This is a genomic window from Imperialibacter sp., from assembly GCF_040222815.1.
GTDB lineage: Bacteria > Bacteroidota > Bacteroidia > Cytophagales > Cyclobacteriaceae > Imperialibacter.
Window position 1 is genome coordinate 57,165 of record NZ_JAVKCH010000028.1, and the last position, 57,671, is coordinate 114,835.

At 46.1% G+C, this 57,671-nt stretch carries 50 protein-coding genes (2 of these 50 cut by a window edge); 28 read left to right on the forward strand and 22 right to left on the reverse strand.

The window, feature by feature from the left end; translation table 11 throughout:
• The 12 genes from RIF36_RS16050 to RIF36_RS16105 all read left to right on the forward strand — a co-directional run.
• Positions 1-609, forward strand: the 3' portion of a protein-coding gene (locus tag RIF36_RS16050) for a hypothetical protein (RefSeq protein WP_350120964.1). It extends 252 nt beyond the left edge of the window; 609 of the gene's 861 nt are visible here — the last part of the coding sequence; its start codon lies off the left edge, out of view; its stop codon occupies positions 607-609.
• A 1-nt stretch (position 610) separates the two neighbouring features.
• Positions 611-1,531, forward strand: coding sequence for a DNA-methyltransferase (locus RIF36_RS16055; RefSeq protein WP_350120967.1), 921 nt, complete (start codon positions 611-613; stop codon positions 1,529-1,531).
• A gap of 187 nt (positions 1,532-1,718) precedes the next feature.
• Complete coding sequence (locus RIF36_RS16060; protein ID WP_350120970.1) at positions 1,719-2,435, forward strand: SGNH/GDSL hydrolase family protein; 717 nt, start codon at positions 1,719-1,721, stop codon at positions 2,433-2,435.
• Between the two features lie 161 nt (positions 2,436-2,596).
• Positions 2,597-2,995 carry an ACT domain-containing protein gene (locus tag RIF36_RS16065; protein WP_350120973.1) on the forward strand — a complete coding sequence of 133 codons (399 nt, stop codon included), beginning with the start codon at positions 2,597-2,599 and terminating at the stop codon, positions 2,993-2,995.
• Positions 2,996-3,129: 134 nt separating this feature from the next.
• Entirely contained in the window at positions 3,130-3,711 is a 582-nt protein-coding gene (locus tag RIF36_RS16070) for a Crp/Fnr family transcriptional regulator (protein ID WP_350120976.1), read from the forward strand.
• An 86-nt stretch (positions 3,712-3,797) separates the two neighbouring features.
• On the forward strand, positions 3,798-4,298 hold the full coding sequence (locus RIF36_RS16075) for a YybH family protein (RefSeq protein WP_350120979.1): 501 nt from the start codon (positions 3,798-3,800) through the stop codon (positions 4,296-4,298).
• Positions 4,295-5,272 carry a zinc-binding alcohol dehydrogenase family protein gene (locus RIF36_RS16080; protein WP_350120982.1) on the forward strand — a complete coding sequence of 326 codons (978 nt, stop codon included), beginning with the start codon at positions 4,295-4,297 and terminating at the stop codon, positions 5,270-5,272. The genes RIF36_RS16075 and RIF36_RS16080 overlap by 4 nt, the downstream gene beginning before the upstream one ends.
• A gap of 374 nt (positions 5,273-5,646) precedes the next feature.
• Complete coding sequence (locus RIF36_RS16085) at positions 5,647-6,222, forward strand: helix-turn-helix domain-containing protein (protein ID WP_350120985.1); 576 nt, start codon at positions 5,647-5,649, stop codon at positions 6,220-6,222.
• A gap of 73 nt (positions 6,223-6,295) precedes the next feature.
• Positions 6,296-7,129 carry an alpha/beta hydrolase gene (locus RIF36_RS16090; protein WP_350120988.1) on the forward strand — a complete coding sequence of 278 codons (834 nt, stop codon included), beginning with the start codon at positions 6,296-6,298 and terminating at the stop codon, positions 7,127-7,129.
• Between the two features lie 625 nt (positions 7,130-7,754).
• Positions 7,755-9,323: a M81 family metallopeptidase gene (locus tag RIF36_RS16095; RefSeq protein ID WP_350120991.1), complete on the forward strand. Its 1,569-nt coding sequence runs from the start codon at positions 7,755-7,757 to the stop codon at positions 9,321-9,323.
• A 36-nt stretch (positions 9,324-9,359) separates the two neighbouring features.
• On the forward strand, positions 9,360-10,301 hold the full coding sequence (locus RIF36_RS16100; RefSeq protein WP_350120994.1) for a hypothetical protein: 942 nt from the start codon (positions 9,360-9,362) through the stop codon (positions 10,299-10,301).
• A gap of 369 nt (positions 10,302-10,670) precedes the next feature.
• Positions 10,671-11,582: a hypothetical protein gene (locus RIF36_RS16105; RefSeq protein ID WP_350120997.1), complete on the forward strand. Its 912-nt coding sequence runs from the start codon at positions 10,671-10,673 to the stop codon at positions 11,580-11,582.
• Between the two features lie 323 nt (positions 11,583-11,905).
• Here RIF36_RS16105 and RIF36_RS16110 read toward each other — a convergent pair whose 3' ends face one another.
• On the reverse strand, positions 11,906-15,412 hold the full coding sequence (locus tag RIF36_RS16110) for a PKD domain-containing protein (protein WP_350121000.1): 3,507 nt from the start codon (positions 15,410-15,412) through the stop codon (positions 11,906-11,908).
• Positions 15,413-15,672: 260 nt separating this feature from the next.
• Here RIF36_RS16110 and RIF36_RS16115 point away from each other — a divergent pair, with 260 nt between their 5' ends.
• From RIF36_RS16115 to RIF36_RS16125, 3 genes are all read left to right on the forward strand, one after another.
• The gene (locus RIF36_RS16115; protein ID WP_350121003.1) at positions 15,673-16,347 is read left to right on the forward strand and encodes a M15 family metallopeptidase; all 675 of its coding nucleotides are present in this window, start codon (positions 15,673-15,675) and stop codon (positions 16,345-16,347) included.
• A gap of 266 nt (positions 16,348-16,613) precedes the next feature.
• Positions 16,614-16,871, forward strand: coding sequence for a hypothetical protein (locus RIF36_RS16120; protein ID WP_350121006.1), 258 nt, complete (start codon positions 16,614-16,616; stop codon positions 16,869-16,871).
• A 173-nt stretch (positions 16,872-17,044) separates the two neighbouring features.
• Complete coding sequence (locus RIF36_RS16125) at positions 17,045-18,361, forward strand: hypothetical protein (RefSeq protein ID WP_350121008.1); 1,317 nt, start codon at positions 17,045-17,047, stop codon at positions 18,359-18,361.
• Between the two features lie 157 nt (positions 18,362-18,518).
• Here the strand turns inward: RIF36_RS16125 and RIF36_RS16130 are convergent, their stop codons facing one another.
• A complete protein-coding gene (locus RIF36_RS16130) occupies positions 18,519-19,199 on the reverse strand; it encodes a TVP38/TMEM64 family protein (protein WP_350121011.1) in 681 nt (226 codons plus the stop codon).
• A gap of 70 nt (positions 19,200-19,269) precedes the next feature.
• On the opposite strand from RIF36_RS16130, the gene RIF36_RS16135 reads away from it, so the two are divergent.
• Positions 19,270-20,409, forward strand: coding sequence for a cystathionine gamma-synthase (locus RIF36_RS16135; protein ID WP_350121014.1), 1,140 nt, complete (start codon positions 19,270-19,272; stop codon positions 20,407-20,409).
• A 47-nt stretch (positions 20,410-20,456) separates the two neighbouring features.
• On the opposite strand, the gene RIF36_RS16140 is transcribed toward RIF36_RS16135, so the two are convergent.
• The 4 genes from RIF36_RS16140 to RIF36_RS16155 all read right to left on the reverse strand — a co-directional run bounded on the left by RIF36_RS16140 (position 20,457) and on the right by RIF36_RS16155 (position 23,776).
• Entirely contained in the window at positions 20,457-21,014 is a 558-nt protein-coding gene (locus RIF36_RS16140) for a Uma2 family endonuclease (protein ID WP_350121017.1), read from the reverse strand.
• 89 nt (positions 21,015-21,103) lie between these two features.
• Positions 21,104-21,448, reverse strand: coding sequence for an arsenate reductase (glutaredoxin) (gene arsC, locus RIF36_RS16145; RefSeq protein WP_350068755.1), 345 nt, complete (start codon positions 21,446-21,448; stop codon positions 21,104-21,106).
• Between the two features lie 7 nt (positions 21,449-21,455).
• Positions 21,456-21,992, reverse strand: coding sequence for an ATP-dependent protease subunit HslV (gene hslV / locus RIF36_RS16150; RefSeq protein WP_151999427.1), 537 nt, complete (start codon positions 21,990-21,992; stop codon positions 21,456-21,458).
• Positions 21,993-22,117: 125 nt separating this feature from the next.
• Positions 22,118-23,776, reverse strand: a complete 1,659-nt coding sequence (locus RIF36_RS16155) for a pyruvate dehydrogenase complex dihydrolipoamide acetyltransferase (protein WP_350121020.1) — start codon at positions 23,774-23,776, stop codon at positions 22,118-22,120.
• Between the two features lie 266 nt (positions 23,777-24,042).
• Here RIF36_RS16155 and RIF36_RS16160 point away from each other — a divergent pair, with 266 nt between their 5' ends.
• The 6 genes from RIF36_RS16160 to RIF36_RS16185 all read left to right on the forward strand — a co-directional run bounded on the left by RIF36_RS16160 (position 24,043) and on the right by RIF36_RS16185 (position 31,256).
• Positions 24,043-25,038, forward strand: a complete 996-nt coding sequence (locus RIF36_RS16160; protein WP_350121023.1) for a YheT family hydrolase — start codon at positions 24,043-24,045, stop codon at positions 25,036-25,038.
• Positions 25,039-25,109: 71 nt separating this feature from the next.
• On the forward strand, positions 25,110-25,808 hold the full coding sequence (locus RIF36_RS16165; protein ID WP_350121026.1) for an SOS response-associated peptidase: 699 nt from the start codon (positions 25,110-25,112) through the stop codon (positions 25,806-25,808).
• A 110-nt stretch (positions 25,809-25,918) separates the two neighbouring features.
• Positions 25,919-27,967, forward strand: coding sequence for an OmpA family protein (locus RIF36_RS16170; RefSeq protein ID WP_350121029.1), 2,049 nt, complete (start codon positions 25,919-25,921; stop codon positions 27,965-27,967).
• A 52-nt stretch (positions 27,968-28,019) separates the two neighbouring features.
• Positions 28,020-29,027, forward strand: a complete 1,008-nt coding sequence (locus tag RIF36_RS16175; RefSeq protein ID WP_350121032.1) for a 3-oxoacyl-ACP synthase III family protein — start codon at positions 28,020-28,022, stop codon at positions 29,025-29,027.
• On the forward strand, positions 29,021-29,626 hold the full coding sequence (locus tag RIF36_RS16180; RefSeq protein WP_350121035.1) for a hypothetical protein: 606 nt from the start codon (positions 29,021-29,023) through the stop codon (positions 29,624-29,626). The genes RIF36_RS16175 and RIF36_RS16180 overlap by 7 nt, the downstream gene beginning before the upstream one ends.
• A 145-nt stretch (positions 29,627-29,771) precedes the next feature.
• Positions 29,772-31,256 carry a toxin-antitoxin system YwqK family antitoxin gene (locus RIF36_RS16185; RefSeq protein ID WP_350121038.1) on the forward strand — a complete coding sequence of 495 codons (1,485 nt, stop codon included), beginning with the start codon at positions 29,772-29,774 and terminating at the stop codon, positions 31,254-31,256.
• Here RIF36_RS16185 and RIF36_RS16190 read toward each other — a convergent pair.
• Both RIF36_RS16190 and RIF36_RS16195 read right to left on the reverse strand, forming a co-directional pair.
• The gene (locus tag RIF36_RS16190; protein ID WP_350121040.1) at positions 31,253-32,344 is read right to left on the reverse strand and encodes a DUF4249 domain-containing protein; all 1,092 of its coding nucleotides are present in this window, start codon (positions 32,342-32,344) and stop codon (positions 31,253-31,255) included. The genes RIF36_RS16185 and RIF36_RS16190 overlap by 4 nt on opposite strands.
• A gap of 5 nt (positions 32,345-32,349) precedes the next feature.
• Complete coding sequence (locus tag RIF36_RS16195) at positions 32,350-34,764, reverse strand: TonB-dependent receptor (RefSeq protein ID WP_350121043.1); 2,415 nt, start codon at positions 34,762-34,764, stop codon at positions 32,350-32,352.
• A 195-nt stretch (positions 34,765-34,959) separates the two neighbouring features.
• On the opposite strand from RIF36_RS16195, the gene RIF36_RS16200 reads away from it, so the two are divergent.
• Complete coding sequence (locus RIF36_RS16200; protein WP_151999439.1) at positions 34,960-35,133, forward strand: Lacal_2735 family protein; 174 nt, start codon at positions 34,960-34,962, stop codon at positions 35,131-35,133.
• A 1-nt stretch (position 35,134) separates the two neighbouring features.
• On the opposite strand, the gene RIF36_RS16205 is transcribed toward RIF36_RS16200, so the two are convergent.
• The 3 genes from RIF36_RS16205 to RIF36_RS16215 form a co-directional block, all read right to left on the reverse strand.
• Positions 35,135-36,202: a DUF6340 family protein gene (locus RIF36_RS16205; protein ID WP_151999440.1), complete on the reverse strand. Its 1,068-nt coding sequence runs from the start codon at positions 36,200-36,202 to the stop codon at positions 35,135-35,137.
• Positions 36,203-36,268: 66 nt separating this feature from the next.
• Positions 36,269-37,048: an alpha/beta fold hydrolase gene (locus tag RIF36_RS16210; protein ID WP_350121046.1), complete on the reverse strand. Its 780-nt coding sequence runs from the start codon at positions 37,046-37,048 to the stop codon at positions 36,269-36,271.
• A 99-nt stretch (positions 37,049-37,147) separates the two neighbouring features.
• Entirely contained in the window at positions 37,148-39,307 is a 2,160-nt protein-coding gene (locus tag RIF36_RS16215; RefSeq protein ID WP_151999442.1) for a glutamine synthetase III family protein, read from the reverse strand.
• Positions 39,308-39,479: 172 nt separating this feature from the next.
• Here RIF36_RS16215 and RIF36_RS16220 point away from each other — a divergent pair, with 172 nt between their 5' ends.
• Positions 39,480-40,196 (forward strand): RsmE family RNA methyltransferase, encoded by a 717-nt coding sequence (locus RIF36_RS16220; protein WP_350121048.1) that lies wholly within the window; start codon positions 39,480-39,482, stop codon positions 40,194-40,196.
• A 59-nt stretch (positions 40,197-40,255) separates the two neighbouring features.
• Here the strand turns inward: RIF36_RS16220 and RIF36_RS16225 are convergent, their stop codons facing one another.
• The 4 genes from RIF36_RS16225 to RIF36_RS16240 form a co-directional block, all read right to left on the reverse strand.
• Positions 40,256-41,308: an outer membrane beta-barrel protein gene (locus RIF36_RS16225; protein ID WP_350121051.1), complete on the reverse strand. Its 1,053-nt coding sequence runs from the start codon at positions 41,306-41,308 to the stop codon at positions 40,256-40,258.
• A 108-nt stretch (positions 41,309-41,416) separates the two neighbouring features.
• Positions 41,417-42,703 (reverse strand): ammonium transporter, encoded by a 1,287-nt coding sequence (locus tag RIF36_RS16230; protein ID WP_416868189.1) that lies wholly within the window; start codon positions 42,701-42,703, stop codon positions 41,417-41,419.
• 740 nt (positions 42,704-43,443) lie between these two features.
• Positions 43,444-44,454: a glutamine synthetase beta-grasp domain-containing protein gene (locus tag RIF36_RS16235; RefSeq protein ID WP_151999445.1), complete on the reverse strand. Its 1,011-nt coding sequence runs from the start codon at positions 44,452-44,454 to the stop codon at positions 43,444-43,446.
• 346 nt (positions 44,455-44,800) lie between these two features.
• Entirely contained in the window at positions 44,801-46,513 is a 1,713-nt protein-coding gene (locus RIF36_RS16240) for a hypothetical protein (RefSeq protein WP_350121054.1), read from the reverse strand.
• Between the two features lie 246 nt (positions 46,514-46,759).
• On the opposite strand from RIF36_RS16240, the gene RIF36_RS16245 reads away from it, so the two are divergent.
• Positions 46,760-47,539, forward strand: coding sequence for an NIPSNAP family protein (locus RIF36_RS16245; protein ID WP_350121057.1), 780 nt, complete (start codon positions 46,760-46,762; stop codon positions 47,537-47,539).
• A 40-nt stretch (positions 47,540-47,579) separates the two neighbouring features.
• On the opposite strand, the gene RIF36_RS16250 is transcribed toward RIF36_RS16245, so the two are convergent.
• Complete coding sequence (locus tag RIF36_RS16250) at positions 47,580-48,386, reverse strand: tetratricopeptide repeat protein (RefSeq protein ID WP_350121060.1); 807 nt, start codon at positions 48,384-48,386, stop codon at positions 47,580-47,582.
• A gap of 65 nt (positions 48,387-48,451) precedes the next feature.
• Here RIF36_RS16250 and RIF36_RS16255 point away from each other — a divergent pair, with 65 nt between their 5' ends.
• Positions 48,452-48,856 (forward strand): cupin domain-containing protein, encoded by a 405-nt coding sequence (locus RIF36_RS16255; protein WP_350121063.1) that lies wholly within the window; start codon positions 48,452-48,454, stop codon positions 48,854-48,856.
• A gap of 117 nt (positions 48,857-48,973) precedes the next feature.
• Here the strand turns inward: RIF36_RS16255 and RIF36_RS16260 are convergent, their stop codons facing one another.
• The 4 genes from RIF36_RS16260 to RIF36_RS16275 form a co-directional block, all read right to left on the reverse strand.
• Entirely contained in the window at positions 48,974-49,996 is a 1,023-nt protein-coding gene (locus tag RIF36_RS16260; RefSeq protein WP_350121066.1) for a DUF3500 domain-containing protein, read from the reverse strand.
• A gap of 73 nt (positions 49,997-50,069) precedes the next feature.
• Positions 50,070-50,492: a type II toxin-antitoxin system VapC family toxin gene (locus RIF36_RS16265; protein ID WP_350121069.1), complete on the reverse strand. Its 423-nt coding sequence runs from the start codon at positions 50,490-50,492 to the stop codon at positions 50,070-50,072.
• A complete protein-coding gene (locus tag RIF36_RS16270) occupies positions 50,489-50,749 on the reverse strand; it encodes a DUF6364 family protein (protein ID WP_350068691.1) in 261 nt (86 codons plus the stop codon). Before RIF36_RS16270 ends, RIF36_RS16265 begins: the two co-directional genes overlap by 4 nt.
• A gap of 74 nt (positions 50,750-50,823) precedes the next feature.
• A complete protein-coding gene (locus RIF36_RS16275) occupies positions 50,824-53,127 on the reverse strand; it encodes a Tex family protein (RefSeq protein WP_350121072.1) in 2,304 nt (767 codons plus the stop codon).
• Positions 53,128-53,302: 175 nt separating this feature from the next.
• Between RIF36_RS16275 and RIF36_RS16280 the strand changes: the two genes are divergently transcribed.
• Positions 53,303-53,878: a TlpA family protein disulfide reductase gene (locus RIF36_RS16280; RefSeq protein ID WP_350121074.1), complete on the forward strand. Its 576-nt coding sequence runs from the start codon at positions 53,303-53,305 to the stop codon at positions 53,876-53,878.
• Here the strand turns inward: RIF36_RS16280 and RIF36_RS16285 are convergent.
• A complete protein-coding gene (locus RIF36_RS16285; protein WP_350121076.1) occupies positions 53,873-55,009 on the reverse strand; it encodes a glycerate kinase in 1,137 nt (378 codons plus the stop codon). The two genes, RIF36_RS16280 and RIF36_RS16285, sit on opposite strands and share 6 nt — an antisense overlap.
• The gene (locus RIF36_RS16290; RefSeq protein ID WP_350121079.1) at positions 55,010-55,531 is read right to left on the reverse strand and encodes a SixA phosphatase family protein; all 522 of its coding nucleotides are present in this window, start codon (positions 55,529-55,531) and stop codon (positions 55,010-55,012) included.
• Between the two features lie 151 nt (positions 55,532-55,682).
• Here RIF36_RS16290 and topA point away from each other — a divergent pair, with 151 nt between their 5' ends.
• A protein-coding gene (topA, locus tag RIF36_RS16295; RefSeq protein WP_350121082.1) for a type I DNA topoisomerase crosses the window boundary here: on the forward strand, positions 55,683-57,671 show its 5' portion. It continues 330 nt past the right edge of the window; only the first 1,989 of its 2,319 coding nucleotides appear in the window; its start codon is at positions 55,683-55,685; its stop codon lies beyond the right edge, outside the window.

Below are 57,671 nucleotides of genomic sequence, written 5' to 3' on the forward strand. Positions count from 1 at the left end.
TGCGATGAACTTGGACTCTCAAGACAATCAAATGCCGACCTTGCATTTTGTACAACAAATACAACTGTGCAAAAGCCTGAGAATGTAAAGCTACTTTTTGAAATTAAGATGAGTGTGATTTCAAACTACAAATATACCCACCCAAACGCCGTTGAGTATGTTGGGGACTATAAACAACACAAGGGAAACCCAGCTTTGCTCCGTTCTGACTCTATGCTGAAGGCTATTGGGAAATCCATAAACATTAGGGTTTCTGGTCATTCATCTACAAAGATTCCAGTAGTGGTATTGGGAAACAGTCCCATTACTGACAGCTACGTCAAAAAAGTGGATTTTTTAAGGACTTCAGGAGTAATACAAGGTTTTTGGTCACTGAATCCAAACCCAGCTAACTCTAACTATGTAAAAAACACGCCTAAATTAGGCTTCCAAACAATTTTGAACAGAGACCAACTTTTTGCGAATTGCAAAGAGCTTGTTACAACCGACATGAACTACTTCTCTTCAATGATTTCAAAATCCAAACTCGGGGAAATTATCACAATTGCAAATCAGGAAGCGGCAGACGTTGCTAAAGCAGAAAAATTTCTAACACTTATCCGAAGCTAAGATGAAAAAAATAAAAGGGACAGAAACAAGCGCTTTCGGAACAAACGGAAGAATTAGCCATGACAGCTCTAAGTTTTACAATTCCAAGCTTTACTCCGAGCTTGACGATGAAAAAGTATTCGACAAAAGTGATAATGATTTCCCTTCCGAGTTAGAAAATAAATTTATTGCTGGTTCTGCCGAGAATATGGAGGAATTACCTGATAATTCAGTCCACTTGATGATAACTTCTCCACCATATAATGTGTCAAAGGAGTATGATAAAGATTTGTCATTAAAAGAATATTTGCAACTACTTGAAAATGCATTTAGGGAAACATATAGAGTTCTTGTAAATGGCGGTCGGGCCTGCATAAATGTGGCTAACCTTGGAAGAAAACCTTATATACCACTATCCGACCACATCTCCAAAATGATGATAGATATTGGCTTTAATATGCGAGGCGAAGTTATTTGGAACAAGGCAGCCAGTGCAAGTCCTTCGACAGCCTGGGGAAGTTGGCAAAGTGCTGCAAATCCCACGCTAAGGGATATTCATGAGTATATTCTGATTTTTTCAAAAGGAAACTATAAAAGAGAAAAAGGCGAAAAAGAAAACTCCATAATAAAAGAACAGTTTATGGAGTGGACAAAATCGATATGGACAATGAATGCGGAAAGTGCAAGAAGAATTGGACACCCTGCTCCATTTCCAGAGGAGTTACCCTACAGGCTTATTCAGCTTTACTCCTTTAAAGACGATATAATTCTTGACCCGTTTATGGGTAGTGGAACGACAGCGGTGTCAGCGATAAAATCGGAAAGGAAATTTGTAGGTTATGACATTTCTCAAGAGTATGTTGGATTAGCGACGAAACGCCTCAAACCCCTATTAGAACAGACACTACTGAAATTTGCTGTGCCAAATGGAGATCATGAATGAACCCCAGCGCTTTCATTTGAGTACCGGCGGAAACGAGAATCAATGAGACAAGCAATTGTATCCCCCCGATGCAAGCGTCCTTAAATGTTGCACAACGCCCCAATCCTCTGCGCAACCTCCCTCATTTTTCTTACATTGAAGCCATATTAATGCCCTAGCTATGCGACAACCTAAAACACCTACCACCATGAAAAAGCATATCAATTATTGGGCACTGCTTCTGTTCCTCCTATCGGGTGGTGCCTTTGCCCAAAAAGGGCCGGACGCAGCAGCCATCAAAGCCTCAGCCAATTATGGCAAATCGGTGGCGGTGTTTGGTGGCTCGGTGTCGGTGATCCCTGAAAGCGACAGCGCCAAGGTGCAATGGGAAAGGCAGCTCGGCATGAAAATCACCAACTACGGCGTGCCGGGTGCAGGCTTTTCATCGCTGCAGGGCAAGTCGCTACAGCAGCAGGTAGATGAAGCCGGTGTGTTCGACATCTACATCCTCTGGGCCTCCACCAACGACTACACCAACAAGCGGGCAGTGGGCACCTACACCGACTACACCGAGTTTGACGGCTACGACAAGACAAAACTCACCACCCAGGCAGGCGGCATCAACTATTGCATCAAGAAGATCTACGAGCTGAATCCAAAGGCTACCATCTACTTTTTCACCTCCAGCAAAGCGTTCAACAACCGGGGCGCTTATGACCCGTTTTATCCAAAAGGCATGGTGGAGCATGTGAACATGCAAAAGACAATCTGCGAACTTCATGGCATTCCCGTTCTCGATCAGTTTACGCTTGGCGGCTACAATGTCTACAACAAGGACTTGTACTACGACGACCCCATCCACATGAATGTGCTGGGCTACAAAAAGCTGGGCGAGCTGCAGGTGGCGTTTCTGGCCTTTCCGTAGCAATTAAAGAGGTTACTCTCTGCTCCCATGCAAGGGTAACCTCTTTAATCGTTGTGCTACCGTACAAGAGTAACCTCTTTAATGGGACTGCTATCCCCCGTCACCAGCCACTAGTTACGCAACCGGGCGGTAGATAGTCTTTCAAAAACCTTAAAAATCACATGGCACCAACCGGAGAAACAGACTTGACGAAAATACTTAAGACCTTGAGGCCCGTGCTCAATAATGGTGAGTTTGTGTTTTGTGTAGTCAACAACTTTGCAGCCCTAAAGCCGGAAGACATAATCATGTCGTTTCGGGAAGAAGAAGGAAACACCATCATCATAAAAAAGAAACTGGCCGACCGTTTACATCTCCCGTATTCATTTGTGGCAAGCTGGATTACCCTGTCCGTTCATTCCTCCCTGGCGGCCGTTGGGTCAACCGCCGCCTTCTCAAACGCCCTTGCAGAGAAAGGAATCAGCTGCAATGTGGTGGCCGCCTTTTACCACGACCATATTTTTGTCGACAAAAAAGACACCGACAAGGCCATGGCTGCCCTTGCCGGGCTTTCAGAATAGCTGTTCTGCAAGAATGCTAGTTACCGCCTTGGCTGAACAAACCTGGTTTCTCAAAAATTGGCCGTAACTTAACTCCAAAACAAAAGAATCGGCGCAGATTCCTGCATGCAACGGCGGGGCGAATTCACTACTTCATGCAATACTCCTCACTCATCAGCTACCTAAACTCTTTCGTGACCCTCGCCCCGGAAGAGGCTAGCGAGCTTGAAAAAAGAGTGACCCATCGTGCCATCAAGAGGAGACAGTACATTCTTTCCGACGGTGAGGTTTGTAGGCACTACAACTTCATTGTGGAAGGGTGTTTCAAAATGTACAAGGTAGACGGCCATGGCAAAGAGCATAACCTTCATTTTGCTACCGAAAATCAATGGATTACAGACATTGCGAGCTTTCATGCAGAAACACCCAGCCAGTTGTACATAGAGGCGATGGAGCCTTCCATCATTTTTCAAATCAACAAAGAAGATTTGATTTACTTTTATGAAAGAAGCATCAAATTCAACCGGATTTTCAGGGTGATGATAGAAGACGAGTTTGTTCAGCTACAGCACCGCCTTCTTCAAACCATCAGCTCCCCGGCAGAAGAAAGATACCTGGAGTTTATGCGTCGCTATCCAGATCTCTTCAATCGAATTTCAAGTGTTCAAATAGCCTCCTACCTGGGCGTGACACCGGAGTTTCTAAGCACCATCCGGAAAAAGCTGGCCAACACTTAAACTATCTTAAGGTTTGTTCTTAAACTACCTTATAGGTGCGCATGAGGAAGTTTCCTGACCTTTGAATCGAACAAAATTCAAAAGCAATGAAGCGAATGATTCTTCCAGCGCTGGCCATTGTGGTAATGGCCTCCTGCGGTAAAACAGGCAATCAGGAAACAATCCAAACTCCCACAGAAAAAACAGACATCATGCAAAAAGAAGAGAAACAAAAAATTGAGGCTTTACTAATTCAGTACAAGAGGGCACTGAATACGGCTGACGCCACGTTGTCGGCAAGCCTGTACACCAGAGATGGCGTGTTTATGCCCACGGAAGCACCCTCAGCCATTGGCTCCGGCAATATCCTGAAAGCCTACGAATTCATATTTTCCCAGATCCAACTCAGTATTGAGTTCTATATTGATGAAATCGAGATAGAAAATGACCTGGCCTTTGCTACTACGAGTTCCAAAGGAACTACATTGATTCACGCCACTGGCGACACCATACCGGAAGCCAACAGAGAGCTATTTGTTTTTGAGAAAGCGAACGGGGAATGGAAGATAGCCAGGTATATGTTCAATAAAACAGCCCGTATGCAATGACTATGAAGGCAGCCGTAACCACTAGTCCGGGAAATCCGAACGTCATTCAAGTACAGGAAGTGCCCAAACCCGATGTGAAATCAGGTTGGGTGCTGATCAGGGTGAAAGCATTTGGTCTCAACAGGTCAGAGCTTTTCACCAGAAGGGGCGACTCTCCCGGTGTACAGTTCCCCAGAATTCAGGGCATTGAATGCGTTGGAGTGGTAGAACAAGACCCATCCAACACCTACGCAAAAGGACAGCAGGTGGCTGCCATCATGGGCGGCATGGGCAGGGCTTTCGATGGTGGATATGCCGAATGTGTCCTTGCACCGCTAGAGATCGTTGTTCCCTTCGTAAGCGACCTTCCCTGGGCAATCCTGGGTGCCATTCCTGAGATGTTCCAAACAGTGTCGGGCTCCCTCAATCAAGCCCTGGAGATTCAGCGGGGAGAAACGTTACTCATCCGGGGCGGCACCTCGTCCATTGGCATGCTGGCCTGCCAGTTAGCCAAAACAAAAGGGGTAACCGTGGTCGCCACCACCCGAAACCCAGATAAGCAGCAGGCACTGCTCAACAATGGAGCAGACCACGTGGTAATTGACAATGGAAGCCTGAAAGAGCGGGTGAGGGCTATCTATCCCGAGGGCGTTAACAAGGTGCTGGAGCTGGTCGGAACGAGTTCACTCAAAGATTCACTACAGTGCACAGCTAAAAAAGGCATGGTATGCATGACAGGCATTCTTGGTAACGAATGGACAATGAAGGATTTTACGCCCATGGGTGATATCCCCTCTCTCAGCAGACTTACAGTCTATATGGGTGAATCGGCAGACCTGCCCAAAGAACTATTGCAGGAGTTTGTAGAAGAAGTGAAGAAGGGTACTATCGACTTAAACATCGATCGCACCTTCCAACTCCATGAGGTGGCCGAGGCCCACCAATACATGGAAGACAATAAAGCCAGTGGCAAAATAGTAGTGGAGGTTAAATAAACCCAAACTGATCGTTCCTGGGTGTACTGCCTTCATCCCGCTGGGTGGCAGCTGCCATCCCGATTAAAGGGGTTACCCAATACCGAAGCACAAGCATCCCCTGGGCGGTAATTGAAGTAGCAACGAAACTATCAATTGTGAGTGCCCATTTTTTAGCGACTGCGGCAATCTGATCATTTCGAAGCCTGATCTCGGTAAACAGATTGCCATGGACACAACGACACGGGATCAGGGTAAGTCTGAGTGATAGAAGTAGAATATATGGATATGATGTGTGGGCAACCCCAACAAGTCAGATTTACCGAGTCACTTTGAACCATAACAAGGTAAGTAGTAAATTCGTCAATGGCTGCCAATTCTAACTTTGACCTATTTTGACAACTGGAGAACAAATTGTGGGAGCTCGAAAGAGCCAAGGATACTCTCAGGAAGAGCTATCCCATGTTTCCGGAATCTCTTTGCGAACGATTCAGCGAATTGAAAAGGGAGAAGTGAACCCAAGAGGATACACACTGAAAACGCTGGCTCAAAGTCTGAAGATAGAACTGAGTGACCTAACGACTCAGGATGTTTCAACCGACGATAAGGCGGCCAGCAAGATCCGTTCATTAAACACATTGGGCTTACTTGTTATATTGTTCCCGCTGGTCAGCGCCCTGATTCAGATCGTCTACTGGACTAAAAATAAGCACTTACTTTCCAGCCGACCAGCAAGCAGGAAGGTGCTTAGCTTCCAAATTCTGTGGATTGTTGTGGTACTCATCTTTTTTAGTCTGGTTCAGATCCTTACCTACTCTATTACCGGACAAAGTGTTTATGGCCATTTTCCGGTTCGTACCACAGGTTACCTCGTTCTACTTCTTGCAAACATCTCTGTCATTCTGTACACAGCCTCCAAACTGAACAGAAATTCGCCAGTATTGCTTTCGGGCGTGCCTTCATTGGTCTAATGACACCAAAATGGCACTGAAGTGTCGTAATCATTTGATCTTTTGTTGCAGTTATTGCACGAAAAAAAGACAAATGAAAAAAGCCCTTCTAACAATACTGATAACCATGATCGTAACGGCTGTATCAGCTTTTAAAATTTTCAAAACTATAGTGGAAATGGATGAGCCCCAGGCCGATAGGCAGGAGGAGATAGACTCCAGCATATTAGGAGAAGAACGTAAACTTCTGATTCATCTCCCCGCAGGGTATGACCCGTCTCAAAGCTATCCGGTCATGTATGTCCTGGATGGCTCATCTCAGGACTTCCGTGTCGCTGGCATTGCTGATATACTGGATCGAGCCAATACAGTCCCAAAAATGATCATTGTTGGGATTCCAAACACAAACAGAGACAGAGACTTAACTCCGCACTATATCCTTCAGGATACAGATGGGGAAATTTTTGGGAAAGGTGATCAGTTCTTGAGTTTTTTGACAAAAGAGGTGATTCCATTCATTGAATCTAAATACCCGACAAATCAATACCGAATGTTAGCGGGGCATTCGAGGGCAGGCCTTTTCGCCTACTATGCTTATTTAGAGCGACCAACGGTGTTCGGTGCCATTTTTTGCTTCAGCCCTGCTTTCTGGAGAGACGATATGATCATTCTAGACAAGGCCGCCACTTTCTATGCATCCACCGGCAGGGAGGCTCCGTTCATTTTCATGAGCCTTGGAACCGAAGAAAATGAAAAAATGAAGGAGGCTTATGATGCTATGACTTATTTCCTGGTGGGGAAAAAAGTAAAGAACTTGGTTCATACATATACCCCGGAAGCAAACCATGGGAACAACCTTTACTATTCTACCCCAATAGCGCTGAAGACTTGGGCCGAACAGATGCCCACAACTAGCTCCAGCCAGTAAGCGAATAGGCGCAATCACCGATGAGTTGGTGTTAGCGGGTGCAGTCCCATAGGGGCGACACATTGGTACCACCACAATCCTGCATTTCTGTCATAAGTTCTCACTTTATTTTTACTTATACTTATGACACACTTTTCTGAACAGTCTCTGCACAACCCACCCTGCGAGTCCCCATCGGGACGGCATATCGGTACACCAAAACATCTTCGCCGTACAACCTCCCAGTCCCATAGGGACGACATATCGGTAACGCCTCCTCACCACCCATCCTCCAAGTCCCGTAGGGACGGCATATCGGTACACCAACGCTTCTTCACCACCCAGCCTTCCACTCCCATCGGGACGGCATATCGGTACACCAAAACATCTTCGCCGTACAACCTCCCAGTCCCATAGGGACGACATGTCGGTAAAACGCCTCTTCACCACCCATCCTCCGAGTCCCGTAGGGACGGCATATCGGTACACCAACGCTTCTTCACCACCCAGCCTTCCACTCACATCAGGGCGGCACACCGGCTCTTACACCAATAAAAAGCCATACCTCACAATCCTGCTTTGCTTTAAAAGCAAGCCAGCTTACATTTGATTAGATTCACTTGAATATAGAACCGAACCAACCACAATGAAAAGAATAAGCCTCTACCTCCTCGCAGCCTCCCTCCTCGCCTCCTCCTGCACCCAGCAAAATAAACCGGACGGCACCAAAGCCCTTCCCCGCATCGCCATCGCCGGGCTTGCCATTGAGTCAAGCACCTTTTCCCCGGCGCTAACCGACGAGGCGATGTTTCGTGCCAGAGTAGGCGACGACGTTTTTTCTTTCTACTCGTTTCTCAACCCCGACTCTTCTCAAAGAAAACGAGCCAACTGGATTCCGACCCTCAGGGCCCATGCCATTCCCGGCGGTGCCGTCACAAGGGAAGCCTATGAGTCGTTGGTCGGCAAAACACTGTCCATGCTGAAGGACAGCCTGCCCTACGATGGCCTTTTCTTCGATATCCACGGTGCCATGAGCGTGGTCGGCCTCGACGACCCGGAGGGGGATTTTATCAAAAGAGTGCGTGACGTTGTGGGCTACGAAACGATCATCTCCACATCGATGGACCTCCATGGCAACGTATCTAAAACACTGGCTCAAAACAGCGATATCATCACCTGTTATCGGATGGCACCACATGAAGATTCGAGGGAGTCGGACAAACGGGCGGTAGAAAACCTGCTGGACAGGATTGAAAGCGGCAAAGGCAAACCAGCTTATAAAGCGTGGATACCGGTGCCCATTTTGTTGCCGGGTGAAAAAACCAGCACCAGGGTTGACCCGGGCAAAAGCCTGTATGCAAAAGTGGCTCCGGCTGCTGATCAGGAAGGCATTGTAGATGCCGCCATCTGGATTGGTTATGCCTGGGCCGATGAGCCCCGCAACCACGCCGTGGTGATGGTAACAGGCGACGACAAAGCAAAAGTCACCAGCACGGCTGAGTCTTTGGCCAATGCCTTCTGGGAAGTAAGAAATGAGTTTGAGTTCATTGCCCCCACCGCCACGCTGAAAGAAAGCCTCGACCTGGCCATTGCCAGCGACAAGCACCCTTTCATGATCAGCGACATGGGCGACAACCCTACAGCTGGTGGCGCCGGCGACGTCACCTGGACGCTGGCCCAAATACTCGCCCGGCCGGAGTTCAAATCGGCGGATGGCCCTTCTTTGATCTACGCCTCTATTCCCGGGCCTGAGTTTGTGGAGAAGGCAGTTGCGGCTGGTGTTGGCGGCAAGGTATCCGGCACCGCTGGGGCAGCGGTTGACGCTCGTTTTTCACCCCCTATTCAGCTCACCGGAACAGTAACGGCCATCGAAACGGGAGACGCCAGTGCTGAAACAGAAGTGGTTGTGAAAATTGGCAGCGTAAGCGTGATAGTGACTAAAAAGCGCAAGCCTTACCACCGGGAAAGCGACTTTACCAACCTGGGGCTCAATCCCCGTGAATCAGACATTGTAGTGGTGAAAATCGGCTATCTGGTGCCAGAGCTTTACGACATGCGTGCCGACTGGATCATGGCGACGACCCCAGGAGGCGTGGATCAGGCCCTCGAAAGGCTGGAGTTCAAGAGAATCAACAGGCCAATGTTCCCGTTCGATAAGGATATGGAAGCTCCTGATTTGAGTGCACAGTTGATTCCGCAGTCGGGGAGTAATTAAACCAGGCTAATACCTTAACGAAGACTGCCAAAAATTGTGTATTCGACAAATCCACTCAAAGTATGTTTAGTCATTTTATTTATCGGCACGTCGTGCAGATCCAGCTATCATTATTTTGATGCCTACGAAAAGACTGAATCGACGGTCATTTACCCGTTTCAGGTGATTTATGCAGACTCCGTGCAGATAGAAGGAAAAGCCAAGCCATTGAAGACCTACGATTTAATAAGATCATCAGAAAAAATTATTGTTCATGGAAAGCTTCTCCTGGCCCACTATAGTGGTGAGTTTTTAGCTTTCGAGGAAGATACTGTGGACATAGAGCAAATCAACCTCACCATAATTCCGAGAGAAATTGACGGTGGCATTGTTTACGGAGACGGCTTTGCTGGAGCGATTAACACTCCCGAAGTCAGACCAAATTTAAGTCACCTGTTCGAGAAATTTCCTCATCGCCGATCTCATCCCGTCACCGATATTGGATACCTGGAGTTCTCACACCCACACGGGAGTACAGTGGAGATAAATCGGAATCAGGAAATTTGCATCAGATGGTGGACGGGAAACAGGGATGCCAGTACCATGGATTTTTTTGTGCTACTCAAAAATATTTTTGACGAGACGATTGATTCCATTGCAGTACACGGTAACACCTATAAAGCAGCGTTTGGTAAATATGAAGGATTAAAAGAGGCCAGATTGATAATCTTAAGGGTCGGAAACATTGGAGAAGAAAAATCATGGACTAAAGACCTGGGAATAAGAATCGGAGCCAGAAACTCTTCTTTGACTGATGTTTGCGACATAGAAAGCCCAATAGAAGCTTTGAAAACAGCCTATTTCCTTGAATACCTGGGTGACCTCTATGGAGCCAGAGAGATGTATTCAAAAGCCTCTGCTTTTCAGAATCACCATATTTATGATTCGCTGTTAACAAACTTCGAACAGCGATACGCCACATATTTTAATCTGAAATAAGGCCGTTTTGATGGGGTAATGCTGCAATATGGCTTTTCAAAAAAACGCTAGCCGTCAGTGATAGCGTTCAACCATGTCATCACAGTAAACCCACCCTCGCATGGTGGTCGTCTCCCAGTCAAAATCTCTCCAAAGCCTCCTCATTAAATCAATGTCTTCTATTCATTCCGGTAGTTTTTTCGGATATTCACGTAAATCATCATTTCTACCCAAGCTCAAGATTGCAATCCCAAAGTCTTTGTCCGCTTGGCTGAGCTACTTTAACCTGTGATATCTCTTTTTTAGTCGTACACGACTACAGGGGTCTTTGGCTGGCAGGTTGTGAAATAATGCTAGTAGTAGATTATACCTTCTCTCAAATATTAGACAATGATTTTTTCACGTTTCAGAGTAATAATTTTTGTATTGACCCTTTTTTCTTGTAGCCCCAAAACGCACATCACAGGCTATGTGGAAAAGTCAAAATCAACCGTACTGCATCCTTTTGAAGTGATCTATGCCGATGGCGCCTATTCCCTTGCCGGCAACGAGCCCCTTAAAACTTATGATTTTCTCAACTGGGATGATACAGTGCAGCTTAAAGGCGGCACCTTGCTGCTTGCCCACTACTCTGGTAGCTTCTTCGAGTTCCAGGGCGACACGACAATCAACATCGAGCCATTCAATTTAAAAGCAGGTTACGAAAAGCCCGGTTACCACTTTGACAACCATGACGGTGTTTCTGGCGACAGCAGGCCCACACTCCGGCATTTGTTTGAAACTGATCAGCACCACGAAATATACGATGCCAACGTACCTTACCTTCAATTTTCACATCCACAACCGTTTAATTTAAAAGTCGGCCCGGCGCAGGAGGTGTGTTTGAGGTGGTGGACCCGAAATCCGAACAGCCAGTCCAACGAATACCAGCTAAGCATTCTGAATGAAGCCAATGAGTTGCTGGGCACCAAAATGGTAACAGGCAATACCTACAAACTGAACGTCCGGCAGTACGCCAAAAGCGGCGAGTCTAATCGCTTCCAATTAACTGTTCGTGAAATGGGTGAAGGGCTTAAGTCGGCGAACAGCATGACGATCATCATCGACAAACCCAACCGGGCGCTGGTTGATGTTTGTGACATAAAAACCGCCATTACCGCATTGGAAACCGCCTATCATCTCGAGTACCAGGGAGATACATATGGTGCGCTTAGTATGCATGAGCTCGCAGCAAGCCTTTCTGATCAATCCATTTACAACGAATTGTTGGTGAATTTCAGGAACAGATATGGGCTTGAGTAAAGAGTACAAGTTTGCCTTTTTTCTATATACCGACTTTCAATTGGTGTACCAACTCCAGATTTATCAGCCTCGCTGACACGGTTCTGGGTGGCGCTAATTAAGGTGAGTTTTGCACCAAAGTCCTGTTCATAGGTGTGGTTAATCGTTCGGTTCCCGGACGCTTTGAGTTGTGCACAACGGCACAGCAATAGTCACTTCCAAAACGCTCCTCATTTTCCGAAAGCACCAAATCATCAACTTTTTCCCACTGATTGATAACAGATTACAATGCCAAATATCCCTTTAACTACAAGCCAGGTAGGGATAGCGCATCTGTATGCTTGTTATTCTACAATAATTCTGTTCGACACCGTACCTGACTCTAACAATATCTGCAAAAGGTAGACCCCACTTGGCAAACCATTAGCGCTTAACACCAATGTTTTTCTAGGATTTAGGTGCTCGGATTTAACTTTTGAGCCATCCAATCGAATCAAGTTATACCCAAGTATGAGATAGTTCTCAGACTTTATTTCAAACCGACCTTGAGACGGGTTTGGGTATATCGAAATGGCTTTTCCGTCCTCCCTGACCCCAGTTGCCTCCTCCACTACAATTAATTTTGTAACTCTACTGAGATTCTGCAAACTATCCATGACTGTCAGGCTCACTTCAAACTCTCCCAATTCCTCCCACGTAACGGCAACTGTTTCCTCATCAGATGCAGCAAGGGTTACTCCATCTATTTGCCAATTCCATCCTATTACATTTCCGATGGAAGCGTCCTCAATAGTGACTACATTTCCAACTGGCACTGGGTCAGCATCAATTTTAAAGTCGGCCTCCAGTCCTGACCCACTTTCAATCTGTATAAAATCCTGAACAAAGTACTCCTTTGAACCTTTAGGGGTTTCCACAATAAGGCCTACATCAAAAGTTCCCGAAAGGCTATAGATAACATGCGGATTAGTATCGCTAGAAGTGGCTGGAGTCCCCCCCTCAAAAAACCACTGCCTTGAATAACCTTCAGGCTGATTGTCATCAAAGGACACCGGAGACTGTGTTACTGTATTGCTTGTATTTGCATTTATCTCTATCGGTGTGGTTATTGAAACAATCGAGTCGTAGGTTACTGTAAACTCATCGCCATTCGCATCTGTAGCTGTCAAAGAAACAGCATACTTCCCGTCTTCATAATAGCTAATACTCGGCTTCTCTTCGGTTGACTCTTCCGGATATCCTCCCTCAAACTCCCACTGCCAGCCTACTGGCTCGAAATTTGAAGAGTCCGCAAATTGGATTTCACTGCCTGCTGGATAGTCGTCCATTGCAAATCCAAACTCAGCATAAAGATCCTCGCTTAGTTTTCCAGCCGCTGTAGCGGTTGGAATGTAGACGTATACATAATCTTTTTTTGTATAGTCTGAATATACTCCCCCCAAGCGATAATGATATCTTAATTTATACTCGTAGTAGCCCCGATTGGCTACGTTTAGTTCTATTTTCTCGCCTTTGTCAAAGTAATGCTCTTGCCATTCTTCGTCATGAGCATTTTTAAAGAGTAGCTCAACCCCCAAATACTTATCAAAAGACCGAAAATCACTATATTCAATTTCAATTTTCCCTGTCTTGTCACTAGAAGGTCGGCCAAGTATTGGAACCGGCGCATAGCTTTCGAGCAACGCCGGTTCCGAATAAAGTGAGTACACATTCTCGTCGCACTTAGTCCGTACTATAAACTCATAAACTTTCTTCGGCTCAAGATTCTTGATTATTCCAGCTCCTCTGGCAAGTAGCTGGAATACTTTCACCTCCAGTATCTCCCACTCTGTTGTTCCCAGTGGTCGGTATTGTAGCTCATAATTTTCATAATAGATATCCGGACTCAAATTGATAGCACCTTCTACGATGTAATTAAGCTTTCCCCTTTCTTTGATCGCTCCGTGATATACAAAACCCATATTAATGCCAGTGTTTATATCATCGACAACTCCCAAAAACCCCAGGTTATTAAACCCTCCTCCTGAAGTAACTTTTGGAGGAACAGGGCACTCGGACGATAGGCGAGGCAGAACAGTAATGTAGGCGTCAAAAGTTTCCGTTTTGGTACTATTGTCCTCAAACGTCACACTGACTGTTACGGAATAAGTACCCTCGGTCTCGTAGGTAATCACCGGCTTTTGCTCCTGAGAAGTGGCCGGAGTACCGCCTTCGAAGGCCCACTCCCAGCTAACTATTTCGCCAAGAGTATTATCAGAGAATTGAATTGAACTTCCCTCAGCTGGGTTGCTTTCAGCTACGCTGATGTTTATCCCGAAAGCAAAGTCATACAAAGGGATAACATACAGAGGTTGAAGCGCCAAAGGCCCCTGATCATATTCCTGGAAATAAAACTTATCATCAAAAAAGTGAAGATTCACCGTAAAAACCCGCAGATACCAGTGAAGGCTACGGTCAAGGTTTTGGTTAAGCTCATAAATGCCGACAATATTAATTGGCTCATCGTCAGTAGATTCTTCCTCGGGCCACAGCCCTGAAACGTATATCTTTTCACCGTCTGAAGTGAGCCCTTTGTTAGTCGTCTTTACTTTAAGTTCTCTCCAGCCATTTACATCATACTTCCACAAAGCTCCCAGGTTTTCACTTATCCCAGATTCGTATTCCGAATTGCCAAGAAAATAAAGTCCGTCATCATTGTTGTCAAAATGCACGAACTCCATTTCTATCTCTCCGCCGTTGCCATCATCGGGAAAAGCTATTAACTCCATAGTTCCGTCGCTTTCAATTTTGTAAAGAGACTCATCAACAAAATAAGTTGAGCCATTGTATATCCTGAAATCGGCAAACTCCTCGTCATAAATACCTGATATGACAGCATCGACAGACTTAGAGAAAACCTCCTCCTTCACAATAATATCGCCATCCTCACTAATAAGGTATATAACATCCCTAACAACGTTATTTTCCCTTACACTCAACTCTATGGCCACAATCATTTTTCCGTTACTAAGAAACCCCTCGAAGTCACCTTCTACATCATCTTCATCAAAGGTATGTAAGGTGTTGATACTTCCTTCCTGTAATAGATTCACATACCCCTGAGTGGGTTGGTCGTAGTCCGAAGCGTCGGATGGCCTGCTTTCAAGCTTTAAAAAAAAGATTTTATCCTCAAATACTGCAAAGTCAGAAATGATATTGAAATCTCTGTCCTCAGCGCCATTTACATAAGGCGCATTCACATAGTCCTCTGTAAGATTGACCATTGAACCATCTTCAACGCTCACCTCAACGATATGCTGTAAATGAATTATACTGGATTCCTCTGAAGTCATTTCCAGCAGACAGTAAATCTTTCCGTTTTCAGGCGAGGTCAGTGCCTTTATATCCAAACTTTCGAAACTATCAACAAGGTCACTACTTACAAACTGGCTAAAGTCCTGAAGAATCTCTATCGTTTTGTTGTTAACATCAATCTTTATAAGAACAATATTTCCATCCTTACGTCCTTCAACTACGACGACTGTCCCGTCTTTTATTTTTCTTATTGCTTTTTTATTTAATGCGATCTCATGAAACGAACTAGTAGAAATTAAACCAACAACTCCTGCCGGATCCGGGAACAACGCTGGCTCAACACCTTTTTCTAACAAAAAAAGAGCTTTACCAGGCCCGTCAAGAAAAACAAGCTGAACATCTGGTTCTTCCAATTCAAAATACATTCTAAACGAATTCTCACCGAATTGTTCTACAATCTCTCTTCCATCTCTTTCTTCTAGTTGAGCATGAAGAGTAAAGCTTGAAGCCATTAAAAAAAAAAGAAAGGCGGTGCGGTGATGATGGGATCGGTTCATTAGACGGCGTTCAAGAAAAAATCTACTAAAAAGCAATAAAGCTGAATCACCTTTATCGTCAAAATGTTGCCGGAGTTAAGTACCATTCAAAAGCTTAGTTTCTAACGAACGGTTAAATACCTATCTAAATGGAATCAGATTATAAAAAAGCGACCTATAGGAGTAGTTTATCTATTTTAATCTCTTTGGGTCGAATTCTCCAAAGTTTGCCATTAGGGTCATTCACTTTCTTCTCAATCAATTTGCTATCTTTATTTTCGATGAAAAAATTGATACTGATCCTCTTTTGCTTTCTATCCACGATATCCTTCGCCCAGGAAGCCGACCTCTCCCACCCTTCTCCCAAAAATCCTCCGAATGAAAAGGGCGATTTTAAAAAGACTGACCTGGTGGAGCTTGTTTCGCTGGATCCCAGCATCAAACTCGACATCCGATACGCCACCGACAACAACCTCGTAGGCCGACCGGTTTACACCCAGGCCAGGGCCTTTCTACAGCGACCAGCGGCAGAGGCACTTGCTAAGATAAATGCCTCATTGAAGGAAAAAGGCTTCGGACTGTTGGTATTCGATGGCTACCGTCCATGGAGTGTGACGAAAATATTTTGGGACATCACTCCAGTGGAAGACCGCATCTTCGTAGCCGACCCCAATCTGGGCTCCCGACACAACCGGGGCTGCGCAGTTGACCTGACCCTGTATGACCTTGCCACAGGAGAAGAGATAGAAATGACGGGAGTGTATGATGAAATGACAGAGCGCTCTTACCCCAACTACGCTGGTGGCACTGAAAAGCAGCGCCAAATGAGAGACCTGCTGCGCTCAGCTATGGAAGCAGAGGGCTTTACAGTGTATGAATACGAGTGGTGGCATTTCGATTTCAACGACTGGCGCAGCTATCGGATCACCAATGTGCCGTTCGAAAAGCTAAAGTAAGCATAGCATAGGGGATACCGGCGGCACTGGCTTTACCGCTGACACATACTGTGGCCTGGCCTACCATTGATATTTGCGCCTTATAACATATTCCCGTCATCCTTTGTGCTTTTAAGTTTCGAACAACTAATTTTACACTGTTGTTTCTATACCATCGAAGTGGCTCAGAACAAACGGATTCAATAACTGCCAATCAATTATTAAAGAAACATTTCCTCATCGTGGTTTCTTTGTTCCTGCTGTTATCAACTACGGAATTTCTGTGGATGGAAAACTTGTCTGGAAAAGAAGATTTGTTCGAGGTAGAGTCTGAGTTGGTCAATCAACTTGAGGAAAAGTCAAATGTCTCTTTGCTCAAACTTAAGCTCTTCGACATGGGCGGAGCCAGTACCGCTAGTACACTGCCACCATTCAATTTTGATATTCCCTTTTCTGTTCTGTCAGAACATGCTACAGAATCGGTCCAGGTCGCTCCCAATCAAAGGCTTTACCTTCTCTACTGCCAGCTAAGGCATCACTGCTAATCCTCAAGGCCGCTTTGAATTGCATCGGATACACCTGCCAGTGAGGCAACGCATATCCGAATTACTCTTCTACCCCACTACTCACCGTACGGGTATCGACAAGCCAGCCGCACCCACAAATACCGTTTACTTTCACTTATTGACCATCACTCTAGTAATTATCATTCAGGAATATGAAAATCCTCAAAGTTTATAGCAGCACCCTACTCATCATTTTAGGTACTTTAAGTTTATCGGCGCAAAATCAGCCCGTGTTCTCCAACAACCAGTTGAAGTTCAATATGAATGAAGATGGAAGCCACTACATCCAAATGACTGGCCTGCTGCAAACCTGGTTCAGGGGTACGCAAATGAACCCTGGCACAACCATCAGCGGTTATTCAAAGGACAGCTACACCGACCTGAGCATCAGAAGGCTTCGCTTTCAAACTTATGGCCAGCTCACCGACAGGGTATTTTTCTACGCTCAATTTGGGCAGAACAATTTCAACTTTCACTCCAACAAGTACGAAGGAGCATTTTTCCACGATGCGATTGGTGAGTTCGCCGTTGTCAAACAGAAACTCTCAATCGGTGGTGGCTTAACAGGATGGAGCGGGCTGGCTCGTTATGCCTCTCCAAGTGTGGCTTCCATTTTGACGTTAGACGCTCCGCTCTACCAGCAGGCTACCAACGGTGTCAATGACCAGTTTCTGCGCAAGCTTAGCCTGTACGCCAAAGGACAGCTAGGAAAATTAGATTATCGTATAGCCCTGTCGCAGCCCATGACAGTTACCGGGGCTACCTCAGCACCCACAGGCACTCGGTTTACTTTTTCAAATGAGCCTCCAAAAAAACAACTACAAGGATATGTCAAGTACATGTTTCTCGATAGCGAAAGTAACCTAACGCCCTACTCGGCAGGCTCCTATCTGGGCAACAAAAGCGTTTTCAATATAGGAGCGGGTGTTATTTTCCAGAAAGATGCCATGTGGGCCCTCAATGGTACCGGCGAAACAGTTCACAGCAATATGGCACTATATGGCCTCGACGTTTACTACGACAAACCAATATCTGAAACAGCCGCCATCACAGCCTATGCAGCCCTTACCAACTATGACTTTGGAAGCGGCTACATCAGAAACATAGGCGTAAACAATCCGGCCACGGGCTTAAACGCCCCTAATCCGGGCGGCGCAGGCAACGCCTTTCCGATGGTTGGCACCGGCAACACGGTGTACGCTCAACTGGGGTACCTCTTTGGTCAGAATATGGTCACAGAAGGCGGGAAACTGCAGCCTTTCGTAGCTGTTCAGCTTTCCAATTACGGCTACACCGCCGACAATGTCAGCATGTTGGAACTGGGCGGCAATTACTTTATTCACGGTTCGCATAACAACAAAATAAGTGCTGTGTATCAAAGCAGATCAGTATTTGCGGCACAGGGAGGAGAAATCGTAAAAGACGGCAGCAAAGGCATGTTTGTCTTACAATATCAGGTGAGCTTTTAGCATGACTCACTCAATGATAGTTGGAACAATTTAGGTTAGTTCGGTGCAATGAAGAACCATAGGTAGGTTACTTGATTGTCTTATTTTTCAGTTTACAGTTTACAGTCTGATGAGCGGCGGGCCTTTGGTCCGCCGTTGATTTTTCATAGCTGGCCGGTTAGACTCCGTCCTTGCTTTGAGCACTATTGATTGAACGCTTAAAAACCCACCCCAACCCCAGGAAACTTACCACAAGTAAGCCGATCCATAACAGCGAGAACAGGCTCCCAGTAGCCAAAGCCTCCATTTGCATTCCGATAGCGACAGCCATCACCGTTCGGGGAAGCATACCAATTAACCCGCCCACCAAAAAGGGTTTTATCCGTATGCCTGTGTAGCCAAGTACTACGTTCATGATAGCAAATGGCAGCACTGGCGAAATACGGCACATAATAACCAGCAAAAGGTCGTTCTTCTTCAAGCCATCCAGCAAAGCGGTTGAACGTGGGTAAGCATCAAAAACGGCCTGAACGGCTTTGGCTCCGATTAACTGCGACATGGTATAACCAAGTAGAGACGCCAGCATATAAGCAGGCACAAGCAACCACAAGCTTTCGAAGCCCAGAAAGTAGCCGCTAAGTGCTGCTACAAACGTGGTGGGAGTAAAAGCAAAGGCCATGGTAAAAACAGTCAGCAAAAAGAACCAAGCCCACTCCAGCTGTGTTAGGCCAGTGAGCCATTCAGCATGCTGCCAGCTTTGGTAACCTGTGATGGTGCTAAAAATAAGTGGCATGGCCGCCATCCAAAGAATAAGCACCAGAGAAGCGGGACTGCGGCGAATGATTTCTCGTACAAGCATTTGAAAGAAGCTGACTAAACCTAACTTTGCGGCACAAGTAACCACATAATACCCAAATAATTCACTTTATATGCAATTCGGAACCAAAGCTATTCACGCCGGCGCAGAGCCAGACCCCTCCACAGGAGCCATTATGACTCCTATCTATCAAACCTCCACTTACGTGCAGGAAGCACCGGGAAAAAACAAGGGGTATGAGTACGCCCGCTCTCAGAACCCCACCCGTGAGGCGTTGGAGACAGCCCTTGCAGCGCTGGAAAATGGCAAATTTGGTCTATGCTTCAGCAGCGGAGTTGCCGCCACCGACGCCGTTATCAAGCTGCTGGCCCCCGGCGATGAGGTGATAGCTGCCAGCGATATGTATGGCGGTACCTACAGGCTGTTTACCAAGGTTTTTGAAAAATTTGGCATCAAGTTTCACTTTGTTGACATGCAGGATGCTGCCAATATCAGCAAATACATCAATGCCAACACAAAGCTGATATGGTTAGAAACGCCTACCAATCCACTGATGAATATCGTGGACATTCAAGCCGTGGCCAACCTGGCCAAAGGTAAAAACATCATCGTGTGCGTGGACAACACCTTTGCTTCTCCGTACCTCCAAAACCCGCTTGACATGGGAGCCGATATTGTGATGCACTCTGCCACCAAATACCTCGGAGGCCACAGCGATGTGATCCACGGCTGCCTGGTCATGAACGACAAGGATCTGAAAGACAAGCTCTACTTTATACAAAAGAGCTGTGGTGCGGTTCCCGGCCCTCAGGATTGCTTCCTGGTGCTGCGTGGCATCAAAACGCTGCACGTACGCATGGAACGCCACAGCGAAAACGGAGAGAAGATTGCACATTTCCTGAAGAACCACCCAAAAGTGGGGAAAGTATACTGGCCGGGTTTTGAAGACCACCCTGGTCACGCCATTGCCAAAAAACAAATGCGCAGCTTTGGAGGGATGATCTCCTTTACCTTAAAAGACGAAACAATAGCGGCAGCTAACAAAGTGCTGAGCTCCACTAAACTTTTCTCGCTAGCAGAAAGCCTTGGTGGTGTAGAATCGCTGATCAATCACCCGGCCAGCATGACACATGCGTCTATTCCCCGTGAAGAACGGATCAAGAACGGACTAAGTGATTCGTTGATAAGACTGAGCGTAGGTATTGAAGGTGCAGATGACCTGATCGAAGATTTGAAAAAGGCGATTGGATAAAAAGAAGAGAACTGTCGATAGTTGACTATCAATTATCGACAGTTGTTTTAGCTCCAGATATCTTCAAGATTGAACTTAAGCATCGGAATCACCCGACTGGAAACAATGCCGCTTTGCCAAAGAAAAAAGGATGGCTTATCGACGACATCCAGATCCTCCGAAAACACTTCCAACGTTTGATTAGCAGGATCGACGATCCAGTATTCCTTCACTCCCATTTTTAGGTAAGCCTTCTTCTTAGTATACCTGTCAACATAGCTATTTGAAGGAGAAATTATTTCAACAATCAAATTTGGTGCCTTTTCGACACCCTTCTTTGTGATAGCATTGGCGTTTGATTCTGCTATATAGATCAGATCCGGTTGAAAAACATTCCTATCATCTACATACAAATCGATGGGTGAAAAAAAGACCTCTCCTGTGCCGACAGCAAAGCTGTCCAATATCTTGAACAACCTGCGAACGACACGTTGATGTTCTGGTGTTGGGGCGGGGCTCATAAATAATTCTCCATCGATTAACTGGCAAGGCGTAGCACTTTCACCCAGTAGCTGATAGTCACTGGCAGTCCACTCTTTAGTACTGTTGATTACTAAACCCTCCATAATCGTGCTTTTCAAGCAACTATAAATATATCATTTATAACAACCAATAAAAACCAGTGAAGTGGGCAGCCCTTTAATCCTGAAAACGCCTAACTCAAAATCTTCTCCATCTCTTCCTCTCCCCTGCCTATCACGGCCACACCATCTCTTACGATGATCGGGCGTTCGATAAGAATGGGGTCGTTGACCATAGCGGTGATCCACTGCGCACTTGTCAGCGTCTTGCCTTCATACTTCTCCTTGAACACAGGCTCTTTCTTTCTTACCAAATCTTCGGCTTTGATGCCCAGCTTTTCTACCAGGCTTTTCAGTTCCACTTTAGATGGGCAATTCTGGAGGTATTCCACAATCCTTACCTCTCCTCCTCTTTCGTGCAATATTTTCAGCGCCTCCCGACTGGCGCCACATCTCGGGTTATGGTATATGGTATACATGTGTCTTCTATAATTTCTCTACTATCAAATTGTGGTTGGTGTAAATGCAGATGTCAGCTGCAATATTGAGCGCCTCTCTCACTATCTCTTCGGCTGTCAATTGTGGTGCGTGCTTCTTGAGAGCAATAGCAGCCGCCTGAGCGTACATGCTACCCGAGCCTATGGCTGCCACTCCGTTTTCCGGCTCCAGCACGTCGCCAGTGCCTGACACAACAAGGATTTCCTCTTTGCTGGCAGTGATCAGCATAGCCTCCAGTTTCCTGAGGTACCTGTCAGTTCGCCAGTCTTTAGCCAGTTCAATAGCACCCCGCTTCATATTGCCTCCATAAGCATTCAGCTTCTCCTCAAACCTATCGAGCAACGAAAAGGCATCGGCAGTGGAGCCCGCAAAGCCGGTTACCACTTTGCCGTCAAGCAATTTTCTGATCTTCTTCACATTGTTTTTCGCCACGGTGTTACCCATGGTGGCTTGCCCGTCGGCTCCTATTGCAATTTCCCCGTTATGCTGAACCGCCAGAACGGTCGTTGATCTGATTTTTTCCATTGCGTGTATGATAAAGAGAAACCGCTTTTTAGATGTGTTTAGTTTCCCTGATTGGTACAATAACCAAAAAAGCCAGCAAGTATGATACCTGCTGGCTTCGATGTGTCAAAAAGACAGTGTTTTATTTAAACCAACAGCTTGATCGGATCTTCAAGGAACTTCTTCAGGGTCTGCAGGAAGGCAGCACCCATGGCTCCATCCACTGCTCTGTGATCGCAAGTCAACGTCACTTTCATAATATTTCCTGGCACAAGCTGACCATTTTTCACCACGGCAGTCTCCTTAATGCCGCCTACTGCCAGTATACACGACGCCGGGGCATTCAAAATAGCAGTGAACTCATCTACACCGAACATACCAAGGTTGGAAATACTAAAGGTAGCTCCCTCCCAATCGGTAGGTTGAAGCTTCTTAGCTTTAGCCTTTTGCCCGAATTCCTTTATTTCAGCCGAAATATGCGACAATGACTTATTGTCTGCAAAACGAACAACAGGCATCAGCAGTCCATCCGGTGGGATTGCCATCGCCACAGCCACGTGGATGTGTTTGTTCATCCGTATTTTATCACCTCTCCACGACACGTTTACATCGGGGTGCAATCTCAAAGCCGCCGCTACTGCTTTGACCACCATGTCATTAAATGATATCTTCACCGGCGATATGTCGTTCAGGCTTGTTCTGGCTTCAATCGCCTTGTCCATGTTAATTTCCATGGTCACATAGAAGTGCGGAGCCGTAAATTTGCTGTCAGACACCCCTTTGGCGATAACCTTACGCATTTGCGTTACCGGCACGTCTTCGAAGCTTTCTTCACCCACTATCGATGGCAATACCACTTTGGGTGCCTCCTTGCCTGGTGCAGCAGCCGGAGCTGATGGTTGCGCCGAAGGACTAAAGCTTTCTACGTCTTTTCTCACAATTCTGCCGCCATCGCCCGAGCCAGCAATCTGACGAATATCGTATCCTTTATCCTCAGCCATTTTTTTGGCCAGAGGAGAAATTTTTATTCTTCCATTGTCAGACGAATGATCTGCCGTGGCCGCCTGGCTTGGAGCCGCTGGTGCACTTGAAGTACTTGCAGGAGCACTTGCTGCCTGGGGAGCACTTTCCTCAGCCGGAGCCGAACCAGCGCCCGCTTCATGTGCCTTCAGCAATGTTTTGTAATCAGCACCTTTCTCTCCAATAATAGCAATAACACCATCCACTGGCACAGAACTACCGGCTTCTACGCCGATATAAAGCAAGGTACCATCTTCATAAGACTCCAGTTCCATCGTAGCCTTGTCAGTTTCCACTTCGGCAATGATGTCTCCTGCCTTCACAGTGTCTCCTACTTTGCTCAACCATGAGGCAATAACTCCCTCCGTCATGGTGTCGCTCATTTTTGGCATTGTTACCACCGTTGCCTTAATGCCTGAAGTATCAATTTTTTCTGCGGGTGCGCTGGCAGCTGGTGCCGGGGCAGCACTCTCTGCTGCCTTTTCAGAAGCCCCGTTGCCTGCTCCTCCACTCTTCACATCTTTCAGCAACCCGTCAATATTCTCTCCCTTCTTGCCTATGATAGCAATGATTCCGTCTACAGGGGCGGCTTCTTTTTCCTTTACACCAATATAAAGGAGAGTGCCATCCTCATACGATTCCAGCTCCATTGTTGCCTTGTCGGTTTCTACTTCGGCGAGTATATCACCAGATTTTACTGTATCCCCCACTTTCTTCAGCCATGAAGCGATAACACCCTCTTCCATGGTGTCACTCATTTTTGGCATTCTGATTACTTCAGCCATTCGTTGTCCTTATTTATATCAAAAATAGCGTTATTGAAATTTTAATCACAACTATGCATTATCATGTTGCGACTCGTAAATTTATAAAATTGAGGCTTAGCCATGAACATATTAAATGATATTCGTCGGAAAATGTTTTGGTCGGCTAGCGAATCTACCTCAACATCAATTTACAAACGTGTGCATAGGTTCCCATCTTCCACGATATTAGCAATAACAGCAGCAGTATTCATGATATTTTTGAAAATTTATTGATCCGCCCAGCAATGTCGGTATTTCAGCAGCCCAGCTACAAAGGTTCCCTTCTTTCAATAAATAAACACTTCGAAACGATTTACCCTGCCCTTTTCAGAAAAGTCTCCAATCCCCCTGCCGTGCGAAGGGAAAGGCTGGAAATGAAAGATGGTGACTTTCTTGACATTGATTATGCCATACATGACACAGCAAATCGCAACCACAGGGTAGTAATTATCACTCACGGGCTGGAAGGAGACAGCAGCAGGCCCTATATTAAAGGGATGGCCAAGGCCTTTTATGCCCACGGCTGGGACGTAATGGCATGGAACCTACGAGGCTGTAGCGGTGAGCTCAACAGGCTACCGAGGTTCTACAACAGCGGGGCAACCGAGGATCTGGATGCAGTGGTGGCCGAAGCCGTCAGCAGAGACTACGCCGAAATTTCACTCGTAGGCTTTAGTCTTGGCGGCAACATGACTGTGAAGTTTCTGGGGGAGTCCTACGCTGACCAATATCCGATTGCATCGTCCGTAGCGTTTTCCGTGCCTCTTGACCTGGAGAGTTGCTCCATTGAAATAGATAAATGGCACAACTACCTCTACACCCGAAGATTCCTGAATACGTTGATTAAGAAAGTGGTTCGAAAAGCCGAAATTTTTCCCAAATCGTTCAACACTGAGGGCGTCCGAAAAATAAAAAGCATCTTTCAATTCGATGAAATAATTACCGGCCCCCTGCATGGCTACAAAGGCGCTATTGACTACTACACACGGTGCAGCTCAGCCCCGTTTGTGCCAAAAGTAAGTACACCTTTGCTCGTGGTCAATGCGTTAAACGACACTTTTCTTTCCGACAAGTGCTACGAGGAAAGCACCTTCAGCGCCAACCCAAACACTTTATTGCTGAAACCCCAGTATGGCGGGCATTGCGGTTTTGCAGAGTTTCAAAACGGCAGCACTTACTGGTCGGAGCAGGTGGCTACTGAATTTTGCCTGCACCCCGAGCGGTGGCTTCAGGTCAAGTAAATGGCTCACAGTCAGCGTTACGGTCGTATTTTTACGGCAAATTAGATAGCTTTGGGAAAACCAATCATCGAATGAGTTCACGCTATACATTGAGTAAGCCACCGGAAGAAGTTGCCAGACGATTTAAAGCCGACGTGACAGACTCATATGAGCCGAGGTTTAACATAGCGCCGACGCAGCTCGCACCGGTTATTACCAGCGACTCACCGAAGGGATTTTCGTTTTTTTATTGGGGCCTCATTTCCAAATGGGCCAACAACAAAAGCATCAGTGAGAGGCTTTACATTACAAGAGCCGAGCAAATTCCCGAGAAAGCAAGCGCAAAAACCGCTCTGATGGAGCGCCGGTGTTTGATACCAGCTGATGGGTTTTACGATTGGAAAAAAGTGAGCAAGAAAGGGCAGGTACCCTACTACTTTTTTGAAAAGCAGCATCAGCCTTTTGCAATGGCAGGTCTTTGGGAGGAATTTGAAGACGATGAAGGTGAGCAAATGCATTCGTTTACAGTGATCACCTGTGCTGCCAATCAGCTGGTAACGGAAGCCAGTGACCGGATGCCTGTCATGATCGAAAAGTCTCGTGAAAGCACCTGGCTGAACAAAGCTACGACATTCGAGGAGCTGGTGAGCATGTTAACGCCCTTTCCGGCACTGCAAATGCAGCGCCATCCTGTGTCATCAAGAGTTAATAATATAAAGTATGATGCGCCTGACTTGATCTTGCCGGCAGCGCCTTCGGATCAGTTCGGTAACTATACACTCTTTGACTAATTGACGATTTATCATTATCCTGAGACAATTTGTATCTTGAACAAGTTCGTATTCATAGCGTTTTGAAGAAGTATCAACCAACCCGGTTTCTATTGTATCTGTATACCAGCATGAAAAATTTGACCTATTTACACTTTCCTTTATTTGCCCTGTTTGTTGTGGGTGTCCTGCTTCCTAATGAAGGATTCTCACAAGGCAAGCACAGCACCTATGTGCGAGCCGAGGATTCCTTTTATGACGAGGAGTTGGAGACCGCCTTTCTGTTATTCAACGAATACCTGGCCGGGTCACCAGACGACAGAAAGGCTCAATACTATGCCGAAATTTGCTCACTACTCACCTACTACCCCGCCAAACCACTGGATAAATTTCTTCAGTTCGAAGCGACCCTGGGTACCAGCGATAAATTTTTCTATTACTGGGCGGGAAGAATCTATGCAGCACGGTACGACTATGGTGCAGCCATAGAAGCCTGGCAGAAATTCCTCGACCTGAAGGCCTACAAAAGCAAAGTGATTACTGACGAAGCAAAGGCGTTTATCGACGATGCTATTGTTAAAAAATCCTTTATTGAGCTTCCGTCCACCTATTCAGTGCACCATTTGCCGACACCTATAAATACGCTCAATTCTGAAGAGAACCCTATCTTGTTTGACAACGAAAGTAAGCTGATGCTTGCGAGCATAGGCAACGATGAGAGTGTCCGCCGAAGAAAGCAAAGGTCAACTATTTATTTTTTTGAGCGGCAGGGGAAAAACAAATGGTCGGCACCAGTGAGCTACCCGGCTTTCAAGGAAATGAAAGGAAACATCGTCAACCTTCAGCTTTTCGACAACGAAACCAAGCTTCTTCTTTACTACGAAGACAAGAAAGGTGATTTGTACCAATCAGAAAAAGTGAACGGTGTTTGGCAAAAACCTAAGCCTTTGGATCAGATAGACCGCACTGGGATGCAGGTCAGCGGGTTTTTCACTTCCAATGGAGAAGTACTGGTTTATACCGCCGAATCAAAGAAGCCCGACAAAGACATTGACCTTTATATGGTAACCAGGCAGGGTGAAGGCCAATGGTCGGCCCCCTCTGAGCTACAGGAACTCAACTCTCCGTTTGACGAAGACAGCCCTTACATCACACCAGACGGCTCCACCATCTACTTTAGCTCTAGGGGCCACTCAAGTGTTGGCGGCTTTGACATATTCAAATCAGTACGAAACCCTACCACCGGCAAGTGGAGCGCACCTGAAAACCTGGGGTATCCAATCAACACACCCGGTGATGAAATTTTCTTCAAGTTCAACAAAGACGGGAAAACTGGTTTTTTCAGTTCCGACAGGGCCGGCACAGTTGGTTTTCTCGATGCCTACCTGTTCGTAGAAGAAATCAAGATTCCGATGAAGGGCAGGGTAATCGCCAGCTCTACAAAGCAGCCTCTGGCAGGGGTGCTGGTGAAGGTAACGCCCGACAACCAGTACCTCAACACACTTTCGGCTGAAAGCAATCAGGACGGGGAGTTTGAGGTCTTGCTTACATCGGGATTTGACCAGGCATTCGACCTGACCTACATGGGGCTGCATGTTAAAACAGAAAGTATTTCTGTGGATCAAACAAGCCCCACGGACACGGTCAACAAAGTTTTTGACGTCGACTTAACCGAAACAATCCTTGCTCAGCAAACGCATCAACAGGGATTCCAGCAAGGCAAATCAACCATCCCAACCAAAACGACTACAAAAGTTGCCAGTGCAAGCGCCGAAACCACAGCCCCCATTTCGGAATACACAGAGCTGAGTGACCTGGGAAAGAAATTCAGCAAAGGCAACAAGGCCATTTTGAGCAATATCTACTTTGAGCCGGGATCCGATTATATCAGCTCTGCTTATACGCCCGAGCTTTTCGCACTGTTCAAGGTGATGAGCGAAAACCCTGAACTGAGAATAGAGATTGGCGGACACACCGACGCTTTGGAGGAAAAGACCAGCTCACAGAATTTATCGAAACTCAGGGCAAGGGCAGTGGGCAGCTACCTGATGCAAAGAAGAATATCGGAGGATAGAATTAAGGAAGTAGGCTATGGAGCCACGCAACCCCTGGCATCGAATGACAATGAAAAAGAAGGACGTGAGCTAAACCGCCGCATCGAAGTCCTTGTTATTGAATAGAACTTAAATTGTTTCGTTTATTATTCTTGTATAAATAAAACTCAACACCCAAATGAGAGCAAGCAAGATAGCAGGCATTGGCCACTATGTGCCCGACATTGTAGTGACCAACAAAGACCTTGAAAAGCTAATAGAAACCACTGACGAATGGATTCAGGAAAGAACGGGCATCAAGGAGCGCCGGTTTGTAGACCCAAAGTCGGATGAAGCCCCATCAACCATGGGTACCAAGGCTGCCCGGATTGCCATCAAAAACGCCGGTATCACGCCCGACGACATTGACTTCATCATTTTTGCTACCCTCAGCCCCGACTACTACTTCCCAGGCCCGGGCGTGATGGTGCAGGAGCAGCTTGGCATCAAAGAAATTGGTGCGCTGGATGTCCGAAATCAGTGTTCAGGGTTTGTTTACGCCGTATCGATTGCAGATCAATTTATTAAAACAGGAATGTACAACAACATCCTGGTAATAGGCTCCGAGCTCCATAGCAGCGGCCTCGACATGACCACCAGAGGGCGTGGTGTCTCAGTTATTTTCGGCGACGGCGCAGGTGCAGTGGTGATGCAGGCAGCCGACAAGCCCGGTCAGGGGATACTTTCCACTCACCTGCACTCAGAAGGCAAACATGCGAAGGAGCTGGCGCTAATAGGCCCAAGTACCAAGCACTGGGTGGACAAGCTAATCGTCGAAAACGACCCAGAAGACATTAGCTACTACCCCTACATGAATGGCAACTTTGTGTTCAAGCACGCTGTAACCCGCTTTGAAGAGGTGATCAATGAAGCGCTGGACAAGAACGGTTTCAAAAGTACGGACATCAGCCTTTTGATCCCGCACCAGGCCAACCTGCGCATCAGCCAATTCATTCAAAAGAAAATGGGCCTGTCCAACGACCAGGTATTCAACAACATCATGAAATATGGTAATACTACAGCTGCGTCCATTCCCATTGCGATGAGTGAAGCGTGGCAGGAAGGAAAAATAAAGGAAGGCGACTTAGTGTGCCTCGCTGCATTTGGTAGCGGGTTTACCTGGGCATCTGCACTTATCAGATGGTAGAAGACGGGTTTTCTAAGGAAGAAATTGAGTTAATGGGCGACGGTGAACTACTGCTGCTCAAGCGCAAGGTGATTTCGAAGATGGCTGACCGCTTCTCCTTAATAGAAGGCACGTTTACACAATTAATGCACAATGAAAGTGATCTTCATTTACCGCCAGACACCTTACTAAAAGCAGGAAAGGTATCCAGAGGAGAAAACTATAAAGGCCTCCCCTATATCGTGCTGGACTACCCAAGGCTTATGACCCGCCACGACGTGCTCAATATCCGACTGTTATTCTGGTGGGGGCATTACTTTACCTTGTCGCTTCATTTGGGGGGCGAGTTTTGGAAGGAGAGAAAGCCAAATATTTTAAGGAACATTGGGGCACTTACTCTGGAAAATATTCGTTTCCAAATCGATGGTTCACCCTGGGAAAACGACATTTTCTCAGATAATTTTCACGAGTTAAACCCCTCAGACAGCGTGCAAACACTTTCAATTGAAAAATCCACCTTTTTGCGGCTCAGCCACTATTTACCTCTCAATGAGACACAAAATCTCGATGAATTCGCTACCAAAGGTTTTAAAAAATTTATGTCTATTTTAAAGGATTGAATAATCTAGCATTGTTTTTGAATACCAAAGTAATCGGACAACAATCAAACCCCGGATGAATAAGCCCGCAAGCTATTTGTTTACATACTATATAAGCATTTTTTGTCTATCCAGCTTTTTGCTTCCCGGATTAAAGGCCCAAACGATGTCTTTTCCGGATACAATTGCTACGTACAAGGGCGAAGTACAGAATGGTAAAAAAGAAGGCCTATGGCTTTTTTACAGGAGCAACAACCAACTGCTGGCGGAAGGTTTTTACAAAAACGATAAGAAGGACAGCCTTTGGTTTTTCTACAACGCAGATGGCCGCCGCAACCAAATGGAGAGCTACAAAGGTGGCATTCTCAACGGCATTTATGCCAGTATCTATTCAAATGGAGAAATCAAAGAAAGAGGCCGGTATAAAGATAGCCTGAGAACTGGTGAATGGGAAGGGTTCTACCGATTTGGGCTGAAGCTTTACGAGGGCAAATACAATGAGGGCAAAAGAGAAGGTCTTTGGAAAGAGTACTATGAAACAGGTAACCTTAAGTCGGCAGTGTTTTACGAGAATGACAAACTCGAAGGTGAGGCGGAATTTTACGACGAATACGGCCAATTACAGTCCAAAGTAAACTATAAGGAAAACACGCTTCACGGCCCTGTTACTGAGTTCTATCCCGACGGCAGCGTGGCACTTGAGGGACTCTTCAAGATAGGAAAGAAAGACAGTGTTTGGACAGAATATGATCCTTTCAAATTGGTTTTGGCGAAGGAGAAATATAAAAACGGCTCACTGGACGGAAAACAATCGTACTACTATCCAAGCGGCAAACTGGAGAAGACTGAGGAATATGAGTTAGGCACAGCAACCGGCAACTGGCAGCAATATTATGAGAATGGTCAGCTCAAACTGAATGTCAACTATAAGAACGGGCTAAAAGAAGGCATATATCAGGAGTTTTTCGCCCGGGGCAAAAAGAGCGTTGAAGGCAAATATGCCTACGACCTGAAGACCGGTACCTGGACAAGCTTCTTTGAAAATAGCAACCTCTATTCTATTGGCGATTATCTGCGTGATCAGAAAACTGGCTTGTGGAAATACTTTTACGAGGCTGGCCCAATCGAAACCGAAGGCAAGTACAAAAATGGTATGAGAGACGGCCAATGGGTCAGCTACTATATCACGGGAGAAATATCTGCTATTGGTAGTTACAGGCTTGATCTGGAAGATGGTATCTGGGGTAGGTTTTACCAGAATGAACAACTGATACAGGATGAGAACTGGGACAACGGCCGACTGCTGGCTGTCAGCGAATACTTTACCCCAAAAGGCGAAGTTCTGCCAGGCGGCACCCTAAAAGACGGATACGGGTCAAGGATAACCTACTATGACGACGGCACCCTTAAGCTGGAAAGCTATTACAAAAACGGCTTCACTGCTGATGTCTGGAAGTACTATCACCCAAATGGCAAGCTGGCCTCTGAGGGGCAGTTGCTCAACTCCCAAAAACAAGGCGCCTGGAACTACTACTATGACAACGGAGCAGTGGAGTCAGAGGGCAAATACCTCAATGATGAGCGCACCGGCCTATGGAAATTTTACAACCGTAAGAGTAGGATAACCGATCAGATCAATTATTCCAACTAGTACGTCGGCGCATCGTCCCATTCCGACGGCTTTCTTTCCGTTCTGTAGATGGACTCCTCGCACTCCTGGCAGCCCCGTGTGTCGATATTATATAGGGGTGTTGAGCTATAAGGGAACGAAGGAATATTGTCTCGCCTGAAGTACACGGCCTTCACCTTGACAGAAGACGCTCCAAAATACCCCAGCACCTGCTCATCCGGATCGTTCACGTTAAAAAGATTTCCATTGACAGTCACAGGCGGTTTGTCGAAAACACCGCCGGCATTGTTGATCAGGTCGCTGGCTGTTTTCCAAAACTTGTAGGCAGATTCCGTCAATGAATATTGCTCGGCCTGCAAATAGTATGGCTCCCGGCTGTCGTACTCGAACGACATCAAAGGCACTCTGCTGATCCTGCCGCCATTCACCAGGGCATCCGATCCAATATTGACACATCCTGCGCAAGCTTCTATTTCGAAACACTCACTACAGCAGTACCTCGCATACCAGGTTGGTGGCGATGGAAAATTTTGAACATACGTGAGACAGTAGTCAAGCTTGTTGTAATGCTTCCACTTCCACAGGTAATAGTTCTCCTCTTCTACGGGGTCGTTGGCATCCAGGTAAACATCAAATTCACCCTGCACAAATTCGCCCGTCACATCCCGGTACTCGGCGTATAGTGTATCTATTTCCGGCGCATAGGGCATCAGCTCCGGGTATGATTGATAGGCCTTGCCGTTGGAAAGCTCAACTCTAAGCGTGTAGAATCTACCCGCAACTCCTTGTATACCATCCGCCGCAGTCACATAGGTACCTGCGTTGCCACTATAAACCAACTCCTCCTCGTTGCCTTCGCTGTCACTGATAAAAACCTTAGCGTCTCTTATCGTGTTCTCACTTTTTTTATCACCACTAGTGTACGAAGTACTGTAACTCAGCTTGATCACATAAGGCCCTGCCAGGTCTGTCACCGTTCCTTCCACGCTCAGCTTTGGGCTTTCGTTGGTCAAATCTGGACTAAATGGTGTGATGCAAGAACCCAGTAAAGTCAAGGAAAATATGTGAGCAGCTTGCAGAATACGCTTTATAGTCATTTGGTTCTTCATGGCTATCAAAAGGAGAAATTATACGTGATGGAAGGGAAAATGGTGCCAAAAATGGAGAGCTTGTAGGCGTTCGCCTGATTCACAGAGGCCTGATTATTGGGCTTAAAAAAGACTGAATAGGCATTCTTACGGGCGTAAACATTGTAAATGGAGAATGTCCAGCTACCCTTCCACTTCGTTTGCTTGGCGGGGTCCGGCCCAACCGTCATCGCCAGGTCGAGCCTGTGATAGTCAGGTATTTTGTACTGATTTCTGCTCACATAGTTGGGAATGAAAAGTCCGTAGACATAGTATTTGTCGTCCGGATATGTAACCGGCCGACCCGTGCTATAAGTGAAGTTGGCAGAAAAATTCACCCTGGCACTCTCCTTCCAGGTAGCAGATATATTCAAAATGTGAGGTTTGTTGAAATTGGTGGGGTAGTACTCCCCTCCACTTATTTCTTCTTCCTCAAATTCACCTTTCACCTGCTGACGTGCCTGCGAATAAGTATAGCTTAGCCAGCCAGTAAGACGGCCTAAGTTTTTCTTCGTCTGAAATTCAACTCCATAAGCATAGCCGCTGCCGTGAAGGATGGCAGTTTCAAGCGCCTGATTGAGCAGCAACTCGGCCCCGTCCTTGTAGTCACTTACATTTTGAGTTGTTTTGTAAAACACCTCAGTTGATACCTCGTACTCATTGCTGTTAATATTCTTGAAATAGCCTACCGACAATTGATCAGCAATGATTGGCTGAGAATAAGTGTTGCTTAGCTGCCACCTATCGATAGGCAATGCCGCAGTTGTGTTCGATACCAACTGCAAATACTGTCGCATTTTGTTGTAGCCAAGCTTTATCGAACTGCTTGGGTTCAGACTGTATTTAAAAGAAAACCTGGGCTCTGCCCCATGGTAGCTAGCCACCTTTTCACCTCTGCTGAAAAAAGTCGTATCTGTAATTGTTTTGAGTGAAAATGGCTGGGTTGGGTCGTAAGAGTACACGTTTCTCTCACCCATGTTTTGGAAGTACGAATACCTAAGCCCAAGCATCAAAGTAATTTTGTCATTAAACACGATTTCATCACTTACGAAGCCCGCCAGCTCCAGTCCGTTTTCCTGCTGTAGCAACAACTCGTTGACACTCGACTGGTCGCTGTTAGGGTCAAGATGACCCGGGTCAATGATGTACTTGGTGGCAGCCACCCCAAACATCACCGAATGTCCGCCGGAGCTAAACCAACTAAAGTCTGATTTGAGCTTGCGGTACTTTACAGCCGAGGTAAGGTCAAATCCGTTGGTAGGTTCGGGGCTCGATATGATCGCATTGTAGTCGCTGTACACACCGACGATATTGGCAATGAAGTTGTCCGCAAAAGCATGATCCCAGCGAACCGTGGCGTTGGCTGTTTCCCATGCAAATTGAGAAGACGAAGCGTTTATTTCCACGGCCGACAGGGAATCGGACGCCAGCTTGAATCCGTCGTGGGCCCTGTAGAACGACACCTGGAGTTTGTTGTTGTTATTCAGCTTGTACAACAGCTTGCCCGTAACATCATAAAAGTTGGCCCTGGTGTCCTGAATAGATTTGTTGGGAGATATTTTGAGCAGGTAATCAGAAAATGAAGCTCTTCCACCTATCAGGAAGCTGAGCTTTTCGTTCTTGCCAATAGGCCCCTCCAGCATCAAACGGTTGGAAATAAGTCCTACGCCACCTGCCAACTTGAGCCCTTCCGTTTCCGGATTTCTTATTTTGATATCAAGCACCGACGACACCCGGCTTCCGTACTGCGCAGGAATGGCCCCACGGTAAAAAGTAACGTCTCGCACCATGTCCGGATTAAAAACTGAAAATAGGCCCATCAGGTGGGAGCTATTGAAGACCGGCGCATCATCCAGCAGAATCAGGTTTTGGTCAATATTACCCCCTCGCACATTCAGCCCTGTGGTGCCTTCACCCACCGTACTCACTCCGGGCAACATCAGCAAACTCTTCATTACATCCACTTCCCCCATAAACGATGGCATCTTTTCGATGGTCTTCATCGACATTTTGCTTACTCCTATTTCTGAGCTGGAAATATTGTGATCCTCTGCCTGTCCGCTTACACTCACCTCTTGCAAAAGCTGCGACGACTCCTCCAGGTTCATGTTAATAGTAACTGCCCTGTTGAGTGCAATATTCCTTTTCTTCGATTCGAAGCCCACATAGGTGAATTCAACCGAGTGAACCCCCTGAGGAAGAAACATCGCAAAGTAACCTGTGGAGTCTGTCATGACCCCGGTAGACAAGTTGGTTATGTACACATTGGCTCCTTCGATGGGTTCCCCTGTGACACTGTTTTTAACGTAGCCTTTTAGTTGAAAATTCTGTGCCGAGAGGTCTGAAAAAGCACAAAAGAGCAGAATAAAAAGAGCCGTGAGAGCCCTTAAAAAGTATCTCATTTAGTTTTCGATGTAGTAAAATCCTGTGGTAAAAATCTAATAACAGCTAAAGGTGTCGAAACCCCGAAAGTAGCGATTAATTTTTTCTCAAAAAAAATGTAGTTACCATTCCTTGGTGACAATATTTTAGGAAAACACCATCACCAAAAACATTATAGCGATCATCCTGTTATATGATTTGTAAATCACAAAAGCATGGCATTCGGATTCTTTAGAAAGAAAAGTGAAAAAGAAAAACTGATCGAAAAGCACAGAAAGCTGCTTGAAGAGTCGTTTAAACTCAGCAGTATAAACCGCCGAAAATCGGACGAAAAAGTCGCTGAGGCCGAAGCTCTGATGCGTAAAATCGAAAACTTGCCCGAAAAGTAGATCAGTCCCTCACTCCCTGCTGCTGCAACAGCTGGTCATTGTATATTCTCTGGTTCAGGGTGCTATTGTAACCACGGCCCTTCTTGTTCTCGTATTTAGTGTAAGACCTTGACGCCCATTCTTTGGCGCTATCAAAATCTCCCAGCACTTCGTAGGCCACAGCAATATTGTAGGCCAGCTTGCCTCCTTCTTTTCGCTTAATACTCTGGCTAAGCCTCCCTCTCCAGGTGTCAATAGCGTTTTGCCATTGCCCCACCTGCGCCTCTCTCGCACCTTGCCTTACTTCAGGTGTCTTCTTCGACTTAGCGTAATAAAACCGACTCAATTGCACCGGCATCGGCGCAATTTTGTAGGCATAGGTAGAACCAGCAGTGCGACTAACCTGCCTGGTGGCTTCCGTCTTTTGAATTAACTGCGACATGGCGTCTTTGACATTGGCACCAGTAGCACTCCAATTATTGGAAGGATTAAAGAGCTGCTGATCTGCAATGGTCTTTTCAAGGGGATCGTAAAGTCGAAAACCAATCTTTGCATTGCCGACGCCCTCGGCATAATACTCGACTACCTTCTCCATTACTTTTTTTCCGTCTTTCTCAACCTCTCGTTCCACATCACGTTTCCCGTTGGTAACGATGAAGTCGGTATCAAAAATTTCAACGGCGATCACAGCATCTGCACCATAGCTCCGACAAAGACGTTCGATCACTCCCCATGAAATCGGATCGGGAAATGCGCCTGTCATGCTGTTGCCCTTTAGCGTTTCGCTGGCTCGTTTCAACTGGAACCTGGGGCTCGCCATAAGCTGCTGCTGAAAGGCATTCATCGCTTCTTGAAGGCCCGCCCTATCCTCGCCTGGCATTTCACCTGTGAGTATTCCCTCCACTATGCCAAGCCCTTTCTTTTCAAACTCAGTCCTGTCGACCAATAAAATTGTGTTGACATGAGACGGAAAGGTAATCTCAGCAGGCCTCAACGTATTGATATATACCGATTTGGTACAAGAGCTGGCAGCCAGGCCTATAGGCAACAGAACCGCTAGAAGCCTCAGGGTGTGATTAGTTAGTCTCATAATATTCAAGTCTAAAGAAACGCTTATCAATAAAGATACCAAAAATACTACATTCCCAAATTGACGCTAAGGCAAAGCATTCAGATAATTGATACCTTTGACTATTTCCTGTGGATGCGACCAGGGGATAAAGTGATTAACCCCTCTTAGCAGTTGAATGTGAATGAGGCTATCGGGCATAAATTTTCCGGGGTAATAGGCATTTCCCATTGGCACAAGCGTGTCCTGATCACCCTGAAGCATATAAACAGGCGTGAGTAAACTCCTCCAGCCATCTGTCATCATCTCCAGCTCTTCCTTAAGGTCGATAATTTCATCATTGGATACCGCCAGACTTATGGGCGTGAAAGTGCGAATAACGAAGTTGCGCAGCAGCGGCCTGAACCACTCATCAGGTTCCAGCGCTGGGTCAATCGAAGGAGCCACAAACAACAACCCCCTTACATTGTCAGGGTAATCCATCGCCATTTGGGCAATGACCGGGCCACCCAGTGAATGGCCAACCAGAATAGCCTTCTTGTCAGGGTATCTCTTCAGTATCTGATACAAAAACTGGCTTTGCTTTTTTAAGGAGGGCTCAGCTCTGCCAAAATTAGAGTGCCCAAACCCCGGCCTGTCGGGCGCTATAATGTGAAAGTTGGCAATAAGAACCGAATCCTTCAGAAAGTCGGCAAAGGCACTCCAGGAACCGGGAGAGCCATGAACAAACATTACCAATGGCTTCGTTTTGTCGCCTGCTTCAGCGTAGTTAACTGTTCTGTCGTCGAAAGAGAACGACACCAGTTCAGGCTTTTGAGAACCTTCGTAATAGTCATCCATTGACCTGGAAGACATACGAAATTCCATGCACCCGCCAATAAAATGGGAGACAAGAGCACAGACAACAATCACAAAAAATACCTTCAGAAGAGTTTTCAAAACCACATCGTGTATGAGGCTCCTAACCTATTTCAGAAACAAAAGTTCCCTGTATTTAACGAGTGGCCAGTCCTCGTCGTCAACAAACAACTCAAGCTTATCAACCGAGTACCTGATCTTATCAAAATATTTGTGCCTGATGTCATCACAATAGGCAATAGCCCGCTTCCTTGAATCCTCAACCTTATTGATCTTCTTCCTTTCTTCAATCATCTCATTCACATTTTTACGCAGAGCAGAAATGTGTTGGCTGATTTCTTCTATATAGCTGATGATCTCTTTGTTATCCACCCCAAGCTCCTTCAAGCCTTTTGCATTCTGAATGAGCTTATTCTGATAAGCAATGGCCGTTGGAATGATATGGTTCAGAGCCAGGTCTCCCATAACCCGAGAGTCAATCTGGGCCTTTTTGATATAGTTCTCAATCATGATTTCATGACGGGCTTTCACCTCCTTTTCATTCAATATTTTATTGGAGCTGAATAGCTGAGTGGACTTGTCAGAAAGGTAAAAATCCAATGCCCTGGGTGTGTCTCTCACATTGGAAAGACCTCGCTTTTCAGCCTCTTTCACCCAGCTATCCGAATAACCATCGCCCTCAAACCTAATCGATTTCGATTCCTTGATATATTTTCGCAGAATCTCGATAATCGCCAGCCTGCGGTCTTTACCCTTGTTGGTCAACTTGGTTACTTCCGAATAGAACTTATTGAGCTGGTCGGCCACAATCAGGTTGAGCACCATCATAGGGTTCGACACATTCGACTCGCTGCCTACTGCCCTGAACTCAAACTTATTGCCGGTGAAAGCAAATGGCGAGGTTCTGTTTCTGTCGGTATTGTCCATGATGATTTCAGGTATCTGATCAATCCCGAGTTTCATATAAAGATTATCACCCTTTTCAATTTTCACATTCCCGTTTTTCTCCAGCTCGTCCAGCACATTACTCAGTGTTTGCCCAATGAAAACTGAAATAATGGCTGGGGGCGCCTCATTAGCCCCTAACCGAAAGTCGTTACCAAAGGAAGCAATGCTGGCCCTGAGCAAATCAGCATGCTCGTACACCGCTTTGATGGACACCACGAAGAAGGTCAGAAAAAGCAGATTTTCCCTGGCACTGCTGGTAGGCTGAAGCAGGTTCACGCCAGTGTCGGTCATGAGCGACCAGTTGTTGTGCTTGCCGTTTCCGTTTACACCTGCAAAAGGCTTTTCGTGCAGCAACACTTTTAGGTCGTGCTTGAAAGCCACCCTGTCCATGATGTCCCTGAGGAGCTGGTTGTGGTCGGTAGCCACGTTAGCCTCCTCGAACATCGGAGCTGCCTCAAACTGAGAAGGAGCTACCTCGTTGTGCCTGGTGCGAATAGGGATGCCCAACTTGTGAGCCTCCACTTCGAACTCTTTCATGAACTCCTGCACCCTTGTGGGGATGGTGCCAAAGTAATGGTCGTCCAATTGCTGACCTCGGGCCGGATTGTGCCCAAACACCGTTCGCCCGCACATCACCAGATCAGGCCGGGCGTTGTACAGCGCTCTGTCCACGACGAAATACTCCTGCTCCCAGCCAAGCGTGGGCGTTACGTTAGCCACTGCCCTGTCGAACAACCGACAAACTTTGGTGGAGGCTCTGTCAATGGCTTCAATGGCTTTCAGCAGCGGTGCCTTATAGTCGAGTGCCTCCCCGGTAAACGATACAAATATCGTAGGTATGCACAGCGTAGTGTCCCAAATAAAAATGGGGGAGCTAGGATCCCAGGCCGTGTAGCCTCGGGCTTCAAACGTGCTTCTTATACCCCCACTTGGAAAGGAGGAGGCGTCAGGCTCCTGCTGCACCAGCGCACTTCCTTTGAACTCTTCTATGCCTTTGGTGGAATCAAAAAAAGTATCATGTTTTTCGGCAGTGGCGCCCGTTAATGGTTGAAACCAGTGAGTGTAGTGCGTCACGCCCCTGTTCATGGCCCAGGTCTTTACAGCCGCAGCCACTGCGTCAGCCGTTTCTTTATCCACCCGTTTACCATGTCCTACATGAACCACTTTTTCAAAAATCTCCGGCGCAAGAGCACTTCGCATTTGAGGTCTTCCAAAAGCATTCTGGCCGAAGTAATCGGATATCTTTAACGAAGGAAGCTTGAACTCTACCTTCTTTCTCATGCTAAGGGCCTCCAGTGCCTTAAACCTCAGTCTTGCCATTTTTAAGTGATATTTTAGTATTAAAAAAACCTGTACGATCGCCCATTTCCGCCAACTTCGAAATTAATCATTTTTTGATCCTGATAAACGTTTTAGTCAAATTACACCGGCCGCACTGAATTCTTTGATGCTTAATTGCAGGCAATGTATTTTGCATCCCCAAGATAACGCTATGCACATTTTCTATCACCCTCAAAAATCCTCAGTGAATGAAGTCGTTACACTCGATAAGGAAGAGTCGCAACACTGCCTGAAAGTACTAAGGCACAAAAAAAGTGACCAGGTTTATTTCACCAACGGAATGGGCGAACGTTATTTATGCAGAATTGTGGGTGACCAACCAGGAGCGGCTCAGCTGGAGGTGCTCAGTATTGAAAGCTTTACGAGACCCTTTCACATTCACATTGCCATAGCACCAACCAAACAGCCCGACAGAATTGAATGGTTTCTGGAAAAAGTGTGCGAGTTGGGCGTGGACGAAATCACCTTCCTAGAATGCGAACATTCAGTACGAACCAAACTGAAGCTGGAGAGAGCAGAGAAAATCACCATCAGCGCTTTGAAGCAATCCAAGAACTTCATCAAAGCAAAACTGAATGGTTTGGTTAAACTGGATGAATTGATACAAACATCGCAAGAGGGCAGGCAAAACTTCGTAGCTATTGCCAACCAGCCCATAGAAAACTATCTGATAGCAAAAGTGAAGAAGCATACCTCCTACCTGATATTGATCGGGCCCGAGGGAGATTTCTCAGCGGCCGAAATAGACCAGGCTATTTCCAGGGGATTTTTGCCCGTAAGCCTGGGAGAGTCGGTACTGAGAACTGAAACAGCCGGCATTGTGGCATGTCACTTATTGCATGTTGCTAACCAAATACCAACGCCTTAAAACGATGAAAGCCCGATTTCACGGGCTTTCTTTTATTCTTCAATTATCTCGCTTGCAGCTTAGAACGTAAACACTGCCGCCAACACAAAGCTGGAAAGAGAGTTAGCATACTTTATGTCCAATGGATCAGAAAAGTCGGTGATAACTGCATCATCCTCAGAGAAAGAATCAATCCTGAATTCAGGAATGAATGTAAGTGGCCCAACGCTGTAGTTCGCAGAAAGCGTGGCCGCAAAAACACTCTCATCAGTTGTAAGCACGCCTACGCCCTTGTCTCCAAAGTATTCACCTCTAACGCCCAATTTAAGTGCATCAGAAGCAGCTACCTGAAAATAACCAGCAGCTCCGTAGAAATTGTCGGAGGCAGAAGTTGCGTTAACGCCAATATATACAGCGTCAGACACGTCCATTCCTGCGGTTAAGTCTATTTGGAAAAAGCCGTCCGTAAATACGGTATTCAAATAAGCACTACCAGCGTCGAATGAGTAACCCAGTTGGCCACCACCATAATAGGTGTTGTCAGGGTTAAAATCCGTTGCGTCAGTTGGGTTCATGATAGCTGCTGCCAGGCTAAATCCACCACCCAAATCAAAGTCGGCTTTTAGTCCAGTGTGCGAAAAAGGACCATAGGAAAACATATAAGAAGTGGAATAGTTAAAGTTAGCAGTAGGAGAGATTACCTCGTAACCCAGAAATGTATTGAAGTTTCCCAAAGTCAACGTTACCTTTTCTCCAACATTCCAATACACATAAAGTTGGTTAACAATGTTTAAAGCTGCAGGTGAGCCAAAAACTGCATCAGCACCACGGGGTCCAAAAACCAAATCCGCTACCATGCCTACCTTTTCGCCTTCGTATGCGCCTATCAAATTCACCATGCCCAAAGAAAAGCCTGGCAGGTTAGCGAACGATGTACCTGGCGCAGTTGCACCACCATTTGTCCTATCATTGGTAGAATTCAAGTTAGCCCTGTAATAAGTATCTACTGATCCCGACAATGAAAACGGAGAAGTCTCCTCTTCTTCCTCTTGCGCAAAAGCGCTCACTGACAACGATAGTGTAAATATTGTAGCGAATACGCCACGGAATAGTAATTTTGTAAAAGTGTTCATAAGCTTTAATCTGTTTTTTTAAAGTTTTTGGATAAGGCCTCTCTTGCTCGTTAGGTTGCCGCCGCAAGCAAGGAGGCCTCTTTTTTTATTGTGAGTTTTGATTGATTATCAATCAGGATAGATGATAGTATAGCCTCTGATACCATGCTCATGGCTATCAAGACCAGACTTCTCATGCTCTTCAGACACTCTGATACCGAATGTTTTCTTAAGAATGAAGAAGATGAGGAAAGCAGCAGTAAATGCGGCCAGGCCACAGATAACCACACCTTTCAATTGAATCCAGAAAGTATGCTCAGGGTTAGTAGAGAACAGACCCACCGCAAGTGTGCCCCAGATACCGCAAACAAGGTGAACAGAAACAGCACCCACTACGTCGTCCAGTTTCAGCTTATCAAGAAGTACAACTGAGTACACTACAGCGATACCTGCCACAAGGCCTACAAAAAGTGCCCAACCCGGGTTGATCACGTCAGCACCTGCTGTAATACCTACAAGGCCAGCCAGAATACCGTTGAGCATCATACCAATATCAAGCCTCTTGAATAGCAGGTAGCCACCAATGAAACCACCGATACCGCCAGTACAAGCTGCCAATGAAGTAGTAACAAGAACAAATGAAACCAGTCCGGGATCAGCAGACAACACAGAACCACCGTTGAAACCAAACCAGCCCAACCACAGCATAAATACACCTATTACTGCAAGAGGTACACTAGCACCTGGCTTGTCAACTACTTTGCCGTCAACATATTTTCCAATACGAGGCCCGAGAAGGATAATACCGGCCAACGCACCCCATCCACCTACTGAGTGAACAAGCGTAGAACCAGCGAAGTCATAGAAGCCCATGTCGTCGAGCGCACCACCGCCCCATTTCCATGAACCGATTAGTGGATATACAAATCCGACATATATAACAGTGAAAATCAAATAAGTAGAAATCTTGATTCGTTCGGCAACGGCACCGGATACGATAGTTGCAGCCGTAGCAGCGAACATGGCCTGAAACAAGAAGTCGGTCCAGTAAGTGTAGCCGCCATCTGCGTAGCCTGTTGTTACGTCAGCGTCTGCCGGAGAAAACCAGAACATTGACCAGCCGGCTCCATCAAAAGCAAACCAGCCAGGCACATCAAATCCTGGGTACATAAGGAAAAAACCACAAAGAGCATAAGTCAAAAGCCCTATTATAGGAGTGATTGTGTTTTTGAATAGGATATTGACAGTATTTTTTGCCTGAGAAAACCCAGTTTCTACCCCGGCAAACCCAAGGTGCATAATAAATACCAATGCTGTAGCCAGCATCATCCAGATGTTGTTGGCTGTCAATAGTACATCAGCAATTTGCGTGCTGTAATCCACAACTTCAGCTGCGGTTTCAGAGGCTACCACCATGGTGGCCTCGGCTACTTCGGCCACAGCACTGTCGACTGCCAGAGAGTCCTGAGCTGAGCTAACGTAAGCAAGAACGGGTGTAAAGACTTTCATCATACTACTACTTGTTAGTGTTAGGTTTAAATGTATTTGAATGAATAATTTTCAATAGTTACTAACTAGTGATTCAATTTTGACCCAATTTTATATCATTTATTGCAAATCAATCATTTTTACGTTCACTTTTTACCCTATACACTTGTCATTTTTACATTCGTTAAAATAATTGCTATTAATATCACCCATATCGACTCCAATTTTAACATATTCATAACAGTAGAGGTTTCGTATTATGATATATTCAAAAAGTGTATGTGTTTTAAATTTTTCATATTATATATGGCGGTTCATTGATAATTTATCAAAATACTGCTCAATGGAAACGATGCCTAAAAACGATCTGGCAATAGCCGTCGCTTCAAATAATTATTTTGCCCAAAAAGCAGTATATCTAACTTTAGTTTCGACCTCCTGTAGAATTGCCGAATATTAGGTGGTCAATACCGCTCAATTCAAAATTTTAGTAGCCGGAGTAAGTCACCTGAGCATCGATTGATAGAATCAATGCTGTCGCATCCTGGGATTGATGGTAAAAAAAGGCACCATTGTGATAATGGTGTCAATTATGAAGAGATGAAAAAAAAAGCCTCCTGAATTGAATTCAGAAGGCCATTATGCAAAAAGAAACAAGTCTGAAAACCTTATTTCACAGTTTTCACAGTTTTGATGATCCTTGCAGCTACTTTGTAGGGATCAGCATTCGACGCAGGTCTTCTGTCTTCCAGGTAGCCGCTCCATCCGTGATTTGCGGTGTAAACCGGAATACGAATAGAAGCACCCCTATCCGATACGCCATAAGAGAAGTCGTGAATAGAAGCGGTCTCGTGCTTACCAGTCAAACGCTGATCATTGTAAGCTCCATAGACAGCAATATGCTCTTTTACCACACCTCTGAAGGCCTCACAAACTTTTTCAACCTTTTCTCTGGAACCAGCAGTTCTGAGGTAGGTGTTGGAGAAGTTAGCGTGCATGCCTGAACCATTCCAGTCAAGCTGACCAAGCGGCTTAGGGTGATACTCGATATACAAGCCATACTTTTCAGAGAGTCTTTCCATCAGGTATCTTGCTACCCACACTTCATCGCCAGCCTGTGTGGCTCCTTTGGCGAAAATCTGCCATTCCCACTGCCCTGTGGCTACTTCACCATTGGTTCCTTCCACGTTGAGACCTGCTGCCAAACACAAATCAAGGTGCTCGTCCTTAAACTCTCTTCCAAAGACGTTCTTACCACCTACACCACAATAGTAAGGTCCCTGTGGAGCAGGGTAGCCTCCAGCGGGGAATCCAACTGGCTTGCCAGTTTCAGGATCCATAAGGAAATACTCTTGCTCAAATCCGAACCAGAAATCGTCATCAGAATCATCAATCGTTGCTCTGCCGTTTGTGACATGAGCGGTTCCATCGGCATTGAGAACTTCGGTCATCACAAGGTATCCATTTTCGATGGCAGGATCAGGACAAACGAAGACAGGTTTTAATAAACAATCTGAGGAGCCGCCAAGAGCCTGCTCTGTTGAACTTCCGTCAAATGACCACATGGGGGCGTCCTCAAGCTTACCGCTAAAACCATCAACGATTTTAGTCTTACTTCTTAAACTTTGAGTAGGCTTGTATCCATCCAGCCAAATGTACTCTAGTTTGGATTTTGACATAATAGTTAAGTTTAATTTTGAACCAGTTACTAAGTGATTTGCAAAAAAACCTTTGATTTAAGGTGATTATCAAAGGCAATGTTACGGTAAAATTGAAATTTTTACAAAAATTGGTTAAATATTGTATATATGGCAAAATATACGTCGTTCGGCTACGGAATTGTTAAATTTAAAGTAATTCAATCGTGTGCAATTTCAAAATCAGAATTATCGTATCCAAGACCTCTGTCAAGCCTACTGTAAGAAGGGAATTAGTGGGTATTACCAGAATAATATTCGGAGTTGCTAAAGTACAAAAAGCCTTGCGCTGGCAGGCTTAAAAGTGTCAATAAAACACAAGTGACAGCTACTTCCTTACTTTACCGGTTCTGTCTATGACAATATAGGCAAGATCGGCAGTTGGGTCTCCTGCAGGTTTTTCGAGGTAAATGATCGTCTCCATCACCATTTTATTAAAAGAAACCGAAACCGGTGGATGATCAAGGTCGAGAGAGGCCTTCCAAAGTGCTTTCCCTACATTGTCGACGGTGGTGATGAAAAGGTGTGTTTTCTCCTTCAGTGGGTAGTGAATAAAAAAAGTCCTGAATCCGTCAGCGGTTGGGGCATGCCCGGCGTTTTTAGGTTTAAAGAAAAAGTCTTTGTTTGGTGTCGGCAACTTTTCGTTCAACATCCATTCCACCGTGTAGGCCGGTGTCGCCTTTGCCACTACAAAGTTCAAGTCTTTACCGACGAGCTTCAGCCCGTTTACATAAAGCCCCGCACTATCTGCAATGTGTATTGTGCTAAATCCAGTTGTTATGGCAACGCTGTCCTTGATTGTCAGTGCAATTGAGTCAGCATTTTCAGCAATCAACCAACTCTTTCTCTTTTTCAAGTCCTCTGCTCTCTTGCTCCACAAGCTCAGTTCTGTATCAACAAAGCTCTCCCTTTCATTGGCATAGCTCAGCAGTTGGTCAGAAGAAACATACCTGCTCGTAAAAAAGACAGGATTCCGCTGAAAACCTCCTTCAGCCTTTTGCTTGTCAATGGCAATAAACCCTTTCATTTTATCCAGCCTTCCAATAAGGTTTGAAACAGCCATATACAGGTCGTCGACTTTAGCGCTGTCGGGCATCACATTTGGCTGTTTTTCAATCAGGTAGTTCAATTCTTCTACTTTGAAACTGACCACCTTCTCAGTCAGGGTATTTGCGCCAAAGCCTCTGACTTTGGCTAAAATCGTCGGGTCAAATTCGAAAGGCCCGCTAACACCAGATGGGTTTTGAACAAAGGCCTGCTTTTTTGCCACCAGGTCACGATCATAAGCAATTAGCTCTTGCCTGAATGGGCCGATATTAGATTTCTGCTCAGATTTTGTCATCTCTATCCAAGCCTTCAAATCCCAATACTCTATGTTGCCTTCCCTGGTAAGGTCAAGAGAACCTTTGTTGAAATCGGCCAGGTCGTACAGCGTTTTTCCCGTAAGAGTGTGAGCAAGCCCGGATGATGGTATCTTAGCTAGTGACGCTTCAGTATTTGCCATAGCGCTTTCAAGATTTTTTACAATTCCTTCGAGCTTCACAAACTCCTGCTCAACTTCCTTGTCCATACCCAGGAGAAAGGAAGACTGGTCTGAGAAGTCAATCTTAAAATTTTGCAGTATGTTTTGTGCCTCATCGTACAACTTATTCGCCACCGATGCCTCTTTTAAAAAAGCCCTGACGTTCTCCCTTCTGTCTTGAAGGGATTTTACCTTGTTTTCTATATCGAGATGAACATCGGACACTTTGATCCCAAACTCACCAGTTCTCAAATCCCTTCTATTGAACTCCTGATAATACTCTTCGTTTTTCTTTAGCTCCTTTTCATCTATCAGCTTCAGTGACTTATTATAATGGAGATCAGCGGCATCGATGTGGATAAACATCTGGGCAGTATCGGTAACGATATTTTCGGACAATGCCTTTCGCTCAAGTATTCTGCCCAGGCTGTAATGAGCATTGGCTTCGTCGCTGTTCTTCGGGTCGGCAATAAATAAATCTAGTTGTTTTTCAGCTTCATCCCATTTTGATGCCTGCATTAAGGGAAAGATATCTTTGTACTTTAATTTCTGAGCCGAAACAGCAAGTGAAAAAAATAAAATAATAGTGGCGGTAGATACACAAGACTTTCTCATTGGTGACGACAATTTACCTCTAAGTTAAAAATGTTCTGCCACAAATGTAAAATACGCCACTATTTCGCCAATTCTAGATGAATCCACAACGTGAGTTGTTAGATTGCAACTTACAATACCAAAACTCACACTTACTTAAACATCAATAAGATGAAAATTTCAGGCATTGCATTAGTTATCACCTTTCTGGTGGCCTTTTCATCCACTTCCTTCGCTCAGAAGTCGAAGAGGGAGTTTTACCAACTAAAAGTATATACGCTCGCTTCTGATGCTCAGGAGAAAGTGGTTGACAACTATTTAAAAGACGCCTTTATCCCGGCTCTTCACAGGGCCAATGTCAAGTCGGTTGGCGTATTTAAAACCAAACTAAGCGAAACGGATACTGTTCGCAAAGTTTATGTACTGATCCCGTTCGCTTCATACGATCAATTCAGCGCCCTGGCCAATACCCTTTCGAAGGACGCACAGTATCAAACAGCCGGAAGCGAATACATCAACGCTGCTTACAACCAGCCTCCATATGCCCGGATTGAGAGCACTTTGCTTCAAGCTTTTACAGGAATGCCCTTTATGAAAACACCGAACCTCACTGGACCAAAAAGCGACCGTGTGTATGAGCTGAGGAGCTACGAATCGGCGACCGAAAAAATCCACCTAAACAAAGTAGAAATGTTTAATGATGGAGAAGTAGCGCTTTTCGATAGGCTTGGATTCAATGCGGTATTCTATGGAGAAGTGATTTCTGGTTCTACCATGCCAAACCTCATGTACATGACCACCTTTGACAACAAAGCAAGCAGAGATGAGCATTGGAAGGCATTTTCGGCTGCTCCGGAGTGGGAAAAGCTAAAGGTGATGCCGAAGTATCAGAACAATGTTTCAAAGAATGATACCAGATTTCTGACACCGGCCGAATATTCTGATTATTGATTGAATTCACTGCATTTTATTCCGATTAGGGGCCAAGCCTCTAATTGGAAGACACTGCACACATTTCAATAAACACCTTTTTGTAATGCTTCGGATCCATGTCTGAAGCTATTTTGTAGTCGGTGCAGGCAGCGCTATTGAGCCCAACGCTTGATTTGCAATCGGCTCGCCTGACGTACAGGTCGGCCGGTGCATACTCAAGTGCTTCAGCCGCATCAAAGTCTTCAATGGCCTCTGCGTAATTACCCGCCCTCATTTGCAAGATTCCTCTATTAAAATAGGCCTGGTTGAAATCAGGTTTTTGAGAAATCACATAGTTAATGTCCCTCAAGGCCATGTACCCATTGCCGACAGTACCCATCACTATCGCCCGATGATAGAACAGTGTAATATCACTGTCATCCTTTTTTATGGCTTTGTTATAGTAGCTCAAAGCACCCCATGGGTCATTGTCTGCCATCATCACCCTGCCCATAAGATAGTTCGCTTCAAAATTCTCCTCGTCTCTCTGCAACACCCGAAAAAGGTCGGTCTTTGCGCCATCCAAATATTCTGTTTTCAACAGGCACCTTGCCCTGGCTATCAAAATCTCATTGGCCTTTTCATTGTATTTCAGCGATTTGCCATACCAGGTAATGGCTTCATTGTGCCTACCCAGCTCCTCAAGGCTTCGGGCTATGTTGTAGAGGTGATACCAGTTTTGCGGATCAAGGCTTGATAATTCCTTAAAAATTGCCAAAGATTGCTCAAAATCTTCATTTTCAAAGGCTTCAAAAGCTGCCTCCTCCTTGTCTTCGCAAGCAAAAAGGCAGAGAACCAGTAGAAAAAGAAGGCTAGCGTTTCTCATGCTGAAAGATAAACTAATCGTTTAGTTGACGCAAATGCTTTTAACTAATTAATTCTCGAAACCATATGACCAGAAACGCCGCCTACTACATAGAGCAACTATATCTCGATGCCCATCCCGAAGGTGGTTATTTTAGAGAGACATACCGGAGTATAGGCACCACCAACACGAAAGCCGGTCAACGAAGCATTTCCACAGCCATCTACTTCTTGCTTGAGGCCGGCAACTTCTCTGCGTTTCACCGCATAAAGTCAGATGAGGCCTGGCACTTTTACGATGGCGACCCACTTTCCGTATACATTATTGATCAAAGTGGCATGCTTGAAGAGGTTCGCCTTGGCCTGGATATTTCTGCCGGCCAACGGCCTCAGGCAGTCGTTCCAGCCAATTGCTGGTTTGCCTCAAGAGTGGCCATCGGCGGGAAATTTTCTCTGGTTGGCTGCACTGTCGCCCCAGGTTTTGACTTTTAGGACTTCGAAATGGCTAAGAGAAATACGCTGATCGCAGAATATCCTCAGCACCAATCAATCATCACCTCCCTTACGAGGAAAAAAGAGCAGCGTTAAGAATTGCGCCTTGGCTGAGCATTACTCATGTTTCGTGGTTGCGTAATGCTCCCTTATCAGGTCTCTTCCAAAGTCACCATCGAAATCTCGCCAAACAGTGTGGATATGATTCCCATTACCCTGTGAGTTGTCAAATTCAATAAGAAAAGAAGGCCCCTGTATCCTATAGTAATGTGGGCTACCGGGTTTGTCGCTACCTGCCCACCCGAACATAATGAGGTCCACATCTTCTTTCTCCATGCTGCCTTTTCTTAAGCTCGCTTCCTTTTCCGGCATCACAGCCAGGTATTCGTCGACGATCGCCCATAGCATCTTTTTTTGCTGATCTGTAAGCTGACGATAGGCAATGCCTGCCCTGTCAAGCGGTTTTACTTGCGCAACAGTTTTAGAGACAATATCATTGAAGGTACTACCGCTGAAAATGGCTTCCTGCTTTTGGGCTCCCTGCAGCGAATTCAGCAGATCAAAAGCCAGGTCTTCTTCCCTGTTAAGCACTCGCAAGCCTTTTTTAGGGCCGCTTTTTACCTCCCCCGGATTAGATCCCAAAAACCTTGGGGTATAAGACACCTCACCATTTACGACCGTGAAATGAAGAGAGAGATGGTGCCCGTCAAATTGCCAGGCCCATGGCTCGTTACTACCGGGCTTGCCGAAAATAGACACGAAATACATTTCCGGATCTCTTCCCAGATTACCTTCCAGCTCTGCCAGCACCTCCTCCAGACTCATGATCATTTTGACCTTGCTGTAGCCTGCTTCGCTGAGCGAGATAGTTAATAGTTGACTCACAAGGTCTTTCTGATTGTCATCCATTTCCTTTAATGGCAAGCCGTTTCGAGCCACTTGATAGGGTGGTACATACGCCCAGTCAAATCTTTTGGTATCATCGAAGGCCATGGCCAGTTTGGCTTTCTGCTCATCGTTCGCCGACTCAAGCAAAAGACTGGCTATTTCGGCACTAAAACCGTGGAACCTGAACGAGCTAGTGAAAATGGCGAAGGCCAGCAGCATAGCTGACAAATAAAACTTAGGGTGCGTTTTCATACTAGAAGTTAGCTATTATCCCGCAGAAAAACACTAACAACCAATCGATTAGCTAAGGCAGCCTTTGTCATGGTCAGGTATTAAAATAGTACTTCTTTAAAAACCCTTCACAACTCAGAACATCAATTGTGGAGTAGTAAAAATCATCTCTATCTTCAGTAACAATACACTGGCACCCTGCCTCCAGCGCAGCAAAGTACTGCATACCGTCTTCAAAATCATGAACACTTTTATTGGTCAAAGCATTATTGACAGCGCTATCATCGATCACAGCAGTGAGAATATGCTCTTTCAGAATGGCAAGCTTCTTCTTGGCTTGCACTGCGCCACTTTTCTTAGACGAAAAATAAAAAGCGATGGCGAGACTCATCGGCGTGGCGTACAACTCAAAACCCTGCTTTCCTGCCAAACTCAATACCCTGGCTGCGTTGGAAAATATTGGGTATTCCTTATTGAGCACCGAAACCAATACATTGGCATCTATCAGCACCTTCACTTCTTTTTGCGGCTTTCGTAGTACTCTTTTTTTGCCGCCTTCCTTGGCTTTGAAGTTTTATATTCTGCTTGCCCATCGGCCACCATCATCACCCATTGGGATACTTCCAAATCTTCCAGCGACTGATAGTGCCGGGAAGTCATTTGCCTGTAGAGGTATTCGGTTAGCCTGGACAAACTGATATTATTCTCCTCGGCGAATGCTTTGGCTGAGGCAATAACGGCGGCATCAAAACTCAAAGTGATCTTGGCGTCCATACTCTTATTATTTTATACGACAAAGATAAAAAATTTATACGTATAAAAAACAAATCGGATTCAAAGCTCCTTTATCAGCCCCCAAACTTCCCTCTCAATTTCGCCAACTGCGCCTGCAAATCTCCATCAGGCTCATCTGATTTTTGGGGCTTTTGGGGCTGAAAGCTTCTTCGCTCCTGCCTCCTTGGCTCTGGTCGTTCGTCCTGTTTATCACTTGCCTTTCTTGGCGCAGGGCCTGCGGCAAAGGGGTCAGCTTTCATCGACAGGGCAATCCGTTTTCTGGCGAGGTCAACCTCTACCACTGTCACCATTACCTTCTGCTGTAGCTTGACCGCCTCAGACGGATCGCTGATAAATTTATCGGCCAGGTGACTGATATGAACCAGGCCGTCCTGATGCACTCCAATGTCCACAAAAGCACCAAACTTGGTGACATTGGTGACGATGCCAGGAAGCTTCATACCCATTTTAAGGTCGGCCATCTCATTCACTCCATCGGTAAAAGAGAACACCTCGAACGACTCCCTTGGGTCACGACCTGGCTTGGCTAGTTCCTCAATAATATCTGTTAAAGTAGGTAGCCCTACCTCCTCCGACACATACTTTTTCAAATCCAACTTACGTCGTAGCTCATTACTGGTCATCAAATCAGTAACGCCACAACCAAGGTCTTTGGCCATTTGCTGTACCAAATTGTACCTCTCAGGATGAACAGCACTAGTGTCCAGCACGTTCTTGCCGTCCCTGATGCGAAGGAAACCAGCGGCCTGCTCATAGGCTTTTTCTCCAAGGCGGGGTACTTTCTTCAACGACTCACGATCCTTAAACGGCCCATTGGCATTTCTGTATTCCACAATGTTTTGTGCCAATTGCGGCCCAAGGCCTGAAACGTAAGTTAGAAGTTGCTTGCTTGCCGTGTTCAGCTCCACTCCCACAGCATTCACGCAACTCATCACCACGTCGTCCAGCGACTTCTTTAGCTCTGTTTGATCCACATCGTGCTGGTACTGGCCAACTCCTATCGATTTAGCGTCAATCTTCACCAACTCAGCCAGTGGATCCATTAACCTGCGGCCAATAGACACAGCACCCCGAACAGTCACGTCCTGGTCGGGGAATTCTTCCCTGGCTACATCCGACGCAGAATAGATAGAGGCGCCACTTTCATTCACCATGGCCACCAGCACATTCGAAGGCAATCCGATAGATTTGATAAACTGCTCAGTTTCCCTGCTTGCCGTTCCGTTTCCTATGGCTACGGCTTGAATTTTATACTTCTCTACCATATAGGCCACTGTCGCAGCAGCCTTCTGCACCGCCTTCTGAGGTTCATTCGGGTAAATGGCCTCAAAGTCCAGCAACTTACCCTGACTGTCCAAGGCAGCTACTTTGCAACCCGTTCTGAATCCCGGGTCGACAGCGAGAATGCTCTTTTGCCCTAGTGGGGCAGCCATCAGCAGTTGCTTCAGGTTTTCAGCAAATACGTTAATGGCCTCCACATCAGCCTTGTCTTTTGACCCGAGCCGTGCCTCCGTTTCCATGCTTGGCTTCAGCAAGCGCTTATACGAGTCATGCACTGCCTCTTTCACCTGCTCGGCCACGGGGTTGCTGCCCTTCACAAACTGTCTTTCAAGCAACAAAGTCGCCTCCTCCTCCGGTGGATACATATCCAGCATAAGGATCATCTCCTTTTCACCTCTTCTCATCGCAAGCAGGCGGTGAGAGGGTACCTTGTCGAGAGACTCAGACCACTCAAAGTAGTCCTTGTATTTCTGTCCTTCTTCCTCTTTGCCTTTCATTACCTTGGAATAGACAACACCGCTGCGATTGAACAACTCCCTCATTTTCTTTCGGGCATCGGGGTCTTCATTCACGATTTCTGCAATAATGTCACGTGCTCCCTGCAAAGCCTCTTCTGCTGATGCTACTCCTTTTTCCTCATCCAGGTATTTTTCGGCTTCACCAGCCAATTCACCAGCTTGTCTTTCAAAGATCCAAAGCGCCAGCGGCTCCAGTCCCTTTTCTCTGGCTATGGTAGCCCGGGTGCGGCGCTTGGGCTTGTAGGGCAGATAAATATCTTCCAGCGACGACATGGTTTCGGCAGCATCAATCTGTGCCTTTAACTCATCTGTCAGCTTGCCTTGCTCATCAATCGACTTGAGGATGGCCTCCCTTCTTTTGTCAAGGTCACGCAGTTGTCCTATCCTGTCACGTATTTTTGCAATGAAAACTTCGTCGAGGCTTCCTGTTCTTTCCTTCCGGTACCTGGAAATAAAAGGAACAGTTCCGCCTTCGTCGAGAAGCTCTGCGGTAGCTACGACCTGTTTAGGGGAAATGCTTAATTCAGCTGCGATTTTGAGGTAATGTGCCTGGCTCATGTCTTCCTTGACTTCTGATTAGGGTCTATTAAATACGTGTTTTACTCAAAGTGATTTTCGAAATTACTCGAAACAGGGCTCGAAAATAAAGGCTTTCGGAATCAAATGAAGACTTTTTTTGTATTGATTGCTGCGGAGGCCAAAAACCTGCTGACTTCTAATGAATTAAGATAAAATGGATAAGAAAAAGAAAAGGGAAATTATTGAATGGGCTGTAATTCTGGGAGTTATGGCCACACTATATTTCACAGGTCTGCATACGGAAGTCATCGGCACTCTGCAAAGAGGTATTCTGGCTACTGGCATCATGTCGCCGAGCGAGCCCGAAAGTACGCTGTCACTCACAGAGTCGGATTATCGATTTCAACTTGAAGACCTGGAAGGGAAAGTTTCTTCTTTTAGTGACCTTAAGGGCAAAACCGTTTTCATCAATCTGTGGGCAACGTGGTGCCCTCCCTGTATAGCAGAAATGCCAGAAATTCAAGACCTCTACGACAAAGTGGGGAGTGACAAAGTGGTGTTTGTTATGATTTCGCTGGACGACGAGCGGGAAAAGGCAATTAAATTTATTCAGAAGAAGGAGTATACATTTCCGGTTTATACCCTGGTGAGCGGCCTGCCAGCTGTTTTTCATTCTCAGTCGATACCCACCACTTTTGTGATTGCGCCTGATGGCCAGGTAAAAGTGCAGCAGTTTGGCATGGCTAGCTACGACACTGAATACTTTAGAAACTTGCTACTAAGTTTATAGCTGCCGTAAAGCCAAAATATTGCCAATGTTAAAGGCCGTTCTTTCTATATTAGTCAGCGTGTTGGTCATCGCAGTTTCCAGGCTTTCAGGCTGATTCCCAATGGGCAGCAGCGCCAAAAATCTTCGGAGCTCACTATAGGGAATTTCCCGTGGAATACGTCCTGCCAGGCCAACTACGGGCTTTCCATGCTTCTCTGCCATTTCCAACAGCGCAAACGGCCCTTTACCCTCTGCGGTCTGCTCGTCAAGGCTTCCCTCAGCCGTGATCACCAGGTCAGCTTGTTTGATCGCCTTGTCCATTTCCAGAAGCTCCAAGACAAACTCAGCACCGGGCTTCAGCTCAGCCTCCATCCAACCTACCAACCCGGCAGAGACACCTCCGGCAGCACCTCCTCCTTTAAGGGAAGTAACATCTATTCCTCTATACCGCTTAATAAGTGAGGCCCAATGCTGTAGCCCCTTGTCCAATTGAGCTACCTGTTCTTGCGTCGCTCCTTTTTGAGGCCCATACACTGTAGCAGCGCCTGAAGGCCCATACAGCGAATTGCTCACATCGCACAGCACAGTTATATGCAATCCCTCCAGCCCTTTCGGCTCTTCAACCTGAGCTATTTTTTCTAGCGCTTCGCCCGATCCGGCGAGTTCTTCCCCACTACTACTAAGGAATTTATAACCAAGAGCGGTAAGTATGCCCATTCCTCCATCGGTGGTTGCACTACCACCAATACACAATATAATATGTGTAGCACCCAGGTTGATTGCTTCGTTCATTAACTCGCCCGTACCGGCGCTGCTTGCTTTCATGGCGCTTCTCTCTTTCTCTGAAAGTAAGCGCAGGCCCGAGGCATCGGCCATTTCAATAATAGCCAGCTTTTTATCGGCTATGTACCCAAAAGGAGCCTGCACCAACCTTCCCAATGGGCCCGAGACTTCTTTTTTGAAAATCTCCCCCTGTAGTGCATCAACCAGGATAGGCAAGGTGCCATCACCACCGTCGGCTATTGGCTTGCATACCACATCTGAATGGCATTTACTTTTTTGAAGCCCTCTCCTGATCGCCTGAGCAATATCGAATGCTGTAGCGGCGCTTTTGAACGCATTGGGAGCAACAAGTATTTTGAGTGCCGGCATTTAATTATCCGGCCTATGTTCGTCTTCTTCTATCTGGCTGGGCGTAATATACTGGATCAGCTTGCCAGTGTTTTGCGACACCTCTTTCCATGAATCCATGGGGAAATGAATTTCAACAAGACTGCCCGGCTCCATGTTTCCGACAGTTTCTCCTGTCAGAAGCTCCGCCATATAACTAACGGTGGGGTTGTGTCCAACAAATAGCACACTTTGGCAATTTACATCCAGCTCATTCACAATTCTTAAAAAAATTCTGACCGAGGCATCGTACAGCTCCGGGTCTTCCTGAATTTCTTCCGCTGGATACTTGATTTGCTCCGCTATAATCTGCGCAGTTTGAAACGCCCGGACAGCCGCACTGGTAACCATTAGGTTGGGGATCAAATCATGCCGTTTTATGTACATACCGGTATGAACTGCCTCCCTTTGGCCTGACCTGGTAAGGTATCTTTCGATGTCCTTTGACCCATGGTCGGACTCTCCAGCTTCGGCATGTCGCACTATCAATAATTTCTTAACCATTCTCTTATAACGTGGTTAAATATCAGTCAGTATGGCGGTGGAAATATAGCAAAACGAGCCTACCAAAATTCCCGCCATTTGATTTTTTTGTTTTTTTTTAAAGATATTTGACCGCCTCACCATTTTGGTAGAAAGGAAAAAACCCATAGAAATGTCGAAAAACCTTGTAATAGTCGAGTCGCCAGCAAAGGCAAAAACAATTGAAGGATACTTAGGGAAGGACTATTCAGTTACGTCGAGTTACGGCCACGTTCGTGACCTGCCCAAGGGAGACAAAGCGATTGATATCAAGAACGGTTTCAAGCCGACTTACGAAATAACGGCCGACAAGAAAGATGTCATCAAGCAGCTGAAAAAGTTATCGAAGGAATCTGAGATGATTTACCTGGCTAGTGACGATGACCGTGAAGGAGAAGCCATTTCGTGGCACTTAAAGGAGGCGCTGGATCTGAACGACAAGAATACAAGAAGGATCGTTTTCAGGGAAATTACCAAGAAGGCGATTGACGCTGCCATACTAAATCCAAGAGGTATTGACATTGACCTGGTGAATGCTCAGCAGGCCCGCCGCATACTCGACCGCCTGGTAGGTTTTGAGCTTTCGCCCATTCTTTGGAAAAAAATCAAAACTGGTCTCTCAGCTGGCCGGGTACAATCTGTGGCTGTCCGACTTGTGGTAGAAAGAGAAAGAGAAGTGGAGCACTTCAATTCTGAATCTTCTTTCAAAATCACGGCTAATTTCCTGCTTGCAGGTGGTAAAGTGCTAAAGGCAGAGCTTGGTAAAAAATTCAAAACTGAGGCCGAAGCACAAGCGTTTCTTGAAAAATGTAACGGCGCAGAGTTCTCCATCAAGAACCTGGAGAAAAAGCCCACCAAAAGATCCCCTGCCCCTCCGTTTACCACATCAACACTTCAGCAGGAGGCCAGTCGTAAGCTGAGCTTCTCGGTGAGTCAGACCATGACCATTGCTCAGCGACTTTATGAATCGGGTAAAATCTCTTATATGAGAACTGACTCGCTCAACCTCTCAGAGGAAGCTGTTAGTGGGGCCACCAACGAAATCAAGTCTTCGTATGGTAACGATTTTGTTCAAAACAGAAAGTACAAAACCAAGTCAGAAAGCGCTCAAGAAGCTCATGAAGCCATCAGGCCTACCGACTTCTCAGCACACACCGCCGGTGCCGAAAGAAATGAACAGCGGCTTTATGACCTGATTTGGAAAAGGGCAATCGCCTCTCAAATGGCGGATGCGCAAATAGAAAAAACTATCGCTTCCATTGGCATCTCCACTACCGATGAGGTATTGACTGCCTCCGGAGAAGTGATCCAATTTGAAGGTTTTCTTAAAGTATACATCGAGTCGACCGATGATGAGGAGGATGAAGAAGAAGCTAAAGGAATGCTGCCGCCATTGAAGGTCGGTGAAAAGCTAAATTTGAGGGAAATAATTGGCAAAGAATCGTTTACCCGACCACCTACCAGGTACACTGAAGCGAGCCTGGTAAAACAGCTGGAAGAAATGGGCATAGGCCGTCCGTCGACCTACGCACCAACCATTTCCACCATTCAAAAAAGAGAATACGTTATTAAGGAATCTCGTGACGGCAAGGAGAGAAAATACAGGGAGCTGACGCTGGCCAACGGCAAAATCAGTTCCAAAACAGGTACTGAAAACTATGGTGCCGAAAAAATGAAGCTCTTCCCTACCAACCTGGCCATGGTGGTCAACGACTTCCTGGTGCTCCATTTCCCGAACGTGATCGACTTCACTTTTACTGCCCGGGTGGAGAAAGAGTTTGACGACATAGCGTCTGGCAAAGTGGAATGGCAAACTATGATCGATTCCTTCTACGGCAAATTTCACCCAAGGGTAGAAAGCACCGAAAAGGTTGACCGGTCGGAAGTAGGTGCCAGCAAAGAACTGGGCATTGACCCGGCCAGCGGCAAGAAAGTAACTGTCAGGCTAGGCCGCTTTGGCCCTCTGGCCCAAATTGGTGAGACAACCGAAGACGAGAAGCCCAAATACGCCAGCCTGAAAAAGGGGCAGCTGATGGAGAATATTACATTGGAAGACGCCCTTGAGCTATTCAAGCTTCCGAGAGAGATTGGACTGTTTGAAGAGGAACCAATGGTAGCTGCT

Bases quoted from the DNA above. Each gene is read 5' to 3' on its own strand.
- RIF36_RS16195 (WP_350121043.1), bottom strand. From the start codon at position 34,764: ATGAGATACTTTTTAAGGGCTCTCACGGCTCTTTTTATTCTGCTCTTT.
- RIF36_RS16170 (WP_350121029.1), top strand. From the start codon at position 25,919: ATGAAAAATTTGACCTATTTACACTTTCCTTTATTTGCCCTGTTTGTT.
- RIF36_RS16210 (WP_350121046.1), bottom strand. From the start codon at position 37,048: ATGGAATTTCGTATGTCTTCCAGGTCAATGGATGACTATTACGAAGGT.
- RIF36_RS16155 (WP_350121020.1), bottom strand. From the start codon at position 23,776: ATGGCTGAAGTAATCAGAATGCCAAAAATGAGTGACACCATGGAAGAG.
- RIF36_RS16185 (WP_350121038.1), top strand. From the start codon at position 29,772: ATGTCTTTTCCGGATACAATTGCTACGTACAAGGGCGAAGTACAGAAT.
- RIF36_RS16290 (WP_350121079.1), bottom strand. From the start codon at position 55,531: ATGGTTAAGAAATTATTGATAGTGCGACATGCCGAAGCTGGAGAGTCC.
- arsC (WP_350068755.1), bottom strand. From the start codon at position 21,448: ATGTATACCATATACCATAACCCGAGATGTGGCGCCAGTCGGGAGGCG.
- hslV (WP_151999427.1), bottom strand. From the start codon at position 21,992: ATGGAAAAAATCAGATCAACGACCGTTCTGGCGGTTCAGCATAACGGG.
- RIF36_RS16130 (WP_350121011.1), bottom strand. From the start codon at position 19,199: ATGCTTGTACGAGAAATCATTCGCCGCAGTCCCGCTTCTCTGGTGCTT.
- RIF36_RS16270 (WP_350068691.1), bottom strand. From the start codon at position 50,749: ATGGACGCCAAGATCACTTTGAGTTTTGATGCCGCCGTTATTGCCTCA.
- RIF36_RS16235 (WP_151999445.1), bottom strand. From the start codon at position 44,454: ATGTCAAAATCCAAACTAGAGTACATTTGGCTGGATGGATACAAGCCT.
- RIF36_RS16090 (WP_350120988.1), top strand. From the start codon at position 6,296: ATGAAAAAAGCCCTTCTAACAATACTGATAACCATGATCGTAACGGCT.
- RIF36_RS16140 (WP_350121017.1), bottom strand. From the start codon at position 21,014: ATGGAGGGTTTAGTAATCAACAGTACTAAAGAGTGGACTGCCAGTGAC.
- RIF36_RS16285 (WP_350121076.1), bottom strand. From the start codon at position 55,009: ATGCCGGCACTCAAAATACTTGTTGCTCCCAATGCGTTCAAAAGCGCC.
- RIF36_RS16095 (WP_350120991.1), top strand. From the start codon at position 7,755: ATGAAAAGAATAAGCCTCTACCTCCTCGCAGCCTCCCTCCTCGCCTCC.
- RIF36_RS16275 (WP_350121072.1), bottom strand. From the start codon at position 53,127: ATGAGCCAGGCACATTACCTCAAAATCGCAGCTGAATTAAGCATTTCC.
- RIF36_RS16065 (WP_350120973.1), top strand. From the start codon at position 2,597: ATGGCACCAACCGGAGAAACAGACTTGACGAAAATACTTAAGACCTTG.
- RIF36_RS16125 (WP_350121008.1), top strand. From the start codon at position 17,045: ATGAAAATCCTCAAAGTTTATAGCAGCACCCTACTCATCATTTTAGGT.
- RIF36_RS16245 (WP_350121057.1), top strand. From the start codon at position 46,760: ATGAAAATTTCAGGCATTGCATTAGTTATCACCTTTCTGGTGGCCTTT.
- RIF36_RS16240 (WP_350121054.1), bottom strand. From the start codon at position 46,513: ATGCAGGCATCAAAATGGGATGAAGCTGAAAAACAACTAGATTTATTT.
- RIF36_RS16105 (WP_350120997.1), top strand. From the start codon at position 10,671: ATGATTTTTTCACGTTTCAGAGTAATAATTTTTGTATTGACCCTTTTT.
- RIF36_RS16220 (WP_350121048.1), top strand. From the start codon at position 39,480: ATGCACATTTTCTATCACCCTCAAAAATCCTCAGTGAATGAAGTCGTT.
- RIF36_RS16180 (WP_350121035.1), top strand. From the start codon at position 29,021: ATGGTAGAAGACGGGTTTTCTAAGGAAGAAATTGAGTTAATGGGCGAC.
- RIF36_RS16160 (WP_350121023.1), top strand. From the start codon at position 24,043: ATGTCGGTATTTCAGCAGCCCAGCTACAAAGGTTCCCTTCTTTCAATA.
- RIF36_RS16255 (WP_350121063.1), top strand. From the start codon at position 48,452: ATGACCAGAAACGCCGCCTACTACATAGAGCAACTATATCTCGATGCC.
- RIF36_RS16205 (WP_151999440.1), bottom strand. From the start codon at position 36,202: ATGAGACTAACTAATCACACCCTGAGGCTTCTAGCGGTTCTGTTGCCT.
- RIF36_RS16060 (WP_350120970.1), top strand. From the start codon at position 1,719: ATGAAAAAGCATATCAATTATTGGGCACTGCTTCTGTTCCTCCTATCG.
- RIF36_RS16070 (WP_350120976.1), top strand. From the start codon at position 3,130: ATGCAATACTCCTCACTCATCAGCTACCTAAACTCTTTCGTGACCCTC.
- RIF36_RS16165 (WP_350121026.1), top strand. From the start codon at position 25,110: ATGAGTTCACGCTATACATTGAGTAAGCCACCGGAAGAAGTTGCCAGA.
- RIF36_RS16280 (WP_350121074.1), top strand. From the start codon at position 53,303: ATGGATAAGAAAAAGAAAAGGGAAATTATTGAATGGGCTGTAATTCTG.
- RIF36_RS16200 (WP_151999439.1), top strand. From the start codon at position 34,960: ATGGCATTCGGATTCTTTAGAAAGAAAAGTGAAAAAGAAAAACTGATC.
- RIF36_RS16080 (WP_350120982.1), top strand. From the start codon at position 4,295: ATGACTATGAAGGCAGCCGTAACCACTAGTCCGGGAAATCCGAACGTC.
- RIF36_RS16190 (WP_350121040.1), bottom strand. From the start codon at position 32,344: ATGAAGAACCAAATGACTATAAAGCGTATTCTGCAAGCTGCTCACATA.
- RIF36_RS16230 (WP_416868189.1), bottom strand. From the start codon at position 42,703: ATGGTGGTAGCCTCTGAAACCGCAGCTGAAGTTGTGGATTACAGCACG.
- RIF36_RS16055 (WP_350120967.1), top strand. From the start codon at position 611: ATGAAAAAAATAAAAGGGACAGAAACAAGCGCTTTCGGAACAAACGGA.
- RIF36_RS16135 (WP_350121014.1), top strand. From the start codon at position 19,270: ATGCAATTCGGAACCAAAGCTATTCACGCCGGCGCAGAGCCAGACCCC.
- RIF36_RS16120 (WP_350121006.1), top strand. From the start codon at position 16,614: ATGGAAAACTTGTCTGGAAAAGAAGATTTGTTCGAGGTAGAGTCTGAG.
- RIF36_RS16175 (WP_350121032.1), top strand. From the start codon at position 28,020: ATGAGAGCAAGCAAGATAGCAGGCATTGGCCACTATGTGCCCGACATT.
- RIF36_RS16260 (WP_350121066.1), bottom strand. From the start codon at position 49,996: ATGAAAACGCACCCTAAGTTTTATTTGTCAGCTATGCTGCTGGCCTTC.
- RIF36_RS16110 (WP_350121000.1), bottom strand. From the start codon at position 15,412: ATGAACCGATCCCATCATCACCGCACCGCCTTTCTTTTTTTTTTAATG.
- RIF36_RS16075 (WP_350120979.1), top strand. From the start codon at position 3,798: ATGAAGCGAATGATTCTTCCAGCGCTGGCCATTGTGGTAATGGCCTCC.
- RIF36_RS16215 (WP_151999442.1), bottom strand. From the start codon at position 39,307: ATGGCAAGACTGAGGTTTAAGGCACTGGAGGCCCTTAGCATGAGAAAG.
- RIF36_RS16115 (WP_350121003.1), top strand. From the start codon at position 15,673: ATGAAAAAATTGATACTGATCCTCTTTTGCTTTCTATCCACGATATCC.
- RIF36_RS16225 (WP_350121051.1), bottom strand. From the start codon at position 41,308: ATGAACACTTTTACAAAATTACTATTCCGTGGCGTATTCGCTACAATA.
- RIF36_RS16250 (WP_350121060.1), bottom strand. From the start codon at position 48,386: ATGAGAAACGCTAGCCTTCTTTTTCTACTGGTTCTCTGCCTTTTTGCT.